The 57671-nt window shown below is 56.3% G+C and carries 47 protein-coding genes and 5 pseudogenes (2 of these 52 cut by a window edge); 36 read left to right on the forward strand and 16 right to left on the reverse strand.

From position 1 onward, the window contains the following. Nucleotides 1-826: the 5' portion of a plasmid partitioning protein RepA gene (repA, locus tag QE435_RS24045; RefSeq protein WP_349043037.1), read on the reverse strand. It extends 398 nt beyond the left edge of the window; the window shows 826 of its 1224 coding nt (coding positions 1-826); its start codon is at nt 824-826; its stop codon lies off the left edge, out of view. A 372-nt stretch (nt 827-1198) separates the two neighbouring features. Between repA and traI the strand changes: the two genes are divergently transcribed. Both traI and QE435_RS24055 read left to right on the forward strand, forming a co-directional pair. Further along, a complete protein-coding gene (gene traI / locus QE435_RS24050) occupies nt 1199-1837 on the forward strand; it encodes an acyl-homoserine-lactone synthase TraI (RefSeq protein ID WP_349043038.1) in 639 nt (212 codons plus the stop codon). A 580-nt stretch (nt 1838-2417) separates the two neighbouring features. Beyond that, nucleotides 2418-3122, forward strand: coding sequence for an autoinducer binding domain-containing protein (locus QE435_RS24055; protein ID WP_349043039.1), 705 nt, complete (start codon nt 2418-2420; stop codon nt 3120-3122). On the opposite strand, the gene QE435_RS24060 is transcribed toward QE435_RS24055, so the two are convergent. Next, complete coding sequence (locus QE435_RS24060; protein WP_349043040.1) at nt 3114-3440, reverse strand: transcriptional repressor TraM; 327 nt, start codon at nt 3438-3440, stop codon at nt 3114-3116. The two genes, QE435_RS24055 and QE435_RS24060, sit on opposite strands and share 9 nt — an antisense overlap. Nucleotides 3441-3614: 174 nt before the next feature. On the opposite strand from QE435_RS24060, the gene QE435_RS24065 reads away from it, so the two are divergent. The 5 genes from QE435_RS24065 to QE435_RS24085 all read left to right on the forward strand — a co-directional run bounded on the left by QE435_RS24065 (nt 3615) and on the right by QE435_RS24085 (nt 8085). Continuing rightward, nucleotides 3615-3830, forward strand: coding sequence for a helix-turn-helix transcriptional regulator (locus QE435_RS24065; RefSeq protein ID WP_349043041.1), 216 nt, complete (start codon nt 3615-3617; stop codon nt 3828-3830). A 211-nt stretch (nt 3831-4041) separates the two neighbouring features. Next, on the forward strand, nt 4042-4791 hold the full coding sequence (locus tag QE435_RS24070; protein ID WP_349043042.1) for a LuxR family transcriptional regulator: 750 nt from the start codon (nt 4042-4044) through the stop codon (nt 4789-4791). 257 nt (nt 4792-5048) lie between these two features. After that, nucleotides 5049-6122 (forward strand): class I SAM-dependent methyltransferase, encoded by a 1074-nt coding sequence (locus QE435_RS24075; RefSeq protein ID WP_349043043.1) that lies wholly within the window; start codon nt 5049-5051, stop codon nt 6120-6122. A gap of 4 nt (nt 6123-6126) precedes the next feature. Continuing rightward, entirely contained in the window at nt 6127-7518 is a 1392-nt protein-coding gene (locus QE435_RS24080; RefSeq protein ID WP_349043044.1) for a hypothetical protein, read from the forward strand. Between the two features lie 24 nt (nt 7519-7542). Beyond that, nucleotides 7543-8085 (forward strand): GNAT family N-acetyltransferase, encoded by a 543-nt coding sequence (locus QE435_RS24085; RefSeq protein WP_349043045.1) that lies wholly within the window; start codon nt 7543-7545, stop codon nt 8083-8085. Between the two features lie 692 nt (nt 8086-8777). Here the strand turns inward: QE435_RS24085 and QE435_RS24090 are convergent. Beyond that, a complete protein-coding gene (locus QE435_RS24090) occupies nt 8778-8975 on the reverse strand; it encodes a helix-turn-helix transcriptional regulator (protein WP_349043046.1) in 198 nt (65 codons plus the stop codon). Nucleotides 8976-9472: 497 nt separating this feature from the next. Here QE435_RS24090 and QE435_RS24095 point away from each other — a divergent pair, with 497 nt between their 5' ends. The 17 genes from QE435_RS24095 (at nt 9473) to QE435_RS24175 (ending at nt 27027) form a co-directional block, all read left to right on the forward strand. Further along, nucleotides 9473-11074: an ABC transporter substrate-binding protein gene (locus QE435_RS24095; protein ID WP_349043205.1), complete on the forward strand. Its 1602-nt coding sequence runs from the start codon at nt 9473-9475 to the stop codon at nt 11072-11074. Between the two features lie 5 nt (nt 11075-11079). Then, nucleotides 11080-12057, forward strand: a complete 978-nt coding sequence (locus QE435_RS24100; RefSeq protein ID WP_349043047.1) for an ABC transporter permease — start codon at nt 11080-11082, stop codon at nt 12055-12057. A gap of 13 nt (nt 12058-12070) precedes the next feature. Beyond that, nucleotides 12071-12967: an ABC transporter permease gene (locus QE435_RS24105; protein WP_349043048.1), complete on the forward strand. Its 897-nt coding sequence runs from the start codon at nt 12071-12073 to the stop codon at nt 12965-12967. Continuing rightward, nucleotides 12964-14679, forward strand: a complete 1716-nt coding sequence (locus QE435_RS24110; protein ID WP_349043049.1) for an ABC transporter ATP-binding protein — start codon at nt 12964-12966, stop codon at nt 14677-14679. The genes QE435_RS24105 and QE435_RS24110 overlap by 4 nt, the downstream gene beginning before the upstream one ends. Nucleotides 14680-14790: 111 nt before the next feature. Beyond that, nucleotides 14791-16023 carry a CapA family protein gene (locus QE435_RS24115; RefSeq protein WP_349043050.1) on the forward strand — a complete coding sequence of 411 codons (1233 nt, stop codon included), beginning with the start codon at nt 14791-14793 and terminating at the stop codon, nt 16021-16023. Nucleotides 16024-16131: 108 nt separating this feature from the next. Beyond that, complete coding sequence (gene pepT, locus QE435_RS24120) at nt 16132-17427, forward strand: peptidase T (RefSeq protein ID WP_349043051.1); 1296 nt, start codon at nt 16132-16134, stop codon at nt 17425-17427. A gap of 37 nt (nt 17428-17464) precedes the next feature. Continuing rightward, on the forward strand, nt 17465-18352 hold the full coding sequence (locus tag QE435_RS24125; RefSeq protein ID WP_349043052.1) for an arginine deiminase-related protein: 888 nt from the start codon (nt 17465-17467) through the stop codon (nt 18350-18352). Nucleotides 18353-18659: 307 nt separating this feature from the next. Beyond that, a complete protein-coding gene (gene trbB / locus QE435_RS24130; protein WP_349043053.1) occupies nt 18660-19631 on the forward strand; it encodes a P-type conjugative transfer ATPase TrbB in 972 nt (323 codons plus the stop codon). Next, nucleotides 19621-20031 (forward strand): conjugal transfer pilin TrbC, encoded by a 411-nt coding sequence (gene trbC, locus QE435_RS24135; protein ID WP_349043054.1) that lies wholly within the window; start codon nt 19621-19623, stop codon nt 20029-20031. Before trbB ends, trbC begins: the two co-directional genes overlap by 11 nt. After that, the gene (locus QE435_RS24140; RefSeq protein ID WP_349043055.1) at nt 20024-20323 is read left to right on the forward strand and encodes a conjugal transfer protein TrbD; all 300 of its coding nucleotides are present in this window, start codon (nt 20024-20026) and stop codon (nt 20321-20323) included. The genes trbC and QE435_RS24140 overlap by 8 nt, the downstream gene beginning before the upstream one ends. A gap of 11 nt (nt 20324-20334) precedes the next feature. Further along, the gene (locus tag QE435_RS24145) at nt 20335-22797 is read left to right on the forward strand and encodes a conjugal transfer protein TrbE (protein WP_349043056.1); all 2463 of its coding nucleotides are present in this window, start codon (nt 20335-20337) and stop codon (nt 22795-22797) included. After that, nucleotides 22769-23578, forward strand: coding sequence for a P-type conjugative transfer protein TrbJ (gene trbJ / locus QE435_RS24150; protein ID WP_349043057.1), 810 nt, complete (start codon nt 22769-22771; stop codon nt 23576-23578). Before QE435_RS24145 ends, trbJ begins: the two co-directional genes overlap by 29 nt. Further along, entirely contained in the window at nt 23572-24762 is a 1191-nt protein-coding gene (gene trbL, locus QE435_RS24155; protein ID WP_349043058.1) for a P-type conjugative transfer protein TrbL, read from the forward strand. The genes trbJ and trbL overlap by 7 nt, the downstream gene beginning before the upstream one ends. Before the next feature lie 15 nt (nt 24763-24777). Continuing rightward, nucleotides 24778-25440 (forward strand): conjugal transfer protein TrbF, encoded by a 663-nt coding sequence (locus QE435_RS24160; protein ID WP_349043059.1) that lies wholly within the window; start codon nt 24778-24780, stop codon nt 25438-25440. 17 nt (nt 25441-25457) lie between these two features. Continuing rightward, complete coding sequence (trbG, locus tag QE435_RS24165; protein ID WP_349043060.1) at nt 25458-26297, forward strand: P-type conjugative transfer protein TrbG; 840 nt, start codon at nt 25458-25460, stop codon at nt 26295-26297. Continuing rightward, a complete protein-coding gene (gene trbH, locus QE435_RS24170; protein ID WP_349043061.1) occupies nt 26297-26776 on the forward strand; it encodes a conjugal transfer protein TrbH in 480 nt (159 codons plus the stop codon). Before trbG ends, trbH begins: the two co-directional genes overlap by 1 nt. A gap of 11 nt (nt 26777-26787) precedes the next feature. Further along, nucleotides 26788-27027 carry a hypothetical protein gene (locus QE435_RS24175; RefSeq protein ID WP_349043062.1) on the forward strand — a complete coding sequence of 80 codons (240 nt, stop codon included), beginning with the start codon at nt 26788-26790 and terminating at the stop codon, nt 27025-27027. On the opposite strand, the gene QE435_RS24180 is transcribed toward QE435_RS24175, so the two are convergent. Continuing rightward, a protein-coding gene (locus QE435_RS24180) for an IS5 family transposase (protein ID WP_349041349.1) occupies nt 26991-27745 on the reverse strand; the annotation gives its coding sequence in 2 pieces (ribosomal slippage) (nt 26991-27415 and nt 27415-27745; 756 coding nt in all). The two genes, QE435_RS24175 and QE435_RS24180, sit on opposite strands and share 37 nt — an antisense overlap. A 69-nt stretch (nt 27746-27814) precedes the next feature. Between QE435_RS24180 and trbI the strand changes: the two genes are divergently transcribed. The 5 genes from trbI to QE435_RS24205 all read left to right on the forward strand — a co-directional run bounded on the left by trbI (nt 27815) and on the right by QE435_RS24205 (nt 34092). Then, nucleotides 27815-28939: an IncP-type conjugal transfer protein TrbI gene (gene trbI, locus QE435_RS24185; RefSeq protein WP_349043063.1), complete on the forward strand. Its 1125-nt coding sequence runs from the start codon at nt 27815-27817 to the stop codon at nt 28937-28939. A gap of 201 nt (nt 28940-29140) precedes the next feature. Continuing rightward, entirely contained in the window at nt 29141-29950 is an 810-nt protein-coding gene (locus QE435_RS24190; RefSeq protein ID WP_349043064.1) for an ABC transporter ATP-binding protein, read from the forward strand. Continuing rightward, nucleotides 29944-30747 (forward strand): ATP-binding cassette domain-containing protein, encoded by an 804-nt coding sequence (locus tag QE435_RS24195; protein WP_349043065.1) that lies wholly within the window; start codon nt 29944-29946, stop codon nt 30745-30747. Before QE435_RS24190 ends, QE435_RS24195 begins: the two co-directional genes overlap by 7 nt. A gap of 64 nt (nt 30748-30811) precedes the next feature. Next, nucleotides 30812-32317, forward strand: coding sequence for an ABC transporter substrate-binding protein (locus QE435_RS24200; protein ID WP_349043066.1), 1506 nt, complete (start codon nt 30812-30814; stop codon nt 32315-32317). Next, on the forward strand, nt 32314-34092 hold the full coding sequence (locus QE435_RS24205) for an ABC transporter permease subunit (RefSeq protein WP_349043067.1): 1779 nt from the start codon (nt 32314-32316) through the stop codon (nt 34090-34092). Before QE435_RS24200 ends, QE435_RS24205 begins: the two co-directional genes overlap by 4 nt. Before the next feature lie 133 nt (nt 34093-34225). Here QE435_RS24205 and QE435_RS24210 read toward each other — a convergent pair whose 3' ends face one another. After that, nucleotides 34226-35389 carry an S-(hydroxymethyl)glutathione dehydrogenase/class III alcohol dehydrogenase gene (locus QE435_RS24210; protein ID WP_349043068.1) on the reverse strand — a complete coding sequence of 388 codons (1164 nt, stop codon included), beginning with the start codon at nt 35387-35389 and terminating at the stop codon, nt 34226-34228. 108 nt (nt 35390-35497) lie between these two features. Between QE435_RS24210 and QE435_RS24215 the strand changes: the two genes are divergently transcribed. Further along, nucleotides 35498-36517 (forward strand): GlxA family transcriptional regulator, encoded by a 1020-nt coding sequence (locus QE435_RS24215; RefSeq protein WP_349043069.1) that lies wholly within the window; start codon nt 35498-35500, stop codon nt 36515-36517. A gap of 43 nt (nt 36518-36560) precedes the next feature. Here the strand turns inward: QE435_RS24215 and QE435_RS24220 are convergent. From QE435_RS24220 to QE435_RS24235, 4 genes and pseudogenes are all read right to left on the reverse strand, one after another. Next, nucleotides 36561-37259, reverse strand: a pseudogene (locus QE435_RS24220) (arginase family protein); the annotation flags it as partial. Between the two features lie 315 nt (nt 37260-37574). Next, nucleotides 37575-39329, reverse strand: a complete 1755-nt coding sequence (locus QE435_RS24225) for an alpha-glucosidase (protein WP_349043070.1) — start codon at nt 39327-39329, stop codon at nt 37575-37577. Between the two features lie 246 nt (nt 39330-39575). Next, nucleotides 39576-41282, reverse strand: a complete 1707-nt coding sequence (locus QE435_RS24230) for an alpha-glucosidase (RefSeq protein WP_349043071.1) — start codon at nt 41280-41282, stop codon at nt 39576-39578. Between the two features lie 397 nt (nt 41283-41679). Next, nucleotides 41680-41798, reverse strand: a pseudogene (locus QE435_RS24235) (IS5/IS1182 family transposase); the annotation flags it as partial. A gap of 443 nt (nt 41799-42241) precedes the next feature. Between QE435_RS24235 and QE435_RS24240 the strand changes: the two are divergent. Beyond that, a complete protein-coding gene (locus tag QE435_RS24240; protein ID WP_349043072.1) occupies nt 42242-44170 on the forward strand; it encodes a methyl-accepting chemotaxis protein in 1929 nt (642 codons plus the stop codon). Nucleotides 44171-44279: 109 nt separating this feature from the next. Here QE435_RS24240 and QE435_RS24245 read toward each other — a convergent pair whose 3' ends face one another. Beyond that, the gene (locus QE435_RS24245) at nt 44280-44444 is read right to left on the reverse strand and encodes a hypothetical protein (RefSeq protein WP_349043073.1); all 165 of its coding nucleotides are present in this window, start codon (nt 44442-44444) and stop codon (nt 44280-44282) included. Nucleotides 44445-44666: 222 nt separating this feature from the next. Between QE435_RS24245 and QE435_RS24250 the strand changes: the two are divergent. From QE435_RS24250 to QE435_RS24270, 5 genes and pseudogenes are all read left to right on the forward strand, one after another. Continuing rightward, nucleotides 44667-44768, forward strand: a pseudogene (locus tag QE435_RS24250) (IS6 family transposase); the annotation flags it as partial. A 353-nt stretch (nt 44769-45121) separates the two neighbouring features. Then, a pseudogene (locus tag QE435_RS24255) lies at nt 45122-45272 on the forward strand (IS21 family transposase); the annotation flags it as partial. Further along, nucleotides 45272-46106, forward strand: a pseudogene (istB, locus tag QE435_RS24260) (IS21-like element helper ATPase IstB). The pseudogenes QE435_RS24255 and istB, both read left to right, overlap by 1 nt. Nucleotides 46107-46424: 318 nt before the next feature. Then, the gene (locus QE435_RS24265) at nt 46425-47666 is read left to right on the forward strand and encodes an alpha-hydroxy-acid oxidizing protein (RefSeq protein WP_349043074.1); all 1242 of its coding nucleotides are present in this window, start codon (nt 46425-46427) and stop codon (nt 47664-47666) included. A gap of 89 nt (nt 47667-47755) precedes the next feature. After that, entirely contained in the window at nt 47756-48658 is a 903-nt protein-coding gene (locus QE435_RS24270) for a LysR family transcriptional regulator (protein ID WP_349043075.1), read from the forward strand. Here QE435_RS24270 and QE435_RS24275 read toward each other — a convergent pair. From QE435_RS24275 to QE435_RS24300, 6 genes are all read right to left on the reverse strand, one after another. Then, nucleotides 48655-49320 (reverse strand): NADP-dependent oxidoreductase, encoded by a 666-nt coding sequence (locus tag QE435_RS24275; RefSeq protein ID WP_349043206.1) that lies wholly within the window; start codon nt 49318-49320, stop codon nt 48655-48657. The genes QE435_RS24270 and QE435_RS24275 overlap by 4 nt on opposite strands. Nucleotides 49321-49421: 101 nt before the next feature. Then, nucleotides 49422-49547 (reverse strand): hypothetical protein, encoded by a 126-nt coding sequence (locus tag QE435_RS24280; RefSeq protein WP_349043076.1) that lies wholly within the window; start codon nt 49545-49547, stop codon nt 49422-49424. Between the two features lie 1394 nt (nt 49548-50941). Further along, on the reverse strand, nt 50942-52066 hold the full coding sequence (locus QE435_RS24285; protein ID WP_349043077.1) for an IS110 family transposase: 1125 nt from the start codon (nt 52064-52066) through the stop codon (nt 50942-50944). Between the two features lie 1134 nt (nt 52067-53200). Beyond that, nucleotides 53201-54322, reverse strand: a complete 1122-nt coding sequence (locus QE435_RS24290; RefSeq protein ID WP_349043078.1) for a siderophore-interacting protein — start codon at nt 54320-54322, stop codon at nt 53201-53203. Nucleotides 54323-54447: 125 nt separating this feature from the next. Then, on the reverse strand, nt 54448-55572 hold the full coding sequence (locus QE435_RS24295) for an ABC transporter substrate-binding protein (protein ID WP_349043079.1): 1125 nt from the start codon (nt 55570-55572) through the stop codon (nt 54448-54450). Nucleotides 55573-55576: 4 nt separating this feature from the next. Next, on the reverse strand, nt 55577-57671 hold the 3' portion of the coding sequence (locus QE435_RS24300) for a TonB-dependent siderophore receptor (protein WP_349043080.1). Its footprint extends 50 nt past the window's final position; the window shows 2095 of its 2145 coding nt (coding positions 51-2145); its start codon lies beyond the right edge, outside the window — the gene reads right to left on this strand; it ends in the stop codon at nt 55577-55579.

A 57671-nucleotide genomic window follows, 5' to 3' on the forward strand; every position in this document is an offset into this window, starting at 1 on the left:
CGGCGTAGATTGCGCTGAGCGTCAGGAATCCCAGAGAAGGCGGGGTATCGAGAATAACGACGTCGTAGTCCTGATCAACCTCGGCCAACGCCAGTTTCAAGCGCTCGAAGAAAATTGCCCCTGAACCGGATTTCTGAGCCAGAACCCTCGGCGTCTCGTGCTCATATTCCATGACCTCAAGGTTGCCCGGTATCAGGTCGATACCATCAAAATAGGTCTTACGTATAATCTCGCGGATCGGCCGACGCTCTGCATCATCATAACGCAACGCCGCGTAGATAGTCTCGTTGGCGCCTACGTCAAATTCAGGCTGTGCACCAAAGAGAGCAGAAAGTGAAGCCTGTGGATCGAGGTCCAGTGCAAGGACACGATAGCCCTGCAAGGCGAGATAGTGAGCAAGGTGGACGCAGGTCGTGGTCTTGGCACTGCCTCCCTTGAAGTTCGCAATTGCCACCACCTGAAGGTGCTCGCCCTCGCGCCGACGAGGCAAAAACCGCAAGGCATCTGTCGGCTTCTGGCTTGCGAAAAGCTCGCGTAACTCGTTGATCTGGGCCAGTGTGTAGACCCGGTGGTTGTTTTCGAGCCGTCCAGGGATCGGCCCGCGACCTTCGCTCGACATAAGTTTCAGAGTAGAATCGGGTATGGAAGTAAGCTTGGAAACTTCATTCGTGAGGAAAGGCCGCAGGCTTTTCTCCGACTTTGGCGGATACATGCGCGTGCGCAATTCCTGCAATTGCTGAGACAAAAGGCTCGCGTGACGGGCAATCTTGCCGCCTGCATCTTCCTTCTTAGCAGGTGCTGCTTCAATCTTATGTGATATCGCCATGTCGCCCCCTTGGCGGCCAAAGTTCGGTTTGCCGCCTAAAGCCCGCCAAAGATACAACACGATTCTCGCGTCCCGTCCAGAGACTAACAGTTAACGAGTCATTAACGCACCCCACCGTGTCCTGAGGCTCGGTTGTGCAAATTCTGCGATATTTTACTTTTCTTTCAAGGTCATACAGTGTAACGCGCTCGAACGTGATCTCCGTTTGTTCTGGGGTCAACTACGCAAACCTGCCAATCTGGTAATGCCTCCAGATGGCTATCCAAATGCCAAAGGTCCCAGCTTAAAAGAAGCTGGATTTGTAGGATTCAACAACTGACGCCCGATTCACGAATGTGCTGATTCCCGTCCCAAGAAAAAAAGGGGAACTTCATGCACATCATGGCTATCGCTACACCTCGCAACGCCGTCGAGGAAAAACTACTGGAAGACCACCATAAACTTCGTGCGAGGGTATTTTCAGGACGCCTGGGCTGGGACGTAGACGTCGACGGCGGAAAGGAGCGCGACGTTTTTGACGACCTGGGTCCAACATACATTCTCGCAGTCTCCAAGCAAGATCGCGTGCTTGGCTGCGCGCGCCTCCTTCCGGCAGTCGGCCCAACGATGGTTGGCGATGTTTTCTCATCCCTTCTGCCAGACGGAAATCTGCGCTCGCACGATACCATGATCGAAAGTTCCCGCTTCTGCGTAGATACGTCTCAAGAAGCGACCGGGCGGTCAAGCGGGGTTCACCAGGCGACGCTAGCCATGTTTGCTGGGATCGTCGAATGGTGCTTGCTCAAAGGTTATACCGAGATCGTAACCGTGACAGATCTGCGCTTCGAACGCATCCTCTCGCGTGTTGGCTGGCCGTTGGAACGCATTGGACCCGCTAGGAAAATCGGCACCACAACAGCTGTCGCTGGTATCCTTCCGGTCTCCTCCTTGATCTTCGAAAGGCTTCAGCCAGCAAATTACTCCTCGACGATCAACGTGAGTCCTCAATGTATCCGAAGGAACTGCCTATGACATCTCCCTTGTCCATGCTTGGCTTATCAGAAAAGTTACCGCGGCGCAGACGACCTGATCTGCTCACAGAAGGCTCGATGGCGGAGCTACTGCTCGATCCTGACGGCGGACTGGCAATGAAGATAGTTGAAGGGGACTTGGGATTTACGGCTAGGTAGCAGTCGTCGCTCTTAACGGAACCGGCATTGACAGATCCGGTCTGAAGAGGTCGAAAGGCAGTATATGCCTCCGATCCAGCTTGGTGAAACCCTTTTAGGAGCTTTAGACATGTCGCGGCGAAAAGCTTCTTGAGAGATCTCGGCCTCGAGCCGGCTATCGGAATTTGGCCGAGCTACGGGTTCAAATTGCTCATAGATCAACATATAGTTGCTGCGTCGACGGGCCGGCAAGGGCAGGGCTACACTCTCCAGTTGCTACTTTAGCAAGGTTTAGCAACAGTCTGGCTTTCAATCAGGCGTCGTCACGACTGAACCGGAACCAGTTGTGGCCATTCGCGGCTCCCTCCCGACGCATCGGCCGACGAGCTTGAAATACAACGCAGATACTTTTTTAAAAAGGGAGGAGTAGATAGGGGTGAACTGTGAAACAAAGTCTCCGCTCACTAGTTGACATGCTAGACGCTGCTGCCGACGAGCATATGACCCTGAGCGCGGTCAAAGCATTTGCAAGATCCTGCGGCTACGAGCGCTTTGCGTACCTGCAAACCGAGGGCACAGACGTACGAACATTCCATTCGTACCCGAAGGCCTGGCAGGAGATATATCTTCACGGTGATTATTCACTTATTGATCCCGTCGTCACCGAAGCAAAGCGGCGACGCGAACCGTTTGCTTGGTGTGCCGAGGATTGGCCCGCCAGAGGCTCCTCGCCTTTGCGCCGATTTCGTGACGAAGCGATCGATCATCAGATCCGAAGCGGCGTGACTATTCCTGTCGAAGGCAGCTTCGGCTCAATGCTGATGCTGACCTTGGCATCATCGCGGAAGAGGGCGGATCCAGAAAGGCATCTTGACTCACAAATCGCCATAAAAGCGGTTCTGGCCGTTCACTACAGCTGGAAGATCGTGGCTGGCAAAACGATAATCGCGCCGACAAGGATGTTGTCTCCAAGAGAACACGTCTGCCTGATGTGGGCGGCAAAAGGAAAAAAAGCGCCAGAAACTGCGATGTTGACCGGAATTAATCCGCGGACAGTCCAGCACTATCTCGATAGTGCGCGCGAGAAGCTCAACGCCCGGACATTGTCGCAGCTAATTGCAATTGCCAAAGATCGGCGATTAATCTGACGTCTGCGTTTTGGCTTCGGGGAGGGCCGGGACGAAACCAAGAGCCTCGATTAAATCAGATAGCCTCTCCTGCTGAGCTTCAGAGCGCCTCTGGCGAGACAGATATTCTTCCTGCAACGACTGCTGGACGAAAGGGGGAACCGATGGGTCCTCGCTCGCACGTGTCCACTCCTCGTAGACGAGCTGATCAGAAGCAAGCAACGCCCGATGCTCTTTCATAGCTGACACGGCGAGTTGTTCAAGCTGTGCTTTGTCTAATGTCTGGTCTCTCGGCAAGCATTTCTCAGGCACCCGATCCTCCTCCCATTTCAGAGGCATATTTATATCAGAGACATGTCACAAATCAGGCAGGCGAGTTCACCAATTCCAAAACGAAAAGGATGTCCGAAGTCGAAATCGTTTTATGCGCCCAGAGCGTCATACCACACCGGCGCACGAATCGGAACTATCGTTCCTAGAACGATCGTTCCGATTGGGGCTTCCGCTGATGGTATGGATCTCAAGGAAGTCATGGCGATCAATCTGCGTCGAATCCGACATGAGCGTCAAATAACGCAGGAAGAACTCGCGTATATGTCTGGCATAAGCGCCCGCTATGTCGGGTCGATCGAGCGCGCCGACAAGTCTGCAAGTGTCACCGTTCTCGGCAAGATCTCAGAGGCGCTCAATATCGACCCAACCGAGCTGCTGCGTACGACCCGGAAATGATGGAGATCATTTGTTTCCCAGCCGGCGTAATTTGGGCCGGTCGCACTCGATAACGGCTCGGCCAGCCTCGCAGCCACTGCATTGGTGAAAGCCGATTAAGCAGCCCGGAATGGGATTTTGTCGAATTCACCAATTGCGCTACAGGCGGATCTTCGCGTCTTCTGTTGTTTTCAAAGCGCCGGTCCACCGCTGCCTGCGAAACCTCGCGCCAATGACCGATACCAAAACGAGGTCAGCCTCAATGCAGAAACTGCCATTGTCGATCGCTAGAATAAAAGGTGCCGCGAGCAAAGGTGACCTCGACCATGCAGTTGGCGCGATCCGGGACCTCTACGGATTTGCTCATATGGCGTTTCTCTCAGTAGGCGTTTCAATCGGCCAACGAGCTCATATGGCGTTTTGCACGACATATCCCCGGGAATGGGTAGCACGGTACATCGACCGAGATTATTTCATGATAGATCCTGCTATTGCGACCCGCAGGACCGGTTTTTTACCCGTTGACTGGTCGTCGTTTGAAACGTCCTCAACGGAAGCTCGTGATATGTTCATCGAAGCGGCCGCGCTTGGTGTAGGCCCCAACGGTGTTACTATGCCTGTACGAGGCCCCTTAGGGGAACGAAGCATTTTCTCAGCGACCTCGAGTGCTTCACCGTCCGACTGGCGGGCGCTCCGCAAATCCACAGATCACGATCTGATGCTTCTTTCGCACTACATGCACGAGAAATTTCTAATCATCACAGGTTTCCGCAGCAGTCGCTACAGGCCACTTTCAAGACGCGAGCACGAATGTCTTCAACTCGTCGGAAGGGGCTTTGTACCGAAGAGAATTGCGCGGCAACTGGACCTGTCCGAAAGCGCTGTTCGTCTCTACCTTGGCAGTGCGAGGAAGAAGCTGGAATCCAGGACGGCCTATCAGGCGATTGCGCGCGCGAGCTTTCTAGAACTCATAGAAGTGTGAACTACAGATCCAACGTTGGCTTCGGTTTCGGACCGGCCGTCATAGCAGTTGTGGCCCTACTTGAGGACGCAGCTTACGTCGACAACAAGCCCTCCCGCCAACCGTCAATCTATCGAAATCAACAGATTGCACCACTCGTGATCCTAACGCCATTGTCGGGGAACCGGGATCGCGCATCTCGTCCCGGATGCGAGCAGCTTCCTTCTGCTGGCTAACCCGAACGTGCGACTCTTTTTGGCGCGGGGAAGGACCGAGACATGGATGACACCGTCAAAGACACGTGGCGACGTGCACCTAGACTGAACGAGTTCGCCGACTTTTTCGAGAAAACTGCCAGCGGGTTGGCGGGCACTCCCGACTTTGGCGCGCCAATCGCTTCGGCCGAACTTCTGCAGTTTGACCTGGACTGTATGACTTACGCTGATACGCATAGGCGCCTGTGGGGAAAGTTCGAAAACCATTACTTCGCAAGCATCCCCTATCGGCTAGAGGAAGAGTGCCGTATCGCCGCTGCAGCATTCCGGTTCTGTTTGAGGGTCTGGGCGGAAGAGGACCGACCCGCGGCATTGTACACCCTGGGCGCCGGCGCTGGCAGTCTTTCGCGTTCGCTTGCGAAACTTGGCGATGGGCGCATCAACACGCTGAACTGCAGTCCGACCGTTGCGAACCGCGTTTGCTTCTACGAAAACCGTGGCAGCGAGTATGCGCAATTTTTCGAGGGACCATTTTTCGAACTGGAACCGGAGCGCATAGCTACTGATGAGAATCTTGAGCCATTTCGACTAGGGTTTGATGTGCTGATCGAGGACACCACGTTCCAGATGTATGGGAGCGACCGGGATAATCAGGTTCGATTTGTTGCCCGCCTGCTCAAGCCGACTGGCGTGCTGGTGCAGGTGCAGAAGTTGCTAAATTCCGATCCGGCGGTGTATGCAGAACGTGAGCGCCGAAAGGACGAGATATTCAAATCCCGTTATTTTGCACGAGACCAAATTGTCGAAAAGAAGCGCGAAATCCTTAATACGATGGTGGACTTCCAAGTCGATATGGCAACGACCACCTCGGCCCTTGGCCAATCTTTTTGCTACAGCGTAGTGACTTGGAACAGCGGCAACTTTTACACGATCATCTCGTCGAATTCCCGACGCTCCTTGCTCGATTTCGTTTCGCTACTTCTGCCCCCAGCGATACCCGCAGACTTTTGCGACGAGCCGCTTCCAGTAACGATCGTGGACGACACTCACGCTCCGCTCCCCCAGACCATTATATGGCGAGCTTCGCAGTCGGTGAGGCGGACGGAACCTCAATTTCTTCGACCGGGCGGGAACTGAGCTGATGAGCGCCAGCTTCGAACCCCGGATTTCCGCATCACAGGTCAGACAGGCGCTCACGCTTCTGATGCCCGAGCTTGAACGGTTCTGGCAGCGTCCGCTCCTCGAGTACGCCCATGCGGTCTATGACGACGTGCGCCGAGGACAAAGTTCCGTTCGCAACGATGCAATGGGGCGGTTGCAGCAGCTTGTCCGCAACGTGGCAATTCGCTCTGGCGCCGATGAGGACCACGCCCTAGACGCTGCCCGGCAGGTATCAGAGATGCCGATCTTGCAAACTGGCCCCCATTGTTTCTTGATCGTCGATCCTGAGGCATTTTATACGCATCTCTTCAGCGCGCTGGGTTTGAGTTCCCACAAACGTCGGTGGCATCTCTACTTCGGCTGCTCAACGGTCAAATTTACGGAAAGACCGGGCAAAGGCCCCGGCTGGCTCAACGTCGGTGGTGAACTCCTGAACGTCTTCGGTTTATCGAAACGGCGCATGTCTTCAACGAGTCTTTGTGGACGCAATGGCCCCTATCATTTCGATCTCTCAAGCAACGCCGTATCGCCCACAAATAAGAACGCCGCGTGGCTGATAAACCAGCTTCCCGGAGCCGCGTTCGCAACGGCTGCCGACGCGATCATCGCCGCCAATCATGCGCTGTGGCAGAAGTCATTCCCGTCGTCACTCCAACTGCTCCAATTCAACGATGCGGATGTGGGAGACCTTATCGCCGATCACTTCGAGGACCCGGATTCGTGGCTCTCAAGGCGCTTCACAGGTGAAGGTTATGCTGGGGAGAAGATGCTCGCGACGATTGATGCACTCAATGCGGGTCCGTGGGCAGGGTGGATCAGGCGAACGACTGACTTCTTCTGGGGAATGGCGGACGGCCGGATCTTTCCGCTTCATCTTGATCGCGGTGTTCTGATTGCTTCAGCTCGGTCAAGCTTCCGCGTCCAGCTTACCCCTGCGCATCTCGCAAGATCATTACGCCAGCGCGAGCTGGTTCCGAATTTGCTGATGGTCGCATTGGTCACGTCGATCCTGCCGGGCGTCAGGCTACTTGGAGGCAGCCGGCAGACTATCTATCATCCGCTGATGCGATACGTCGTTGCTACCGCACTTGATAGGGACAAGGACCGAGCACTTCTGGCTGCGATGCGTGAAGAGCGGCACGGCGGCATGTGGGGCCACCGTGTTCTTCGGCCAGCAAACGCTTTTCCGCTTCAGGAAACTGAAGAGGCAGGACATTGGCTCGCTGTAGCTGCGGCCTACGGTGAGTTGCCACTGGAAAGGGCTGCAGGCAATCTTGCTTTCTTTACCGGCGATCCGATCTGGCGAGAGATCTGTGGCCATCTATCAAGTCGAAGGATCAAGGCCGCCTCGCCTGCGTGGGCATGGTCGTAAACAGTGGTCAAGCGAGGAGCCTTGATGCCAGGGACGGGATGGCAGATCCGGAAAATTTCAGATGGAGAAGTGGATCTGTTTCGCCAGATCCGACTGGACGCATTGAAAAACGAGCCAAACGCCTTCGCAAGTCGATACGAAGATTGGGATGGGTTCCCGGATGCGGAATGGCGCAAGCGGATGACTGTTCCAATTTTTGTTGCGTTTGCGGAGAAACAACCAGTTGGTCTGATGGCGCTGAAGCAGCTGCAACCGCCAAAGATGAAGCACCGCGCAAAACTTGAAATGGTCTATGTAAACGAGGGATTTCGGGGGACCGGCCTTGGAGGCGCGCTTCTATGCAAAGTCGTGCAATTTGCCGAGCAACAGGGGATAAAACAGATCGAGTTGGGGGTGAGGGAGGACCGTGCTGGGACGATAAGGTTCTACCGCCGCGCTGGCTTCATGCAGATTGGGAAAGTGCCGCAAGGATACATTGAGGACGGCGTCGAATTTAATGAAATCCTCATGGTCAAACGACTGAATGTCGATGCCGACACGTTGTCCGCAACACGCCTGATTTACTGAAAAGCTGAAGGTTCTGGACGCTCTCAATCGATCGTCGCTAGCAGTCCGTTGATCGCCCAACATGCGATTACAGCATGGCGATGCCATTACCGCGAGGATTAATCAAAGCATCACATGACTGCCCAGCGCGCGGTTGGCGCCGCATCGCAAACGTAATGAGCTTATCACGCATCGGCGACGATAAGCATAATTGAATGGCTTCACCATCCTGAACAAGCTGCAGTGCCGTCGGTGAGGGTGCAAGGCGCTTTGCCGAATACATCTGCCTCGCCCTGGCGCGAGAAGTCGAAGGTGATCAGTTCGCTCTCATCTTCCTGCCGGAGACCCATGGCAGTTAAAAATTAAACGCGCGATCGCGTCCTTCACATCACTTCCCAAGCGGTACGATCTACCGATAGACCCCAGCTCCTGAGGTCAACGATGGTGCAGTTGGTCGCAATCAGCGCGACGCCGGAAAGATCCGTTCTTAGCAAATGGACCGCTGCAGGATCTTCCTGTGGGATTCCGTAATCACCAGTTACGATATCCCAGACCCGTATGCAGCTTCGCTGCCTCCTATCGCGGGAGCGGGGCTCATAAACCTTTTCCTAACAGGGATCCCGAGAACTTCGCGTTGGACCAAAATAGGGACCGCTCCGCCCTAAGCAATCTGTCGACGTTCGAAAGATGTACGCAATCGCTATGTCGTTCGATTAACGCGGGCGCTTAAAGCGAACACCTACTCCGCCGCCATTTTCTTCTATAAATTCAATCCCCTCGCGCTCGAAGGCTTTCACAAGGCTCGCAATGTTGTTGCTGATCGGAAGGTGAGCACCTCTTTCGAAATCTGCGACCGTTTGCCTCGAAACGCTAGCGGCTTTTGCCAGTTCTCCTTGGCTCCAGCCCAGCATCGCCCGTGCGCCACGGCACTGCTCCTTAGTTATTAGAGGTTTTCTATCCAAGGCAAACTTTCTGATTGACTTCTATCATTTTGTAGGGAAAATTGCGGCTCATCGGTCGGGCAGGTGCGTCAACACCATACCCGACCTGACCACAATCAAGCTGTTAGGGAGCTCGGATCATGGCTGATTCCGACAATAGCAGAACTATGCCTAATTTCGCGAGAGCAGATTTTAGCTCGGGTCATCCGTCTCGTTCGTTGGACATTATGGGCCAACCCAAGCCGTCGCCGCGCCAGATGACTGCACCTGTCAAACCAACTAGGGCACGCGATCAAAAGGGGAAGGCCGATCCCCTTTAAAATTCGAGCATCGTTACATTTACCCGACGGCCCCTGAGGTCCGTCGGAATTCCGATTCACGCTTCTGACTGCTGAGCCATGCTCCGGCCTCGCCGCAGCAGGGGGCCCGGCCGTCCAAACTCCAACGAGAAAAAAGGGAACTCCATGATCAATTTCGCCACCGCTTTTCGACCGATGGCAATAAAAGCAGCCGTCTTATCATTCACCCTTCTCACTACGCCTTTCACGCCGGCAAACGCTCAAGCCCAATCAGACTTGCGCATCGCCACCTCTTACAAGTTGATGACGCTCGACCCGCATTATGCAAACCTCAACGAGAACACCTCGTTGCTGTCGAATATCTACGAGCGCCTGGTTTACCAGGATGAAAAACTCGCGCTGAAGCCCGGTCTTGCGGTTTCGTGGTCGATGACCTCTGACACGCAGTGGGAATTCAAACTGCGTGACGGCGTAAGATTTCACGACGGATCGCCTTTTACGGCCGAGGATGTTGTCTATTCCATCGATCGCATCCGTCATTTTCTGCAATCACCGAGCGGGGGATACCGCTCCTACGTGACAGGCATAAAATCCGTGACGGCTCCGAACCCATTAACGGTCACCTTCGAGACGAATGATCCTATCCCCAATTTTCCTCTGCTGATGTCTTCCGTCTTCATCATGCACAAGCCGGGGGAGGGGTCTCAGACAACGGAGGAACTCAACTCCGGCAGAGCGTCGAACGGGACCGGTCCCTACAAATTCGACAGCTGGAGCTCCGGCGAGACATTTCGATTAATACGGAACGACGACTACTGGGGTGGCCGTCCCGCATGGCCAACCGTCACTTTCAGGGTGATGGAAAGCCCGGCAGCGCGTGTCGCGGCTTTGTCATCCGGTGATGTGGACGTTGCAGACTCAATCCCGGCAAGGGACGTCGAATCATTGAAGCAGCGTGGCGCAAAAATCGCCAGCATCAGTGCAGCTCGCATCAATTTCCTGCAGTTCGATGTCGAGAAGGAGAAGGTTTCCGGCGTTACCGACAAGTCCGGAGCCCCGGTCCCCAACCCTTTTCGCGACGTAAGGGTCAGACAAGCTCTGGCGCTTGCCACGGATCGCAGTGTCATCGCGGAAAAGATCCTCTCTGGATACGGAACAGCAGCGTCGCAGGTATTCCCAGAAGGGCTGCCGGGCACCTCTCCCGATCTTAAGGCACGAGCACCTGATTACGATGCGGCCAAGACATTGCTTGCAAACGCGGGATATCCGGACGGTTTCAATGTGGTTCTTGCTGGCCCCGCCGGCCGCTACCCAGGCGATAGTGACAGCCTACAGGCGGTTGCGCAGAGTTGGGCGCGTATCGGCGTCTCTGTCCAGCCTCAGGCGTCGCCTTTTTCGGTGTTCAACACCAAGCGCGCCACTGGCGAGTATGCAGTCTGGTACGGCGGGACGTCTGGCGAAGCTGTTGATGTCATTCTTCAAGCCCTTCTTGCGTCTCCGGACAAAGAAAGAGGCTCGGGCGCACTAAACTTTGGGCATTATCGCAACCCGTCCTTTGATGCGCTTCTCGCAAAGGCTGAAGGCATTGAAGAGGGCGAAGAGCGGAATGCTGCACTTGCAAAGGCAACCGAGCTCGCGCTGAAGGACCAGCCGATTATACCACTCTATCACTTCCACCATATCGTCGGTTACGGCCCTAAAGTCGGATCTTTCGTGATGCACCCGCGCGGATGGACTACCGCCATGCAGGCGATCGCGGCGACGGAGTAAGCCCCATGGGCCTCATTTCCACAGTTTGTGCAAGGCTCTCCCAGGCTTTGCTCCTTCTCCTTGCTATGTCGCTTGTGGGCTTCATCGGCATCCACAGCGTGGGGAATCCCGTCTTCAATGTCGTCAACATTGAGACTGCCACGCCTGAGGATATCAGGCGTGCGACCGTTGCGCTGGGGCTCGACCTGCCGATATGGCAACAATATGGATTGTTCCTGAAAAATGTCGTCAGCGGCAACTTCGGCACGTCCTACATTTACCATCGACCCGCATTGGACCTTATTCTCAGCAAACTGCCGGCAACGCTGGAACTAGCATGTGCCGCAATGCTTCTGTCGGCGATCATTGGCATCGGCCTCGGCCTTGTTGCCGGGCGACAGAAAGGAACGGTGCTCGACCGGACGGTCCTGAACGGAAGCGTGTTTGCTCTTAGCATCCCCTCGTTCTGGCTCAGCATGATGCTGATCCTGACGGGTGCGGTTCTGACGGGCTGGTTCCCGTCGGGCGGCAGAGGTGCCACGGCAATTCTCGCGGGAAGTGAATGGAGTTGTCTGACCTTGGACGGATGGCGGCACATGGTCCTCCCGATGCTGGCGCTTGCCATTCCGAACATCGCGCTGATTGCCCGGCTGACAAGGTCAGGCACGATCGAGGTCGAACAGCAGGAGTTTACACGTTTTTGCAGGGCAAGAGGTCTCTCTTCAAGACGGATCCTGTTTGCTCACACATTGCCCAACATCAGCGTGCCTCTGATCACCATTATCGGCCTGCAATTCGGCGGGATGCTCGCATTTGCCGTCGTGGTTGAATCCATCTTCGCCTGGCCTGGGATCGGCAAGCTCCTAATTGATTCTATCCAGTTACTGGACCGGCCAGTCGTGATGGCAAGCCTCACTTTTACGGCAGTGAGCTTTGTGATGCTGAACGCACTCGTCGATCTTTATTACGCAATCGTCGACCCTCGTGTGCGGCTGTCGTCATAAAAAGGGGAACATCATGAAACCGCTTATTCTTCGAGCGCTCAGGACGCGGTCCGGAACGTCGGAACGACGGCCGTTTTCAAATGCATCGGCCAGCCTGTCGGTGTTTATCCTTGGCGCTTTCGTTGTGGCCGCGCTCGCAGCACCACTGATCGCGTCCCAGAACCCCTACGATCCGCTCCAGATCTTTGGATGGGAGGCGTCATCGCCTCCGGGCACCGTTGGCAGTGGAGGTTATACGTACCTTCTCGGTACTGACGGACTCGGGCGTGATATCTTCAGTACCATCCTTCATGGTTTGCGCATCAGCCTCGTTGTGTCCCTTACCAGTTCCGGCCTCGCTGCACTGATCGGCCTGACGGCGGGCGTCAGCGCTGCCTACTTCGGGGGCTGGGTTGACGCCGCGATCATGCGCCTTGTCGACCTGCAGCTTAGCCTTCCGACAATCCTCATTGCGCTGATTGCCATCGTCACGCTTGGACCGGGAGTTGATCGCATCATTCTTGCGCTGGTCATCGCCCAATGGGCTACCTATGCACGACTGGTGAGGGGGGTCGCCCTTAGTGAAGCGCAAAAGCCATACATGGACGCGGCACGCCTGATGCGATTGCCTGCCCGTAGGGTGATATTCCGCCATCTGCTGCCAAATAGTATTGCCCCGGCCGTCAGTCTCATTCCGATTGAAGTGGGTCATGCTGTGGCACTTGAAGCTACTTTGTCCTTTCTCGGCCTTGGGGTGCCCCTGGACAGACCGTCGCTTGGATCGATGGTCGCCAACGGATTTCAGTATCTCTTGACCGGCCAGTATTGGATCAGCCTGTTTCCCGGCCTCGCCCTGTTCTGCTTGGTCGCCGCTATCAACTTTACCGGCGAGGGCATTCGCCTGCGCATCGACCCCAGGAGCAAGCCATGATGAACAACCTGGCGACAGCATCAACAAAACCTGTGACGAACAACAATGCCTTGCCGCTGCTGGACGTCACCAATCTTAGCCTCAGTCATAGGTCGCCCGCGGGCTCATCGACAATCCTGAGCGACATAAGCTTTACACTTGGACGCGGGGAGATCCTGGGAATTATCGGGGAGTCGGGTGCCGGAAAATCAACGATCGGAAACGCCATACTTGCCTTACTTCCCCCTGACATCGAGCAGGTATCGGGAGTGATTGCCCTTGATGGGTTCCCCATCGATCGTTTCGAGAAACCAAACGCATTGGGAAAGCGTCGGCGGATTTCAGCAGTGTTTCAGGATCACACCGCCTCCCTCGATCCACTGATGAGCGTTGGCGCCCAAATTGCCGAGACTGTCCGGGCCCATAACCCGGACCTGTCCGCCGGGGACGCGCGCTTGCGTTCGCTAGAACTGCTTGAGCGAGTTGGCATTCCCGAGCCGCAGCGCCGCTACGGTCACTTCCCGCATCAGTTTTCCGGCGGGCAGCGACAGCGGGCGGTGATTGCCATGGTTTTGGCGGGGTCGCCGGACATCATCATCGCTGACGAACCGACCTCCGCGCTGGATGCCACTGTGCAAAAGCAAATCCTGGCGCTGTTGCGCACTCTCGTTGATGACACGGGCGTTTCAATCATTCTTGTCACCCATGACATGGGCGTCGTCGCTGAGGTTACCGATCGTGTCCTGGTGATGCGGAAGGGAAAGCTCGTTGAGGAAAACGCCACAGCCAGAGTGATCGAGAATCCTGCCCAGGACTATACACGCGATCTTTTGGCGGCGGTTCCCCGATTACGTTTACACACCCTGCACGGTGACGAGACAAGCGCCCGTAGCGAACAGTCGGACATTCCCCCCGCTTCAGCAGATGTCTCCACGCCAACTCTTGTGGTCGAACGCATTGGAAAGATTTTCTCTGCAAGCAGGCTGTCTTCGTTGATCGGCAAAGCGGGCGAATCCTCACGATACGCCCTGGACGATATCAGCCTCACTCTGGAACGTGGCGAGATCACCGGCATAGTTGGAGAAAGCGGCAGCGGAAAAACGACGTTCGGCCGGATCATTGCGGGGCTGGAAACGGCATCGACAGGAACGATGATACTGGAGGACCGCCCTTACGATGTGACGCGGCCGGGACACCGCAGCGGCCTGATCGGTAAAGTGCAGATGATTTTTCAGGATCCTTCTGTTTCGTTGAACCCGACCATGCGCGTCGGTGAAACCCTGCGCGAAAGCATTCGCTTTGGCACGGGTGCGAGACACGACGGTGAAGAGCGCGCGCTCGACGCAATGATGGAACAGCTCGGACTTCCGTCGAGCCTGGTTGCCCGGTATCCGCATCAACTGTCCGGCGGCCAGAAACAGCGCGTCTGCATCGCAAGGGCTCTTCTGGCCCGACCGCAAATCATCGTCGCCGACGAACCGACTTCAGCACTTGATGTCTCGGTACAGGCCCAGATCATCGAATTGCTCAGGGAAACCGTGAGGAGCCAGAACCTTTCGATGTTGTTCATCTCGCATGATCTTGCGGTTGTACAACAGCTTTGCCGGTCCGTGTTCATCTTTAGGGACGGTAAAATAGAAGATCACGGCTCTTGCGATGAGGTGTTCTCGACATCGCAAAATCCCTACACGCGAAGTCTGATTGACGCCCGCCCAAGAAGGTTCACGAGCTGAGAGCCTCAGTCGAACATCCCGTCCATCTCCACGCAACTAGCCCAACAGGCGCTGTTTTCGCGCTTGACGGTCAACAGGACGCCCGAGGGCGGTCAGCACAGGCAAACACACATGACAGGACAATTTTCTGTGGCCGTCACCGGCCAGTCTCTCATCAAACACGACATCCGAAATATCGACGCGGCGGGATTCAAGGCGGTTCAGAATATCCTTCGAAAAGCAGATCTTTCCTTTACGAATTTCGAGAGCACGATCCTGGGAGATCAAGGCGGCTGGCCGCTGAAAGGTTCTTTTTTCGGATGCAGCCAGCCAACGGTGCTTGATGCTCTTGCGGATACCGGTTTTGGCGCACTCGCGCTCTCAAACAACCATGCATTCGACCTCGGGCCGCCAGGAATACTGGCAACCCTGGACGAAGTGGAGCGGCGCGGGATGTTGCATGCAGGGATAGGCCGGGATCACCGGCAGGCGGCCCAGGCGGGGAGACGAGTAGTTGGCAAAAAGCATGTGGCGATGGTCGCGATGGATGGCGGACCTGGGCCCGATCTCATGTATGCTGCCGACGGCGATGACCGGCGACCGGCGCGTCCCGGCATCAACCGGCTCAAACTCTCGCAGCTCATTGAAGTCGACGATCGCGCCTTCGAAGACTTGACTGTATTCCGGGACAAGGTCGGATATACGGCCATTGACCTGTCAAATGACAGCCAGCCGAATGACCCGCCCTTTGTTGACCCCATTGACGAACTGGCGCTCGGCAGGACAATTTTCAAACGGGCGGGACGTTTCGGTCGCAATGTTCGCATCGACCAGTCTGACATGGAGCGAAACCTTCGGGAAATCGCATCGGCCGCCAATGAGGGTTATCTGGTCGTGGCTTATCTGCACCACCATCACTGGGCGTCCGACTGGTATACGGTCCCCGACTGGGTTGGCTTCGTCGCCCGCAGCTGTATCGACGCGGGTGCCGCCATGTTTCTGAGCCACGGCGCGCCCGTCCTTCAACCCCTGGAGATTTATAATGGCCGACCGATCTTCTACAGTCTCGGAAACTTCATATTCCACGTCCCCTCAAAGTCGACCTGGCATGCACCGGAGGTTTGGGAGAGTGTGATCGGCATTTGCAACTTCGACAATGACAGGCGTCTCACAGGGATCGATTTCCATCCGGTTGTCATCGGCGGCGAGGAAGGTTTGAGCCATTCGCGGCTAGAGGAACGTCTCGCGCCCCATCTTGCGACCAACGAAAGAGCAGCGCGCATCCTTACCCGGTTCCAGGAACAGTCAGCCGAACTGGGAACGATGATTGAAATCAAAAATGACGTCGGCATCCTTCGGCTTTGAGCCTGGATCAATTCGAACAAGTGACGACGCGTCCTTGCTCGAGGCCTTGGTGTCCGAGGGACGGAGTGAGAACTTCAACTTTTAGAGATTGTGAGCGGAGGACTGATTATGGAGACGAAGCCAAGTGCCGAAACCGCAATAAGGGACGAACTTCTCGAACGGTTTTTGCGGTATGTCGGCATCGAGAGCCAAAGCAATGCAGCAGTCGCGGAACTGCCCTCGACGCCCGGCCAACTGAAACTCGCCTTGCTCCTGGCACAGGAACTTCAGGAACTAGGTCTCGAAGATGTGCTGGTCGACGATAATGCAATCGTCACCGCGGTAAGACGAGGCTCAAATCCGAGCGCGCCTCGCATTGGCTTCATTGCGCACCTCGATACGGTCGATGTTGGCCTATCTCCGCGTATCACACCGCAGATCCAGCGTTTCGAAGGTGACGATCTATGCCTTAACGATGAACAGAACATCTGGCTGCGGGTGGCTGAACATCCAGAAATAGAACCCTGGAAGGATGAGGACATTGTCTTTAGTGACGGGACAAGTGTGCTTGGCGCCGACAACAAGGCAGCGATCACGGTGATCATGACCCTGCTCGCTCGGTTTGAGGACGATGCGCCTGTCGGCGATATCGTGGTTGCCTTTGTGCCTGACGAGGAAATTGGCTTGCGTGGAGCGAAAGCACTCGATCTCGCCCGGTTCCCCTGTGATTTCGCCTACACGATCGATTGCTGCGAACAGGGTGAGGTCGTGGTGGAAAACTTTAACGCGGCATCTGGCGAGATCATTTTCACGGGCGTCAGCGCTCATCCAATGTCGGCCAAGGGTGTCCTCATCAATCCCCTTTTGATGGCGATTGATTTCATTTCCCATTTCGATCGGCAAGATACGCCTGAACACACTGCTGGCAGGGAAGGGTATTTCTGGTTCAAGGACCTCAGCGCCAGCGACAGCGAAGCGCGGCTGAAAGTCATGATCCGTGATTTTGACCGGGGCAGCTTTGAAAAGCGCAAAAAGCGAATTGGCGACGTGGCGACACGTGTTGCCGCACAATATCCGACCGGATCGGTTAAAAGTTTCGTTTCCAACACATATGATAATATCGGAGCTCATCTTGCTGCCGATCCGCGTGCAGCCGACCTTTTGTTCAAAGCACTCGATGTCCTCGGTATAAAGCAGAAAATCGTCCCAATGCGGGGCGGGACGGACGGAGCAGCACTGTCCGCTCGGGGCATCCCGACACCGAACTTTTTCACGGGTGCGCATAACTTCCACTCGCGCTTCGAGTTCCTTCCTGTCTCTGCGTTTGTAAAATCGTACGAGACAGCGCTAACCATTTGCAAGCTGGCAGGGCAGGGGGATTTCGCTCTCCAACGCGCCCCCAGCAACTTCCCGAAAACGGATTGAACTCATGAGATCTGCGCAGACACCAGCGGCTGTGGTGATGATCCGGCCTCATAATTTTACCGTGAACAGCCAGACGGCGGACGACAACAGCTTTCAAGCTGCGGGCAACGATCTTTCGGGCATCGCGGAAAAGGCATTCGCCGAGATCACCAATGCTGCCAAAACGCTCCGCCACCACGGTGTGATCGTCCATATGTTTGAAGATGAGGGGACCACCACGCCGGACTCGGTCTTTCCCAACAACTGGTTCTCGACACATGCTGGCGGGCAAATCGCCATTTATCCCATGCGGGCAAGCAACCGCCGACAGGAGCGGCGTTTTGATATAATCGAAATGCTGAAATCCGAATACCGCGTGCAGCAGATTGTGGACTACTCCGGCCTGGAACATGATGGATTGTTTCTAGAAGGAACGGGTGCAATGGTCCTCGATCACATCGAGAGGGTTGCCTACGCAGTCCGCTCGGATCGCACGAATCCCGTTGCGCTTGAACGCTTTGCGACGCAGTTCGGCTTTGAACCCATGGTCTTTGATGCGTGCGATGCCAAAGGAGTGGCCGTTTATCACACCAATGTGGTGATGTGCATCGGAACCCGTTTCGCCTTGGTCGGCACAGAGATGATACGCAACATCACGCGACGGAGAGAAATACTTGTTCGCCTGCAAGCCTCAGGCCGGGAGGTCATTGAACTGCGTGATGATCAAATCGAAAGCTTTGCAGGAAACGCCCTGGAACTCGATGGGCGCAACGGCCCCATCTTGGCCATGTCCTCGACTGCCTCGGCATCGCTGGACCAGGCCCAGCGAAAAGCGATCGAAGCGTATGTAAGGATCCTTCCCCTCAATATACCATCAATTGAGATGGCGGGCGGCTCCGTTCGCTGCACGCTTGCTGGCATTCACCTGTTTCCCCGCAAGAGCTAGCGCTTTCCAATCCGCCCTACCTTGTTGCTAAGTGCGTCTGATGCAACAGGATGAAAAGTACAAAACGGCTGCTGACACTGATCACTGCAGATCTGCAGATGGCCAGGACGCTTTCAAGATGCTCTTTCTTCGCCAGGTGAAATTAAGCGGAGAAATACATGCCGACGCCGATCCTTTCCCATGATCAATGCGCGCATCACAGTGATAAATTGTCGCTGATGCATCGACTTCGCAAGACAGTCTTGCGGATACGTCTGTCGAAATATCGGTCTGCTTCTGGTGAGGTACACTCGGAGATAAGCGCGGCATGACCCAGCTTCGCTCCCACGAAAGACTCGTCCGTAAGCTCCAGGACGCGCTTGGCGATCAATTATGCGAAGCGCTCGACGATATCTCTGTCGTCGAGATCATGCTTAATCCAAACGGCCGGCTCTTCATTGAGCGCCTAGGCCACGGTGTCGCTGAAGCCGGCGTGATGACGCCTGCGGCGGCAGAAGTCGTTATCGGCAGTGTCGCACACGCACTGCAGTCGCAGGCCGATGACAAGCGCCCAATTATCTCAGGCGAGTTGCCGATCGGTGGCCATCGCTTCGAGGGTCTGCTTCCGCCCATCGTATCTGGACCAGCCTTCACGATCCGACGCCGCGCCTCTCGTCTCGTACCACTCGGTGATTACGTGTCTTCGAAGGTGATGACCGAGGCGCAGGTATCAGCCATCCGTAGCGCTATCACTGAGCGCATGAATATTGTCATTTCCGGCGGCACTGGCTCGGGCAAGACGACGCTTGCCAACGCAATCATCGCTGAGATCGTTTCAGCCGCGCCCGACGATCGGCTGGTTATTCTCGAGGATACCGCCGAGATCCAGTGCGCGGCCGATAACGCGGTCTGCCTCCATAGCAGCGATACGATCGATATGGCGCGATTGCTAAAGAGCACCATGCGACTGCGGCCCGACCGTATCATCGTCGGCGAGGTCCGCGACGGAGCGGCGCTCACGCTGCTGAAAGCCTGGAACACCGGCCACCCGGGAGGCGTCACCACCATCCACTCCAACACCGCAATGTCGGCGCTGCGCCGGCTCGAACAGCTGACCGCTGAAGCGAGCCAGCAGCCCATGCAGGAGGTGATCGGTGAGGCGGTCGATCTCGTCGCCTCTATCGAGCGAACGGGGAAGGGGAGGCGGGTCCGCGAGGTCATCCACATCAAGGGATACCGCAACAGCCGCTATCAGACCGAGCACTATGCCCAAATCGACGAGGACAGCCATGTCGCGTAATACCTATCCCATTCTCGCAGCGATTACGTTTGCTGCCATCTCCTTCAGCCTCTCGCAGCCGGCATTGGCGGCGTCAGGGGGTGGCGGTCTTCCATGGGAATCGCCGCTGCAGCAGATCCAGCAGTCCATCACCGGCCCCGTCGCTGGGTTCATCGCGCTTGCCGCAGTCGCGATCGCCGGAGCCATGCTGATCTTCGGCGGCGAGCTCAACGATTTTGCTCGCCGCCTTTGCTACGTCGCGCTGGTCGGCGGCGTTTTGCTCGGCGCCACTCAGATCGTTGCCCTGTTCGGTGCGACCGGCGCCTCGATCGGCGAGCACAACGCTGACGCAGGTTTTGCTCCCGCTGTTTCTATACCCTCAACAACGCCGTCATCAGTGGGGGAGGGGGCTCATGGCTGACGTCGGTTCCAACCTCATCCGATCGCGGGTGCATCGGGCACTGTCGCGTCCTAACCTGTTGATGGGCGCCGATCGCGAACTTGTCCTGGTGACGGCGCTTGCCGCCGTCATCCTGATCTTCGTTGTGCTCACCTGGTATGCGGCCCTGTTCGGCGTAGCGGTCTGGCTGGTCGTGGTCGCAGCCCTTCGTATGATGGCCAAGGCCGACCCGCTGATGCGAAGGGTCTATATCAGGCACATCTCCTACAAGACCTTCTACCGCGCGACGTCGTCGCCGTGGCGCAGGTATTGAGGGGGTACGACATGGTTGCCCTCAAATCCTTCCGCCATTCCGGACCGTCCTTTGCCGATCTCGTTCCCTATGCCGGGCTGGTCGACAACGGCGTCATTCTTCTAAAGGACGCCTCGCTGATGGCCGGATGGTATTTTGCGGGTCCCGACAGCGAAAGTTCGACCGACGCCGAGCGCAACGAGGTGTCGCGACAGATCAATGCCATCCTGTCGCAACTCGGTTCAGGTTGGATGATCCAGGTCGAGGCTGTCCGGGTACCAACGGGCGATTATCCGAATGAGGAAGCCAGCCATTTCCCCGATCCAGTGACCCGAGCCATTGATGCGGAACGGCGGGCGCACTTCCAGAAGGAGATAGGGCACTACGAAAGCCGCCATGCTCTGATCCTGACCTGGCGGCCACCGGAGCCGAGGCGGTCCGGACTGATGCGCTATGTCTATTCCGATGCTGGCAGCCGATCCGCCACTTATGCCGACAAGGCGCTCGAAACCTTCCTCAGCTCAATACGTGAAGTCGAGCAATATCTGGGCAACGTCGTGTCGATTCGGCGGATGATGACACGAGAGACGCTAGAGCGTGGTGATCATCGTGTCGCTCGTTATGACGAGCTCTTCCAGTTCATCCGCTTCTGCATCACCGGCGAAAATCACCCGGTGCGTCTGCCAGAAATTCCGATGTATCTCGACTGGCTGGTGACTACTGAGCTACAGCACGGACTCACACCACTGGTCGAAAACCGGTTTCTCGGCGTGGTGGCGATAGATGGCCTGCCGGCGGAAAGCTGGCCTGGAATTCTCAATAGCCTCGACCTGATGCCACTCACCTATCGCTGGTCGTCCCGCTTCGTGTTCCTCGATGCGGAGGAGGCAAGGGCGAGGCTGGAGCGCACACGCAAGAAATGGCAGCAGAAAGTCAGACCTTTCTTCGATCAGCTCTTCCAGACGCAATCCCGCTCGCTCGATCAGGACGCGCTGTTCATGGTAGCGGAAACCGAGGATGCGATCGCCGAAGCCTCGTCACAGCTCGTGGCCTATGGCTACTACACACCTGTCATTGTTCTCTTTGATGGGGACCAGCAAAGCCTGCAGGAGAAGTGCGAGGCAGTCCGCCGCCTGATCCAGGCCGAAGGTTTTGGTGCTCGGATCGAGACGATCAACGCCACCGATGCGTTTCTCGGCAGCCTGCCGGGTGTTTCCTATGCCAATATCCGCGAGCCACTGATTAACACCCGCAACCTCGCCGACCTCATTCCGCTCAACAGTGTGTGGTCAGGAAGTCCCGTGGCGCCATGCCCATTCTATCCGGTCGGATCGCCTCCGTTGATGCAGGTCGCCAGCGGGTCGACACCGTTCCGGCTGAACCTGCATGTCGACGATGTCGGCCACACGCTGATCTTCGGCCCTACCGGATCGGGCAAATCGACGCTGCTCTCACTGATCGCGTCGCAGTTCCGACGATACGCGGGTGCACAGGTCTTCGCCTTCGACAAGGGAGGCTCGATGCTGCCACTGACATTGGGGGCCGACGGCGATCATTACCAGATCGGCGGTGATACGCCGGTGAAAGGGGAGGGAAGCGCACTTTCCTTCTGCCCGCTGGCCGAGCTTTCGTCCGACGGTGACCGGGCCTTCGCCTCCGAGTGGATCGAGATGCTGGTGGCGCTGCAGGGTGTGACGATCACAGCGGAGTATCGCAATGCTATAGCTCGACAGCTCAGGCTGATGGCGGAGTCGCGCGGCCGCTCGCTATCCGACTTCGTCTCGGGCGTCCAGATGCGGGAGATCAAGGACGCTCTGCATCACTACACCGTCGACGGCCCAATGGGGCAGCTTCTCGACGCCGAGGAGGACGGTCTGGCGCTTGGCGCGTTCCAGTGTTTCGAAATCGAGGAACTGATGAACATGGGCGAGCGCAATCTCGTGCCTGTCCTCACCTATCTCTTCCGCCGTATAGAAAAGCGCCTGACCGGTGTTCCCAGCCTGATCATCCTTGATGAGGCCTGGCTGATGCTCAGCCACCCGGTATTCCGCGACAAGATCCGGGAATGGCTCAAGGTCCTCCGAAAAGCCAATTGCGCCGTGGTCCTCGCTACCCAGTCGATCTCGGACGCGGAGCGATCCGGCATCATCGACGTGCTGAAGGAGTCCTGCCCGACCAAAATCTGCCTGCCGAATGGTGCGGCCAGAGAGCCGGGCACGCGTGAGTTCTACGAGCGCATCGGATTCACCGAGCGGCAGATCGAGATCGTCGCGACCGCGATCCCAAAGCGGGACTATTACGTCGTGTCGCCCGAGGGCCGGCGCCTGTTCGACATGGCGCTCGGGCCGTTGGCACTCTCTTTTGTCGGAGCGTCCGGAAAGGAAGACCTCAAGCGCATCCGCGCGCTCCACCGTGAACACGGGGCCGACTGGCCTCTCCACTGGCTCCATCAAAGGGGGATCGCCCATGCCGACACGCTCTTGCCAACCCGATAGGACGTTGCACACTGCGCTTGGCGCGGTCCTCGTGCTCTCGTCCGCTTTCTCCCTGCATGCACAAGCCGGTGGGGTTACAGGGCAGGCGACCGAATGGACGCAGCTTGCCAACAATACCGAACTGATCAGCCTGGTCGGCAAGTCCGCTGAGCAGGTGAACAACCAGATCACCCAGATATCCCAGCTGGCGGAGCAGATCCAGAACCAGCTCAACATCTACAAGAACATGCTGCAAAATACTGCGCAGCTTCCGAACCATGTCTGGGGGCAGGTCGAAGGCGATCTGAAGAACCTCCAGAATATCGTCAACCAAGGCCAGGGCGTGGCCTTCTCCATGGGCAATGTCGATGATGTCCTGAAAGCACGCTTCCAGAGCTTTGCTGACATGAAGAGCATCCTGCCTGACGGGGCGGGCTTCTCGACGACCTACCAGAACTGGTCCGACACCAATCGCGACACGATCGCCGGTACGCTGAAGGCCGCCAATTTGACGGCTGGCCAATTCTCCAGCGAGGAGAGAACGATGTCGTCGCTGCGTTCGATGTCGGAGTCGGCCGACGGTCAGATGAAAGCGCTGCAAGTCGGACACCAGCTCGCAGCCCAGCAGGTTGCGCAAATTCAGAAGCTGCGGGGTCTCGTATCCCAGCAGATGACGATGATGGGCACCTGGTATCGATCCGAGCAGGCGCAAAAGGATCTGGCGCAGGCGAGGCGTGAACAATTTTTCAGCGGGACGCTGCGAGATATTAGGGGCGGTCAGGAGATGAAGCCTCGATGGTAGCCGTTCCTTCATCCCGCACGCTCGAACAGATGTTCATCGCGATCACGCTCACCATGGTCGCGACCATGCCGGCTCTGGCACAACAGGGAGAAGTGCTGACCACGCTTGAGAATTCCGTCGTTGCCGCCGCCAAAGGCTGGGAGACGACGGTGATGAACGCGGCGCGATCGCTGTTCTGGATTTTGGCTGGTATCGAAATCGGTATCGCTGCAGTCTGGCTGGCAATCAACGCCGCCTCGCTCGATAGCTGGTTCGCTGAACTCGTCAAGCGCATCATGTTCATCGGCCTGTTCGCCTTCATCCTCGACAGGGGGCCGGAGTTCGCCAAGGCCGTCATCGACAGTCTCTACAAGATCGGCGCAGGAAGCGGCTCGGTATCTCCCGCCAACATCTTCGACGCCGGCGTTCGTGTGGCGACGAAAATGTCTGAACAAGCGAAATTCGGGCTTTGGGAGGACAATGCGCTGGCGGTCGCAGCGGTCTTCGCCATGGTCGTGGTCGTCGTTTCCTTCTCTCTGGTGGCCGCGATCTTCGTCGCGGTCATTGTCGAGATGTATGTCGGCCTGCTCGCCGGCATGATCATGCTTGGCTTAGGTGGGTCGTCCCATACCAAGGATTTCGCAATCAAGTATCTGGTCTATGCATTCTCCGTCGGCATGAAGCTGATGGCATTGGTCATGGTCGCCGAGATCGGCTCGGACATCCTTCTCGGTCTGGCGGAGGCACCAACCGCGACCTCCGAACCGTTCATTACGACGCTCTCGATTGCCGGCATCTCGGTCGTCGTCTTCGTCATCGCCATGAATGTGCCCCCTATTCTGCAGGGCGTGGTCCAGGGCGCGTCCGTCGGCGGCGGCATGGAAGTAATTCGTCATGGCGGACAAGCGGCATCCACTGCACTCGGTGCGGGCTTCCTCGCGATCGGTGCGGCCAACAGAGGACTCGGGGCTGCCAGCGCCGCAAGGGCAGGGGGTTCGTCTCCGACAAGTACGGCGCTTCGCGGCATTTGGGCCGGGATTGGCGGAGCGGCCGGCGCAGTCGGCTCTGCAGCAAAAGAGAAAGCGATCGGCTCGCCTGGCGCCTACGCGGGATCGATGCTCGGCCTTGCCAACGCCAAGCTCGATCGACCATCCGGCGGGAAGGGTACACCGCCTCCGCCTCCGCCGATCAATGATAGCAAGTGACGGGACCCTGACAGAATGGCCGGACAGAATGCCCCAGATAATCCCTACATCGCCGCTCGCAACGAGTGGAACGAGCGTTATGGCTCGTACGTCAAAGCGGCGGCCGCCTGGTGCGTAGTTGGCATTGCCGGCATGACCATGGCCGTCATTGGCTTCGGCTACGCGCTCTACCAGAGCACCCAGGTCAAGCTCATCCCGTACATCATCGAAGTCGACAAGCTCGGCACCTCGGTCAATGCCGGCTTCCCCCAGCAGATTGAATATGCCGATCCCCGGGTCGTTCGCGCCACACTCGGCAGCTTCGTGTCGAACTTCCGATCAGTCACACCGGATGCGGTCGTGCAGAAGCAATATATCGATCGCACCTACGGGCTGCTGCGCACCTCCGATCCCGCGACCGAAAAGGTCAATGCGTGGTTTCGCTCGAATTCGCCCTTCGAGAAGGCGAAGACCGCAACGGTGGCGATTGAGGTCAACAATATCATCGCTCTGTCAAACCAAAGCTATCAAATCGACTGGACAGAGTTCGAGCGGGATCGCCGCGGCAAGGAGACGGCGACGCGCCGCTTCCGCGGCATCGCCACCGTGACACTGACGCCGCCGCAGGACGAAGGCGTCATCCGACTCAATCCCATTGGTCTCTATCTCCGCGACTTCGACTGGACCGCACAGCTCTGAAAGGCATGGCTCCCAACATGAACATACGACATCTCAGAATAGGGGCCGCCCTGACTGCTAGCGCAGCGATCCTGATGGTTTTCCTCACCTCCCACGCGCGTGCCGCCGATGGTGTCACAGCCAACGAGGCGAAAGGCGTGGGGATTTCGGCACAATGGCGCGGAAACCGTGGCTTGGTTACGAAAGGCGCGGACGGCAAGGTGATCTTCCTTTATGGCGAGGTACAGCCGTCCGTCGTCTGCTCGCCTCTGCAGGTCTGCGACATCGAGCTTCAAGGCGGCGAAGTCGTTCGTGACGTCCTCGTTGGCGACACGGTGCGCTGGAAGGTCGAGCCAGCGACCTCGGGTGCGGCCGGTGGGCAGGCGATCCATCTGATCGTTAAGCCTTCGGAGCCGGGTCTGGTCACGTCGATGGTCGTAACGACGTCGCGGCGGACCTACCACATCCAGCTGAAATCGCATGCTACGCAGTATATGGCACGCGTGGGCTTCGAATACCCGGAGGACGTCTCGGCAAAACTTGGCGACGTCAACGCGCGGCTGGAAGCCAGCACGGTCCCCGGTGCTGGGGTTCCTGCCGAGCAATTAAGCTTTGCATTTTCCGTCTCGGGCAACGCAGGCTGGCGGCCGACGCGGGTCTACTCGGATGGGCAAAAAACCTACATTCAGTTTCCGAGGGCGATCTCCGGCCAGGACGCACCAGTTCTTTTCGTTGTCTCCGGCGGCCAGAACCGCATCGTCAACTACCGCATGAAGAGCAACATGATGGTGGTTGACTACAATATCGATCGTGCTGTCCTTGTCTCGGGCGTCGGCTGGAAACAGCAAAGGGTGACGATCAGCAGGGGAGGGCGGTAATGTTAAACGCCGTCCGTCACGTGGGAAATCGTCTCAACCTCATCCGTTGCTTGGTCACCGCCGTCACTCTCGCCCTCCTTCTTCCCGGATGCCGGTCGATAGAGAATGAGACTCTAGCCATCAGCGCCGCCCCTGCGGAAGTCTCCGGGCCAGCTGCGGGCGCGATCGCGGGCGATATGGTCAGCCGACTTGCGGAACAGATCGGACAAGGAAAAGCGACCGTTGCTCTTAACCAGGATGGTTCTCCGTTCGGGCAGGCGCTTGAAGCGGCATTGAAGGGATGGGGTTATGCCGTTGTCACCGATCAGAAGACGGATAGTGGCGCGCCCATCATTTCGCTCGCCTATGTGATCATGCCTTATGACGGCCAGATCCTCGCACGGGTCTCGACCAGCGCGGTCGAACTATGTCGGGTCTACACAGTGACGACATCAGGCGCGACTCCCATCAGTGCGCTGTCGCTCATGCGGCGCGGGTGAGGGAAAACATGATGGTGCAGTCTCTCAAGCTTGGTGGTGCTAAGAACGGTCAGGCTACGTCCAGCATCAAGCGGCTAAATCGCGTGCCAGTCATCGTCGTGATCGTGCTGGCGGTCGCATTTTTCGCCATCATTTTCATTGGGCTTGCCTCGCGAGGGCTTCACTTCGCCAGGAATAGCGGCCCCGACGTCATTTCGGGCACTAGGCTCCAGACTCAATTGATCCACCATGTGACGATCGCTGCAATGTAGCACGTTGCCTCGAAGTTTATCATGAGCTTGTCGTATCGCGTCGCGACACGTCTCCAGTCCTTGAGACGGCAGAATGTCCGCTCGATTATATTCCGTCTTCGGTAGGCGACCGGGTCGAACGGTCTGATCCTCTTTCGGGTTGGATTGTTTGGGATGACTGGTTGCGTGCCGCGTGCTGTCAGGAAGCTGCGTAAGGCGTCGCTGTCGTAAGCCGTATCTGCGGCGCACAGACGTGTCGGAGGCAGGGGATCAAGGAGCGGGATGGCAATGGGTGCATCACCACGTTGCCCAGGCGTTATTCGCAACGCGACTGGACGGCCACAACCATCGACAACAGCATGGACTTTTGTCGATCTGCCGCCTCTCGATCGACCAATTGCTTCGGCATCCGCCCCCCTTTTCCACCAGCGGCAGAACGGTGTGCCTTTGCGGTTGTGCTATCGATCATATGGATGTCGCGATCGGTCGTTTGCACCAGAGACTCAAACAGTCGCCGCCATATCCCTTTTGCAGACCAGCGATGGAAGCGATTATAGATCGTTGTCGAAGGCCCGTAGCAGGATGGACAATCCTGCCAGCGGCAACCGGATCGCAAGACGTGGATGATGCCGCTGATAACCCGGCGATCATCAGTACGATGAGCGCCGGGTTGGTTGGTCGGAAGCAGCGGCGAAATCACTGCCCACTGTTCGTCATCAAGCCAAAATTCGCCCGCCATGGTCAAACACTCCTGCTTCTACAGGCAGTGAATCATAGATAGCCAATCTCATCAACAATTTGATTGGGTTTGGACCCTAAAGCTTCGACGTATGCCGAACAGATCAAGCGAGGTGTCAGCGACGGAATCATTGGCGAGCCACTGCAGCAGCCGACGTTCCAACCGACGCCGGTCGAGATGAAACAGGCTGAAGGGAAGGCGGCTAATCCATTTTACCCTCAGCCCGAGCAGGAACAGCAAAACCACGGCTCGGAGCTAGAGCCTGAGGAGGTTTGGCGAGCCCGTCTCGCCCGTGAACAAGAGGAACAGGTTCTGCGCGAACGGCAGCGCCAGCGTATGGCCCGCTTGCAGGCGAGGGGCTCCGCCTACGACGCGCCGCTTGCCATCGATCGTGGCAAGCTGGACGCGCGGACAGGAAAAGATGGAAGCGCCACGGCTCAAGTGATGACGACAGCCGCTACGGGCTCCAACGCGTCCGATCTTTACGCCGCGGCCCTGCGCGCCGGGATGGGCGGGCAGAACCTCGACCCGAACGGTCAGAATTCCAAGGAAGACTTCTTCAATGCCGATCTCAAGGATCTTGGCTATTTGCCAAACCGCGTCGTACCACAGCAGTCCCTATACGAATTGAAACGAGGCTCGGTCATTCCGGCGATATTGATAACAGGCATCAACTCTGACCTTCCGGGACGTATTACCGCCCAGGTCAGCCAGAATGTCTATGACAGCGCAACGGGCCATCGCCTGCTGATCCCGCAGGGCACCAAACTGTTAGGTCGCTATGACAGCAAGGTTTCGTTCGGGCAGAGCCGGGTCCTCGTTGTCTGGTCTGATATCATCTTCCCGAACGGTTCGACATTGCAGATCGGCGGCATGGCAGGCACGGATGCGGAAGGTTACGGCGGCTTCAGTGACAGAGTGAACAACCATTACCTCAAAACTTTTGGCTCGGCGGTCATGATCGCTTTGATCGGAACGGGCATAGACATGGCCGTGCCCGAGAGCTCAACGCTTGCCACGCAGGATACGGCATCCGATGCGGCGAGACGAAACTTTGCTGAGACTTTCGGGCGCGTAGCCGACCGCACGATCCAGAAAAATATGGACGTGCAGCCGACGCTGGAAATCCGGCCCGGCTACAAATTTAATGTTCTCATCGATCAGGACATTGTTTTTCCAGCGCAATATCGGTGAGGAAGCGCAAGCGAACGGCCTACGTCTAGAGCGTGATGGTCGTTTATTATAAGCGCAAGCCAGCTGTCGTCGTGGCAAAGAGTGAGACGCCCTTACGGGGAGTACGTCAGATCCGCAACTTTGAAAACATGAAATTGATGTTGACATGTTATATCATTACCTATTTTACGTTTCGCTGGTTTGAACGGTAGAGACGATGATGTGAAAAGGGAAACAGTGCTCCATGTGAGCGCGCTAAAAATTGGCATTAATGGACGCCAGATCGTCAGCGACGTTGAATTCTCGATCGCATTTGGCGAGCGGGTGTGCCTTTTGGGAGCCTCCGGCTCTGGCAAGTCGATGACGGCGGCGGCGATCCTCGGGCTTGCCCCGCCACTTGCAACATGTAGCGGCAGCGTGCGTATAAAGGGGCGCGAAGTCCTGAACGTCCGCGTTCCCCAACGTACATCGGACACACGGCTTGCAATGGTGTTTCAGGATACACATTCGGCGCTCAATCCACTCATCTCCATCGGCTCTCAGCTTGAGCAGCCGTTGCGGATACATTGCGGCTTGACCGTTGCTGCAGCACGTCAGGCTTCCCGAGAGCTTCTGGCGTCGATTGGACTACCACCCACCGATGATTTCTTGCGTTCCAGCGCAGCGGAAATTTCTGGAGGTCAACGACAAAGGGTATGTATTGCGCTGGCTCTGGCTTGCCGCGCGGATCTCATCGTTGCTGATGAGCCCACCACAGCGTTGGATGTGGTGGCGCAGGCGCAGGTTCTGGATGTTTTGAATCGGGTGACTGGCGGATCTGAGGGCCCAGGTCTTTTGTTGATCACCCATGATATTTCAGCGGCGAGCCGCGTGTGTGAAAGAGCAATTGTCCTGGCTGACGGCCGGATAGTCGAGGAGGGTACAATAGATGAAGTTTTGAACCGACCTCACCATCCATTCACCTGTGATCTGGTCGATTGCGCCTTCGACGCCTTTCATATCTTACCGGCCGAGGAACGCCCCAAATGCTGAACTCTGACGGCTCTTTCCTTTCAGTCTGCGGGCTCAATCGGAGCGTTCCCGTCTCAGGCGGATTTTGGCAAAAGACGAAAAGGCGCGCGATTTTGCAAGGCGTCGATCTCGTTCTTCGGCCTGGCGAGCGGGTTGGCCTGATCGGTGCATCAGGATCTGGCAAAACAACATTGTTGCGATCTTTGCTCGCCATAGATTTGCCGGACGGCGGAACGATCATGTGCAAAGGCAGAACTGTCAGACCGTCCAGTGCAGAAAAGCTTAGCTGGTACCGTCAGTTGGTACAGTACATCCCGCAGGATCCTTCTGCTTCCCTTCACCCACGGATGACTGTCCGCCAGCTCGTGGAGGAACCTTTACGCTGCCTTGGCGTGGACTGTGACCTTGAGGCGCGGGTTCGGGAAGCCTTGGAAAGCGTGGGGCTCAGTAATGAGTTCTTGAGAAGGCGGCGAAACGAACTATCGGGGGGCCAGGCGCAACGCGTCGCCATAGCCCGCGCGATCGTCACGTGCCCGGCATTCCTTATTGCCGATGAACCTGTGAGTGGTTTGGACCTGCCGGTGCGTCGCCAGGTCAGCGCAGTGCTCCTAGATCTTTCAGAAATGCGACAGACCGGGTTGCTGGTCGTCTCGCACGACATCATGCATCTCGCACACATCTGTACGCGCATCATGGTGATGCACCAGGGCTGCATCATCGAAGATCGTCCGACTGCCGAGGTCATTGGCAACCCAAATCACCCACACACCCGTGAGTTGATAGCGGCCGCACGACCGTCAACATATCGCGTAGCTTAGTCGCACTGCTCTAAGCCCCTTAAGCCAAAATTGTCGTCACGTGAAATTCGATGGAGTTAAATTCATGATTAAAAACCGCACACTTGTTCTAGCAATGCTCGCAGGGTCGGTCCTGATCGGTGACAGCGGTTTTGCGAGCCGAAGTTTTGCGGAGGATGCAGGAGGCAGTGAGAATATCCGCGTAAGGCTGGCCATGCTTCAGCCGCCACGCTCTGGATTGACGCCCCTTTCGGACGATGCGTTCAAGCTATCCCGGTGGAGCATGGCGGAAACTTTGATCAATCTCGACGCCGGCGGCCTGCCGACGCCTTCTCTTGCAACGGAATGGTCGCAGCTTGATGGTCATACGTGGCGTTTTATCATTCGCAGAGGTGTGAAATTTCACGATGGGACTGAACTCACGCCGGAACGCGTCGTCGCCTCGCTGACGGCGGCCACGAAAGCCTCCCCGAAGCCGCGCATTCTTGACGGCGTTTCGCTCGAAATAATGACTGATGGCGATGACGCGGTTATGATCCGCTCGCGCGACGTTGATCCGCTAATACCTAATCGCCTCTCAAGCCCGCAACTGGCCATCCTGGCGAAGCGCGCTTATGGGGAAAACGGTCGCGTCAATCCCATTGAAGCCGGAACTGGCCCATTCGTGTTGAAAGAAATTAACGGTACGACCAGCGCCAAGCTCGATCGTTTCGACAGCTATTGGGGTGAAAAAGCCAGGGTCGCGGGAATTGACGCCGACTATGTACCGGACGGCACGGCGCGCGCTGCGGCGCTACGCACCGGCACTGCTCACATTGTCGAGGCGATCCCCGTCTCCCAGGCGGCACTACTCGACCAGAAGCTTATTCACGAAGTGCCGATGCCGCGTACCAACACGCTTTATCTTAACACCAAAACGGGGGTCTTCGCCGATCCGGACAAGAGACGGATCGCTGCCGCAGCGATTAATCGGGATATGATCGTGCGCATGGTTTATGAGGGACGTGCCGACATTGCGCGTGGCCTGCTGGGGCCCGCTCTGCCTTGGGCGGCGGGGTTGAGAAAGCAGGCGAACGCCCCACAGAGGGGCAACGCAGCAGGGGCAGAGATCGTACTCGCCACATTCACCGATCGGGCCGAGCTTCCAGAAGTAGCGGTACTCCTGCAGCAGCAACTGACCGATGCAGGTTTCACGGTAAAGATGGAAGTACGACAATACGCCCATATTGAAGCTGATGCCCTGGCTGGCCGTTTTGACGCCTTTGTTCTCTCGCGGGCAACCGTCCTCGATTCCGGCGACCCCGTCGCGTATATGTTCAGCGATTTTTCGTGCGCGGGTAGCTTCAATCTCTCCCAGCTCTGCGATCAGGGCGTGGATGCCGCACTTCGTCGTGCTCAGGAGGCATCGGCCGGTGAGCAACGCCACCGTGCAATTATCGAGGCTGAAGCGGCCATTCTCGCCACAAATGCTGCTATTCCCATGCTGCATGAGAGGGTTATTCAGGGAGAAGTGGCCCGAGTGGCTAATGCTGTGCGCGACCCGCGGGAGCGCCAACTGGTCAGCACGAAAACCAGCTTGGGGGCAGAATGACCCGAAGCGTGGGACCAACAGCACTAAAAGCCCACCGGTTTAGCGGGGGTTGGACGGCAGCGCTGAAACCTTTCATACCAGCCATTTCGCGGGTATTAACGCTTTTTGCCGCGCTGGTGTTGGTCGGGCTCCTGCCCTGGCTGACGGGTCGAGATCCGGCGATGTCGATACTACGGGCGCGGTCCGGCGAGCAGGAGGCTACGCCGGAAGCTCTCGGCGCAATCCGCGCGCAGCTCGGTCTTGATCAGGGGCCGACCAGCTATCTCCTCGGATGGTTCCGCGGCCTCATGAATGGTGACGCCGGAATATCCTGGATATCCGGCGCACCCATTTTGCCTGGGATGTTGAACGCGGCAGGCGTGTCATTGACGCTGACAGGAGCGGCACTCGTGGTTGCACTGCCTCTTGTGTGCTTGCTTTGCCTGCCGGTCATTCGTTCAGGCTTGCGTGGCGAGGTCAGCCTGTCCTCCGGGACATTAGCGGCGGTTTTCACCGCCGTGCCTGAGTTTTTGCTCTCGACCTTGTTGCTCGTCGTCTTTGCCGTGTGGCTGCCGTGGTTTGCGCCTTATGGCTGGACAGGATGGCAAGACGCCGTTCTGCCAGCGATTGCGATGGGAATTCCTGCTGGCGGCTTGCTGGGCAGGCTGTTTTCGAATGCCCTGGCCGAGACTTTTAATGAGCGTTGGGTCGCGACCTGGAGCGTTGCCGGCTTCTCAAGACGACGTATTCTGCTGGCGGTTCTTGGGCGCGCGCTACCGGGTCTCCTTCCCCAGGTCGGCATGGTGATGATTGGGCTGACGGGCGGTGCAGTTGCCGTTGAGCAAGTATTTTCGATACCGGGCCTTGGTCGAGCGACGATAGGGGCGGCTTCGGCGCAAGATCTCCCTGCACTTCAAACAGGCATCTTGCTTATGCTTTTGATAGCAGTCGCGCTCGGCAGCCTTGCAAATGTGACAAGCGGATACTTGCTCGGCCCGGCACTGCGTAGTGGCGCGTTGCCGGTCGCAACCACCAAGAAGGTAGTATCTCGCAGCGCTTTTATCATTCCGGCGACGATAATGATTATGCTCATTGCCTTAATCGCTTTCGGCTTGCCGCGGGACCCCTTCACATCGGCATATCTGCGACTTCAGCCGCCGAGCTTTGCCTTGCCACTCGGGGCTGATGGCATGGGACGCGATGTGCTCGCGCGCATCGCGCACGGAGCCTTCTCTACTATTTCCACCGCGCTCATTACCGCCGCAATTGCGCTGTGCATTGGGCTTGTTGTTGGGACAGCGCCCAGGCTGATGGCTGGCCCAATCGAAGTTACCAAGGCGACGCCGCCGGTTGTTTCTGGGCTGATCGTAGCAGCATTGATGGGACCCAGTGCTGGCGGCGCCATGATTGCGGTTCTGGCTGTAAGCTGGGCACCTCTTGCTGCGCACGTCGCAGCACTGGTCACACAGGCGAAGGCTCAGCCCCATGTCCAGATGGCACCGCTTTTGGGCGTTGGACCTCTACGACTAGTCTTTCGTTACATTATGCCGTCGGTCTTCGGCCCGGTATTGGGGCACGCGGCTCTGCGGCTGCCCGGCATCGCGCTGGCGCTCGCTGCCTTGGGCTTCCTTGGGTTAGGCGCGCGCCCACCATCGCCAGAATGGGGTCTCGTTCTGGCCGAGGGGATGCCCTATCTCGAACGCGCGCCATGGGCAGTCTTCATGCCAGCGACTGCTCTGGTTTTAATTGCTATTCTTGCGGTATCACTCGCCAGCCTCCAGCGACGGGGATTTTAGATTGGAGCACGGCATCCGAGAGCTCTCATGGTCAATTCCGGCATGGCAAAACTTCGCCATGCCGAACTCGATCCCCCTTTAGGCTTTTCGCCTTCGGGTACGATCGTCGATCGCCTCCGGGCCGACAAGGCGTTCAGGCTGGCACTATCTTTCCTGCTAGTGAATTGACCAGCATTGTCTCCTGCGGTCGAAAGTGAATGACCGATCTGATGGACTCTCCGGCGTGCAGAAGGTCGAAAGCGATGTTGATTTGCTCATGCGCCATATTGTGGGTGATATACGGGTCGACATCGAAGTCGCCGCGTAACCACTCGTCGACCATCCCCGGAAGTTGGGTCCTGCCGCGCACGCCCCCGAACGCCGACCCTCGCCATACTCGTCCCGTTACGAGTTGAAACGGCCGGGTGGAGATTTCCTCACCTGCACCTGCAACACCGATAACTGTGCATTCTCCCCAACCTTTGTGGCAGCATTCGAGTGCCGACCGCATGACATTGACGTTGCCTATGCACTCGAAGGAATAGTCCACACCTCCGTTTGTCATATCGATGATGACCTGATGAACGGGTTGGGCAAATTCCTTCGGATTAACGCAATCAGTTGCACCGAGACTGCTCGCCAAGGCAAACTTGTTGCGATTTGTGTCGATACCGATAATCCGGCTTGCACCGGCCATTTTTGCGCCTTGCACGGCGGCCATGCCTACAGCACCTAGGCCAAATACGGCCACAGTTGAACCTGGTTGAACTTTGGCGGTATTGCGTACCGCGCCCATCCCCGTCGGAATGGCGCACCCCATGACACTCGCCTTGGCCAGTGGCGCTTCCTTCGAGATTTTCGCCACCGCAATTTCTGGCAACACCGTATACTCGCTGAATGTGCTAGTGCCCATGTAGTGATGGATCATCTTTCCCTTATAAGAAAAACGTGATGTGCCATCCGGCATGACGCCGCGACCTTGAGTTTTGCGAATTGTCTGGCAGAGGTTTGTCTTGCCTGACTTGATGAATGGGCAATTTGGATCTTCAGGGATGTAGAGCGGGATGACGTGGTCACCGGCTGAGACAGAGGTGACACCCCGGCCGACTTCCTCGACGATGCCGACGCCCTCATGCCCAAGGATTGCAGGAAACAGACCCTCTGGATCCTTGCCGGAGAGGGTAAAAAGATCGGTGTGGCATAAGCTCGTTGTGACGATGCGTACTAGGACCTCGCCATCCTTTGGTCCCTCGAGATCGATTTCTTCTATTTCCAAGGGCCGGTTCGGCTCCCATGCGATTGCTGCGCGTGTTTTCATGTCTTCTCCACATGTTGAAAGTGAAGGGGTAATGTTATATCGAAAGCATCGAGTGTCGAAGAATGCCTGCCGGTCGATTTCGGCCAAACTTGCGGGTGAGATGCGATCATGACAGTTACAGCATATGAAGATCAAACCACCAGGAGATCCACAGGTGACCACAAGGTTCACATTGTGATCTATCCCGGGTTCAAGTCTTTGGAGGCTGTGGGCCCTATCAATGTATTCGCGTACGCAAATCGCCACTTAAGCCTCTGCGGCGATCCCAGAAGATACGAAGTTTCGGTCGTCGCGCCACGGGCTGGCGTCATATCCTCAGACACATTCGTATCATTGGAGGCGTCGGAATGCCTCCCCGAGGCAATGCCCTTGTCGACGGTGATGATTGCCGGTGCGATCGATATCGAAAATGCGCTTACTCGGGAACCCGAACTGATTGATTGGTGCCGGAGGCGCGCTTTTGATGCGAACCGTTTCGCCGCACTTTGCTCAGGAAGCTTTTTTCTCGCCGCAGCCGGCGTGCTCAAGGAACGCCGTGCGACAACGCATTGGAGCGTCGCTGATCTTCTTCAGCGACGGTTTCCAAACGTGAACGTCGATGCAAACGCGATTTTTGTTCAGGATGGCAGCATCTGGACGTCCGCTGGCGTCACGGCAGCGATTGATCTCGCGCTCGCCTTTGTCGAACAGGATTTTGGCCGTAACATCGCTCTGGATGTTGCGCGTGATCTGGTAATCTACCTGAAGCGTCCTGGTGGCCAGTCCCAATTCAGCACCTTTTTGACAAGTCAGATGTCTAGTTCGCCGCAGATGGCGGAGATAAAGACTTGGATGCTCGCAAATTGCGAACAACCTTTGACCGTGCCGGATATGGCATCAAGAGCCGGGATGAGCGTGAGAAGTTTCTCGCGTCAGTTCGCGAAGGAAATGGGCGTCACCCCCGCAGATTGCCTCGAGCTTGCAAGATGCGAACGAGCCGTATCAACGTTGCTCGAGACGGATCTTCCAATGAAAACAGTTGCATTCAAAGCTGGGTTCGGTTCAGACGAACTCATGCGCAAAGCGTTTGTCCGGCGATTTTCGCTGACCCCACGCCAGTATCGCGAACGTTTCAAGACAACAGCGTAGGCTCATAAACCATTGGCTTCCGCCGATGGTCAGTATCGTGAAGCTAAATCCCTGTCGCGACAGGCCGTTTATCTGCGGGCGGGGCGACAGCCGGGCTGATGCGGATCAAACTAAGAATTTCAAATAGCATTTGAGCGCCGGTATAAGCGGTAATAGTGGTAGAGTCGTGTTGGAGAGCCACTTCGACCACATCGTCGCCCACGAAGCTCAGTCCTCTTGGTCCATGAAGAATGTCTGATGCCTGCCGGCTTGTAAGACGGCCGACCGCCGGCGTTCCGGTTCCGGGCGCAGAGGCGGGATCGAGGCTGTCAACATCGAAGGGCAGATAGGGCGCCCCATCACCTACCACTTCGCGCTCCTTCTCGATGATTGCGTCGGCTTCCATTTTGCTCAGATCCTCAGCATGGAACACAGTCTTGCCGCTTTCGTACGAAAACTCTTAAAGAAACCCCGCAGCGCCACGAATACTGATCTGAACCATGCGTGTGGGATCAAGAACACCGTCGAGAACCGCGTAGCGGAACGGGCCCGGTGATGAAACTTCGTAAGGTCATCGGCACCACCAGTATCACAGTGGGCATCAATGTGTATCATACCGAAACGGCGCTCGCGGCCGACTGCCCTGAGGATCGGATGCGATTGAGTGGTCGCCGCGACGAAGAGCGGTATAACGCCTGCTTGGACGACCTTGGTTGAAGTAGGCCACAATATCGTCATGGCTCATTTCAAGTCTTCAGAACTGGTGGGCTATCGCCGCGAAGGCGACGACCAATACGAAATCAGCGATGCGGAAATGTCGCGCCAGCGCCGCCGCGTCGGAATGGTGTTCCAGCGCTTCAACCTCTTTCCACACAAGGCTGCGCTGGAAAACATCATGGAAGGCCCGGCCCAGGTTTTGCGGAAGCCAGTAGCCGATGTTCGCAACCACGCAAAATGTCTTCTTTTTCGCGTGGGGTTGGGCGACAAGGCCGGACATTATCCCTCACAATTGTCAGGGATCACCCGCCGGGTTGGATGCCGGCGGGCCAGTGCGTTTCATGAAAATTCGGTGGTAGAATTACCTCACCTTGTAGATGCCTGACTGCCAGGGCTGAAGCTCAAGGCTTGCAGCCCCCGCAGCTGGGGCTGCTGGCGAACTGCTCTCAATCAGGGTTTCGGCAATATGCATGCCCTTCGGAAGCGTAAACTTCCTTGGCTGTTCCTTGAAGTTGACTACGACCAGATAGGTCTCGCCATCCTGGCTGCGCGTATAGGCATAAACATCGGCATTACTCGGATCGATGTCGTGATAGGTCCCGGTCGAAAGAGCGGGGGTTTCATGTCGAATTGAGATCAGACCGCGGTAAAAGCTGTAGACAGATTTAGGATCGTCAACCTCCCGCGCTGCGTTGATCTCGGGATAGTTTGGATTGACCTTCAGCCAAGGCTTGCCTGTCGTGAATCCCGCATTAGCACTATCATCCCATTGAAAGGGCGTGCGGGCGTTGTCACGGCTTGTCAACGCCACATTGGTCAGCAATTCCTCGGCAGTTGCCTTTCCGGTTTCGACATAATCCTGAAAGAAGCCTTTGACTTCGATATCATCAAAGTCCTGCAGCGTCTTGAAGGGGTAGTTGGTCATTCCGAGTTCATCTCCTTGGAAGATGAACGGCGTTCCCCTCTGGGTAAGGGTAACGGTGGCAAGAGCCTTGGCAGAGGCTTCGCGCCATTGCGGCCGGTCGTCGCCAAAATGCGATACAGCACGGGGGTTATCGTGGTTGCCGAGGAAGAACGTGTTCCAGCCATATTCGCCGGCGATGGCGTCGACCTTATCGATCGTCTGACGGAAGTCCGCGAGGGTACGGGGAACGGTGTGCCAACGATCCAGTGCGCGATCATAACGGATCAGATCGAAGGTGAAAGCCATATCCAGCTCTTTCCTCCGGCTGTCGATGAACAGCGGCACTTGATCGAGCGGGGCGCCGAAGATTTCGCCGGCCGTGACCGCGTCATAATGATCGAAGACCTTCTCGTGCATTTCCTGCAGGTAACGATGAAGGTTCGGCCCTTGGGTATAGGCCTCCGCGAAGTTCTTCATCTGCTCCGGTGTCAGATCCGGGAAACCCGGTGTCTTCGAGTAGGTAGCCACCGTATCGAACCGCATGCCTGACACGCCCTTGTCGAGCCAGAACCGCAGCATCGCATAGAGTTCCTCGCGAAGCTTAGGCGTGTCCCAGTTCAGATCTGGCTGCTGACGACCGAAATAATGCAGGTAATATTGCCCGGTTGCGGGGTCCTTCTCCCATGCCGAGCCACCGAAAAAGGAAGCGTAATTGTTAGGCGCATGGCCGTCTTTACCGTCACGCCAGAAATAATAGTCGCGGTAGGGATTGTCCTTGGAAGCCCTGCTTTTCTTGAACCATTCGTGTTGGTCGCTCGAATGGTTGATCACGACATCGACCATCAGCCGCATGCTGCGTTTCTTCAGCTCGGCCACCAGACGATCGAAGTCCTCCATCGTCCCATATTCTTTCATGATCTCACGATAGTCGCTGATGTCGTAGCCATTATCGGTGTTGGGAGACGCGTAATGTGGATTGATCCAGACGGCGTCTATGCCGAGCCCCTTGAGATAGTCGAGCTTCTCCGTCAGTCCTTTGAAATCGCCGATCCCATCACCGTTGGTATCCTTGAACGAGCGCGGATAAACCTGATAGAAGACGGCACTTTTCCACCATGGCGCGCCCGGCTTTACGGTCTCCTCAGCCTTCGCAGAGGAGACGCTTGAAAAAGCAAGCATCATAGACGCGGCGAATAATCTCTTAAGAAGCATGATTTCGTTCCTTTGCATAAGAGGCAAACAACATGTACTTCCTCCCGCTTCCGGAACATCTCCCCTCATGACTCCGAAAGCCGTTTCGGATTCAGATATTGCTTGTTACCAGTCTCCTTCTGCTTGAGTGGATGGAAGGGTTGAACCGTACTGGCGCGCGGACTTGATACGTAAACCAGCCTTATCCCGCCTCATCTCTTGCTGGTCCAAAACCCTGCCGGCGCGTACTTTCTGCCGATGGGCGCTTCATGCGCAGTGGTAAATCCGTGCTTCCCAACCCGCCAGCTCGATCCGTGCAGCATCATGCTGCATGCGGTCCACTTGCGGGGCGCGGCCGATAACCAGTGACGTGGCGCTCACGTCTGTCGGAAGAACCAGTTCCTGCGCATCGCGCGAGAAGTTAAGCGCGACCACATAGCGCTCGGACCCCAATGTTCTCGTATAGACGAAGAGGTGCGGATGATCCGGCGCCAAGTCGTCATAATCGCCGTAGATGAGCGCCGGTGTCTCGCGCCGGAAACGGATAAGTGCGGCGTAATAATGGTAGATCGAATCGGGATCGGCGAGTGCCGCATCCGCATTGATCGCCCGATAGTTCGGATTGACCGATAGCCAGGGCTTTCCACCCCGGGTGAAGCCGCCGTCGGAACTGGCGTCCCATTGCATCGGTGTGCGGGAATGGTCGCGGGAAATTTTCAGCATCTCCGCGAGAAACTCGGCTGCATCCGCCTTACCGGTCATGACCTCAGCCTGCCAGGCGTTGCGCACCTCAATATCGTCGTATTCCTCGACCGAGCCGAAGGGATAATTGGTCATACCCAATTCATCGCCCTGATAGATGAAAGGCGTGCCCTTCAGTGTCAGGATAAGCGTGGCAAGAACCTTGGCCGAAGGCACCCGCCAGTCAGGATGATCATCACCGAACCGGGAGACGAGACGAGGATTGTCGTGGTTGGACAGGAAGACCGTACCCCAGCAGTGCCGGTCGGTCGCAGCGTCCAGTCCGGCATAGATCGCCTTCAGTTCCGGCAGGGCCCAAGGCTTCGTGTGCCAGGTCTCGCCACGACCGATGCGTACAGCGTCGAAATTGAAGATCATGTTCAGTTCGCCGCGCCGTTCGTCGACCAGAAGCGGCGTTGCATCCGTCGTCACACCGAAGGCCTCGCCAACCGTCATCACGTCGTAATGCGACAATACCTCGCGGTTCATTTCCTGAAGATAGTCGTGCAGGCGGGGACCCGAACCGTGGAAAAACTGCGGCGCGACCCGATGATGGTCAGGGTAGTCGGGCAGGCCGTCCTGCTTGGAGATGAAGGGGATGACATCCATGCGGAATCCGTCGACGCCCTTGTCCAGCCAGAAGCGCATGATGTCATAAACATCCGCGCGCACAGCCGGATTGTCCCAGTTGATATCCGGCTGCTTAGCGGCGAAGAGGTGCATGTAGTATTCGCCGGTCGGCGGGTCGTAAGTCCACGCCGAGCCCGAAAAGAATGAGCGCCAGTCGTTCGGCTCGCGGCCGTCCCGGCCGGGATGCCAGATGTAGTAATCACGGTACGGGTTGTCTTTCGAGGCCCGGCTTTCGGCAAACCAGACATGCTCGTCGCTGGTATGGTTGACGACGAGATCGATGATCAGCCGCATGCCGCGCTTTTTCGTCTCGGCCAGCAGGGAATCGAAATCTGCCATGGTGCCGAATTCGCGCATCACCTCGCGATAGTCACGGATATCGTACCCGTTGTCGGCATTCGGAGAGTCGAAATGGGGGCTGAGCCAGATGACATTCACGCCTAGACCGAGGATGTAATCCAGCCTCGCAGTTATGCCCGGAATGTCGCCGATGCCGTCGCCGTTTGAATCCTGGAACGAGCGCGGATACACCTGATAGACAACAGCTTCTTTCCACCAGCGGCGCGTGATCGTCGTTGATTTGAAGGATTCCATGTCAGTCATTATTCCATGCTCCTGCGGATCCCAGCAGAGAAAACACCGGAGATAAAGAGCCCGCGTAAGATCATGCTGTTTCCTCGCTACAAAATACAAACGACCATCGTTGCGCAGGGAAACCATTAGGTGCTTGGAGGTTTTTTACAAAATCGAAACACGAGAATCAACCTGGCGGTCGATAAAACGAGCTCGATGCTCTCATTGGTTTGCAATTAAAGCGCGGTGCATCATATTGGATGCACAAAGGACGCTTTACCTTTTTTGAATCGACGCGTGGTGCTTTCCGACAATCGAGTTAGATTTTCGGGCCGATGACGTAGAACGTATATTCACTCCAAGCTTATTCAATTCTTACTGTCGCCAGTTTCGGATATAAGATAGTTCGTCGGTTTTTGTCGTATCAGGTAGCGATAACGATGAAATTTTGAGTTTGCGACAGACGCGCTCTACTAGATTGCGCTGTCTGCATACTCGTTTGCCTTTGGGTACGCTTCCCTTCCGATTGTTCTTGGCGGGGATGTTCGTCGTCAGCGAGGCTGAGAAACCTGATCCAAGTCAAATCGTATACCCTCGATTTAATGTCCTAAAACATTTAGTGTTTCGTAAGGATAATTTTAATTAATAATTAATTGCCTTAAGCAACAATTGAAGTCATTGGTCAATACGTGAGGAATCTATATATGTGCGGGAATATAATTCTACTATATGGCTATACATAATGATCTAATTTCATGAATAACGGCACATCCCTGCCATAAATTTCATTAACCCTATCAGACAAATGTACCAGCCTCTTAAATGCACAAATTGACGTGAAGCATCGTGGATGAATTGCTGCCTCTATAACATCCATTTGCAGCGCTCCACGGCGATCTTACTTATGTCCACTGCGCGATTAGACGCTACTTCACTTTGAAAGAACCGCTTCCAAGATCTAAGCTTGGAATCACAGGCACGAGGATAAAATGTCACTCTTAAAGAATGCTGCAATCCGAACGAAGATATTAGCTGTTGTCGCGCCGATTTGTGTCGTCGGTATCGCAGGCGTTGTTATGATGGCCGAGCGATATCAATCGTCGAATGACGCATATAACAAGTTCATCACGGCCGACAATATAGCAGCGATCAGAATGTCCAACGCCACCAGTTCTTTGGTGGCCACGTCTTATAATGCTTATAGATCTATCGCAAACGGCCAAAATGAGACGGCCAGGCAGAGCGCGGCTTCGGAGTATAGGATCAACACAAAGGCGTTCGGTGAAAATCTAAGTTTCGCCAAGGCGCTCATACCGCAAAGAGCCGCAGAGATTGATGAATTCGGCCGAAGGGGCAACGCCATCTTCGCCGTGGCGGATCAAGCTATCGATCTTGATGCCGCGGGGCGGCATCAAGAAGCACTCGCAACTTTGGCGAAGACTGACCCGATGATCGCAAAATGGGGCAAAGACGCATACGACTGGAACAACGCCAATATACAGCAGATTCAGTCTGATGGCCGCAACTTGAGCACTGGGGCAGACAATTCCATCCTCTTCACGCTAGTCGCTACGAGCCTCCTCTACGTTGTTGGCTTGGGGGCGGCCCTCCTTGTATCATCTCGCGGCATTACTCAACCGATTGCAAGGCTGCGGGAACGAATGATGTCGCTGGCCCAGGGTGAGAACGATGCCCCGGTGGATGGCCAGGACCGACGGGACGAAGTCGGCGGTATGGCTGCGGCGGTCTCTGTCTTCCGCGAAAACGCGATCGAGCGTATAAAGCTCGAAGCAGAAGCAACTGCGGCCCGAAATCAATCCGCCGAAGAGCGTGAACGAACTGCAACTGCCGACCGGTTGCGCTCCGCGGAGATGGCAAAAGCCACCTCTGGACTTGGCGAGGGACTTCGTCATCTGGCAAATGGTAACCTCTCATTCGAGCTTATCGAACCATTCGCTCCTGATTTTGAAACTTTGCGCATCGACTTCAATGCTGCTGTCACGCAGTTGTCGGAGACGCTCCTTGCCGTCGCAAGTGCCGCAGGCACTATCGACAGCGGGAGCCAAGAGGTCAGTACAAGTGCAAATGATCTTTCTAAACGGACAGAGCAGCAAGCTGCAGCGCTGGAAGAAACGGCCGCCGCACTCGATCAGATCACGGTCAATGTGACAAATTCCTCCAAGCGCGCGGAGGACGCCCGTAGGATTGCTGCTGAAGCGAATGAAAGCGCCACTCAATCCGGGCGTGTTGTCGCCAATGCCGTTGAGGCAATGGAAAAAATCGAGGCTTCTTCTAACCAGGTATCCAACATCATAGGTGTGATCGATGAGATCGCTTTTCAGACGAATCTTCTCGCCCTCAATGCAGGAGTAGAAGCTGCAAGAGCGGGCGATGCTGGGAAAGGTTTCGCGGTCGTTGCCCAGGAGGTCCGTGAGCTAGCTCAGAGGTCAGCCCAGGCTGCCAAGGAGATCAAGGACCTGATCCGGAATTCGTCCACCGAGGTTCAGCACGGAGTGAAACTCGTCGGCGACACCGGCATAGCATTGAAGACCATTGAGAACTATATCGTTGCGGTCAATCAGCACATGGACGCCATTGCAACCTCTGCTAAGGAGCAGTCCGTGGGGCTTGCCGAAGTCAATACGGCCGTCAATCAGATGGACCGGGTGACGCAACAGAACGCCGCCATGGTTGAAGAAAGCAGTGCAGCTGGGGCGCAGCTTGCAGCCGAAAGCACCAAGCTGCGTGAGTTGATCTCGCAATTTCAGTTAAAGGACGCGTCAAGAAGAAGGGTGTCAACCTCTGAGGCCGATGGCGACCAGCGCTCAACTCATTCACCCGCCAAAATGCTGGTCCATAGGGTGGGTAGAGTTTTTTCCGGCAACGCTGCTTTAAAGGACAGTTGGGAGGAGTTTTGAGGAGAGCCAACCGGCGCTCGCTCTTGCGGATCTGGCGAATCCACGCGGTCCGCTGTTCCCGTAGTGGTTGTCGGCGAGCTATTCGAGGAATGAAAGAATCGCTCGACAATCAGGCACCCGCTTTCGCCCAGTCGGTGCGGTACTTGGAGTAGCTCCACCGCATGTTCGCAATGCTGCGGGCAGCCACCCTTGAGGATTGTTCGGCGTCAAGACTGGCATGATCGGTCAGTTCGACGGACTCCGACCGCATCATCGCAACGGAAGGCTGCAGCACTGGTCCGAAAGCCGGGATCCACTTTCGGATAAGGACGATCCGTTGGTTAAAAGAGTAGAGCGCCTTGGAGCGTCGGGAGAGACGTATGGCGCTCTACGGCAATAATCGCAGACAGGTGATCGTCGAACAGCAGTTCTACGACAACCTTGATCACACCGATCCGCAGCGTCAGGTCACGTCTTAACGGTTCGTGGCTAATCCCTCGCTACGGACACGTCGGCCATCAGCTACAAGAACCACCGTTTTCCACCGCAGGTCATCGCCTATTCAGTGAGGCTGTATGTCCGCTTTCCCTTCAGCCTGCAGCTGTTGGAAGAAGTCCTGATTGTGTTTGGGCGTGGAATATTGACTCAATGCCGGGGGTGATACTTATCCAATTTTGCCCCCTTTGGATTTCATCCGACCATCCGGCTTTTGCCAGCGGATGGAGTAGGGATTTAAAGAGGGGGGATACGATTGCCCGTGTCCGACGAGCCTTCCATGTTCAGGGTTGGTCGGTGAAGAGGACCGCCCGAGAGCTGAATTTTTCTCGTAATAGGGTGCGCAAAATCTTGCGCTCCGATGCGAGCGATTTTCCCTATAAACGTGAGCATCAACCCTTGCCCGGATGAGAGCTGGAAGGGAAATGTCGAGCGGTTTCTGATTGCCGATCTGCCTGCCAGGAAGTTCTTGATCACGGCGTCTGCTCTGCCTCGGTGATCATCATATTCTGGCGCGAAACCGCGGTCCGGCTCCCGCAGCAACCCTGTAAATCCGGATGCGCTTCGACTGAGCCATGGGCCGGTCGCCGACTGCGCCCATTATGACAGCCTCAGAAGGGCAAGTTGATGGAACGCACACAGGTTCTCGAACTGATGAGCACGCTGAAGCTTTATGGAATGCGTAGCGCCTACGACGAGGTCATGGGCGACGGCATCGAACGGCAATACGAACCACCGCGCATTGTCGGTGACCTCCTGCAGTCGGAAATCGCCGAGAAGCAGGCACGCTCCATTCGTTACCGGCTCACCATCGCCAAACTGCCGTTGGCGAAAGACATTGACGACTTTGACTTCACCGATACGCCCATCAATGAATCCCTGGTGCGGGAGATGGCTACGGGCACCTTTGTCGCCGACCAGCGCAATGTCGTCCTTGTCGGCGGCACTGGAACAGGTAAGATCTCGCCGTTGCAATTGCGCGTCCGCTCATCCGTAAGGGCACGCGTGGGCGCTTCTACAATGTCGTTGACCTGGTCAACCGCCTGGAAATGGAGACACGCAACGGCAAGCAAGGACGGATGGCCGATTACCTTACACGCCTCCACTTCATCATACTCGATGAACTCGGCTATCTGCCGTTCGCGCAGGCATGAGGTCAGCTCCTATGCCACCTGATCAGCAGGCTCTACGAGCGAACCTCTATCATCGTCACGACAAACCTTGCCTTCGGCGAATGGCCGTCGGTATTTGGCGATGCGGAGATGACAACCGCATTCCTCGACCGTCTCACCCAACATTGCGAAATCGTAGGAACCGAAACGACTCTTGGCGCTTCAAAAACCGCTCTCAAGCTAAAGCCGAAGATACCCATCACCCGCACTTGGCCTACCCTTTGCACCCTCGGCCAGCGCCGGGCAGGCCAAGCGCTGATCGCATACAGGGGCTCAAAATTGGGCTATAATGATAGTCAGCGAGGCTTGGTCCGGCGGCGACACGTGGTCTTGGCGGAGAACTTTGTGATTGTTAAGGCTTACCGAAGTACCAAGCGGCAACAGGGTGTTGATATTCGGATCTTGAATATCAACACATCAAGTAACCGGATTTGACTAACATTAAAGCTGATTTTATTCCCACCACTTGGGACAATTTAGCCTATTGCCTTCCCAAGGCAGCAGCCGAAAGGCTCGGCGCTAATAAGATCGCAAGTACGTGCGTGAGCCCCGGTTTATCATCTCAGCAGCGTCACGACGACGTTTGCTATCAGCACTAGGATTACATCATGCCGATCACTCGTCGGGATTTGTTCGTGGGTGCCGCCTGCAGCGTCGTTGGAGGCGCTGTTGGCGCTGGCGCTTTGAGCTCTTTATCCATGCAGAACCCCATCAATGTTGCTGACTATCGCAAGCTGGCGCAATCGCGTCTGCCCAAGATGGTTTTCGACTATCTCGAAGGCGGTGCGGGCGACGAGCGGGCGCTTGCCCATAACCGATCGATCTTCGATCGCGTGAACTTCCAGCCGAAACGCCTGACCGATGTGAGCAAAAGAGATCTGTCGATTGAGTTGTTCGGAAAAACCCAGGCGGCGCCGATCATGGTCGCGCCCACCGGCCTCAACGGATGCTTTTGGCCGAATGGCGATATCGCGTTGGCGCGCGCTGCCGAAAGGGCTGGCATTCCCTTCGGACTTTCCAGTGCGTCGACCTCGACCATCGAGGAAGTGGCCGAAGGTGCGGGTGGTGACAAGTGGTTCCAGCTCTATGTCCTGAACCGTGCGTTCTCCGAGGAACTCGTTCAGCGGGCTAAAGATGCGGGCTACACCAAGCTTGTTCTGACGACTGATGTCGGAGTCAACGGATTGCGCGAACGCGATGTGCGCAGCGGCTTTAAGGTGCCGATGAAGATCACTCCGAGCGTTGTCCTCGATGGCATCACGCATCCGCGGTGGTCCTTCGACTTTATGATGAATGGCATGCCACAGCTTGCAAATTTTGTCAGCAAGGACGCAAGCGACGTTACCAAGCAGGCGGCGATCATGAGCCGCGCTATGGACGCCAGCTTCGATTGGGAAGGCTTGAAGTGGCTTCGTACGATCTGGCCGCACGAACTGCTGGTCAAAGGCATTCTGCGCGCCGACGATGCCGTACGATGCATCGACGCGGGTGCCGACGGCGTGATCCTGTCGAACCATGGTGGCCGTCAGCTGAACGATGCGCTCGCCCCGTTTCAGGTCATTGCGGAGACACGTAGCAGAATTACCCAACCGATACTGGTCGACAGTGGCTATCGTCGCGGATCCGATATAGTGAAGGCGCTTGCGCTGGGTGCCAATACGGTTCTCCTGGGCAAGGCAGTGCTGTACGGCCTGGCCGCACGCGGCGAGCAGGGGGCATCCGAAGTCATCAAGCTTCTGATGGCCGAAATCGACAATACGCTCGCCCAGATCGGGTGCCGCAACGCTCGCGATCTGACGCCGGAATACATTGTCGAGGATAACCGTCGGCTGATGATGCCATCTGCCTAAAACGACATGCTGGGGGCGGTCACGCCGTCCCCAGCATTTCAATCTGATGATCGCGTGGTATGAGGGGTGTCAGACTCGGATATCGCTCGATGCATGACCTCAACCTCGCCAGAATTCTCATCGCCGTCATAGAGACCGGCAGTTTCAGCGCCGCCGCCAAAAGGCTGAGCCTGTCTCAGCCGTCAGTCAGCCATGGTATCGCCCGACTGCGCGACCTGACGGGTGACACGCTTTTTATTCGTAATCGCAACGGTGTCACACCAACAGCGCGTGCGACGCAGATTTATCATGAGTCGCGTCTGCCTTTGCAGGCGCTCGACAACGCCTTTTTTCCGCATCCAGAATTCTCGCCGGCCTCCTCGCAGGTGACTTTTACGATCGCACTGACCGACCTTGGCGAAATGTCGTTCATTCCGCCAATCGTCGCCCGTTTGCGGCGGGAGGCGCCCGGTATCAAGCTTGAGATCGTTCCACTCACGGTTCCCAACGCAGACGAGTGGCTTCGCTCCCACAAGGTAGATCTCGTTCTCGGCAACATTTCTCCGTCGGTTCCCGATATACGCTTTCTCACCATCTTCGAGGAGCAATACGCCTGTATCGCGAGCAGTTCCCATCCTAGAATAGGCGACAGCCTGACGATCGATGATTTCCTCCGTGAAGGACACGCAGTGATCGCCAGTGGCAGCGGGCACTGGCAGGCGGGGACGGGAGATCTTCCGGATGATATCATCGGCAGGATAGAACCGCAGATTGTGGTGCGGTCACGGCACTTCGTCGTGCTACCGGAGATTGTGGAAGGCAGCGATCTGATCGCCACAATGCCCTCAACTGCAGCCCGCTTTTTTGCCAGGCGTCCCGGGATTGCATTTCATGCGCTGCCATTCGACGGCCCGCGCTTCGACGTCAATCTACTGTGGCGGGATCAGGTGGTGTCAAATCCGGCGCTCACGTGGCTTATCGAGGGGATCAAGGCAACCCTGGTTCGAATTTAATGTAGGGAGATTGTTGAAGATCGGCGATAGACGTCAAAGGCGAGCCGCTTTGAAGAAGCCGGATCACTTCGCCTCACGCCCCCGAGAGGAGTTGATCCATCTGATCCAACGTACCCGACTCGGCAAATCGAGGATTGGCGCTGCCTTATTCGCGTCGAGAACCGGCTCCACAAAGCTTTTGATTTTTTCTGTGAGCCACCGCAGTGACAGAAAGCCGCCCTTTTGAGGGTTAAGAATGCCCGATCAAAGGTCTCGCCGCCGACCGTGTCGAAGACGGCGTCCATATCATGCGCTACGTCCTCGAAACGCTGCTGTCTATAATCGATGAATTCGTCTGCGCCGAGACCGCGGATATAGGCTTCGTTAGGGGCAGAACCCATGGCGGTAACATGCGCGCCTATGGTTTTCGCGAGTTGAACGGCGAGGGAACCGACGCCGCCCGAGCTGTTGGTAATCAACAGACGCTGGCCATCGGAGAGTTTGGCAAGGTCGAACAGGGCCTGCCATGCCGTTAAGGCTCCAAGCGGAAGCGCTGCGGCCTGGACGAAATCGAGATTGAAAGGCTTGCGGGCCAAGTCGCCAGCACTGGCAATAGCGTATTCTGCAAACCACCCCGTAGGTAAAATGCCATACACCGCATCGCCAACTTTAAAGTCGCTCACGCCATCTCCGAGCTCCTCAATGGTACCTGCTATCTCACCTCCTAGGTGTATGGGGAACGACATGCCCAGGCGCTGCCCAAGCCCATCTCGGATTTTCCAATCTACTGGATTAGCCCCGCCGCATAGACTTTGATCAGAGCCTCGCCAGCCCGGGGGATCAGGCGGTCGATGTCGGTATATGCGACCACGTCGTTGTTGCCGTAGCCGTCGATGACAACCGCTTTCATTCTTCGTTCCTATCTGCTCGCTCAGCTTCTGCGTTTGATCGACCTTCGATCGCTCAGAGGCCAATCTGATGTCCACACTTCCTTTCACTATGCGCCGTGGTCACAAGCAGCGCGGCAAGGGCATACCCACCCACTCTGATGAAGAAGCGCAACTAACCTTCGCTGGCATCGCTGCGCGATACCGTTCTCGTTGAGCGTTCCGCGCTTGGAAAAGCGATCGTAACCGGAGCCGACGGAGACGGCCGACGGTTGGCTGCGTGCCGCAGGCATAGAGTACGGTCGCAAAGCGATGGCCCAAACCGCGACAAAAACTACTGCCAGTGCTCCCCGAATTGACCTGGCATCATCCACTACCTGACCAGCGCACCTCGACTGGCCGATTAAGGATGGCTTCAGCTTGTTGCTTTCGCTTATCAGCATCCGGCGTGCGTAGATCGTTTTCACTCCTGACGATCAAGACAACCGTGTTTTGGCTTTCCAGTTCACCCAGCGTACTAACACTGGGATATACAGCCATAAGCTTTAAGCGCTGATCTGGCGCAAGACCTACGTCCATATAATCCCGCCGAGTGGGAACCAGTATAACCTTCACCCCAAGTGCCTTTTCCGCCTCTTTACGCCTATCCTCGATGTCGCGCGCGCGGCACTCCTGATCACTGATCCGAAATACGGCGGTGGCTGACACGCTTGCGGATTTGACAGTGGGGAACCAGCGCTTGTAGGGGCGGGGGCTGCTCCATACAGCGTTGTACTCGAAACTTTCTCCAGTCGGCAGACAGCCACCGGCCTGAACGTTTGTTGGCAAAATGGCAAAGTACGAGCACGCGAGAAGGCAGAGTGACAAAGTCCCCCACGGCACGGCTGTAAATGTTCGGCGCGGTACTACAGTGCCCTTCCAGTTTAGTGAGAGGCATACTTGGGACATCTAGCAAACCCTTTTTCCTCATATCTTTGGTCGCTAGCTGTAACACGGAACCGGTGTCCTGCAAGAAGGCTAGTCCCTTTGGATTCCACCGGCTCCGGAAAATGCTACGGCGCTCCTATGACGATCACGACTGAAAGTGCTCATAGTAATTCTGGCACCAAAGTTGATGCCGCTGCAAGATGGGAACTTGGCTGGTGTGCCGCGCGCCTGTTTCTGACGACGATTGATCAAGCACCTATTCGCGGATTGGCTACCGCACGACCGTTTTCCGTCGCGGACCTTCCTCCTTCAATTTGACGGGCATTGAATAATTCTGCCCCAGCGCCGAATCGAGGATTGTCCTACATCAATCAGACCGCGCTGCACGCCAGCCACGTCCAACGTTCGTTCCCGTTTTCACCACTCCTTTTGTACGTGAAGGCCGCGCGCTCCGGGCTGCGCAACCCCGACCAGCTTCGCCCTACGCGCGCTACTGCTGTGCTTCAACTGCAATGGCTGGCGTATGCCGTGCGATGTCCCAGACAAATCCCGCAAGCTCACGCGCGACAGCCGTCACGACCTTGACCGTCTGCTTCCCGGAAGCAGCCAGACTTCGGAACTTAGCGCATAGGCGAACCTGTGCCTTACAGGCGATAGCTCTTACATGTTCCGGGATCTCCGTGCGCCGCTCCATCAAGCCCCGGCCTTCACGAGCCGGGAAACGATAATGCCACGCCGACTCGATCAGCATCGTCCGCGCCGCAGCATTGCCGCTGCGGGTGATCTCTCCACGCTTGATCCGCTTCCCGCTGGAGTGCTCGGCCGGCACCAGGCCGAGCCACGCCATCAACTGCCGCGGACTATCGAAACGACGTAAATCGCCAATCTCCGCCACCAGCGTCACCGCGGCGGTTAACTTGACGCCTCGTAGCGCTTGAAGCGCATACACCAGAGGGCTTAACACCCATCCCGCAACAGCTTCCTTCAAAACTTCGTCCAGTCGGTCGCAACGGTCCATCAAGTCATGAATGCGCCGCTTGTATTCCTCAAAAGCGAATTGCTGGTGCGGAAAGGCAAACTTCTGTTCCGATAGCCATCCCCAATGAGCCTTGCCCCAGATCGCCTTGCCGGTAAACCGTCGGCCGTGGCGCAGAAGGAAACTCTTCAAAGCGGATTTGGCCGAACCGAGATCGTACTTGACCTGCCGTCGCGCTCGCACGACATCGCGAACTGCCTCATGAGCCTCATCCGGCACCCACACGGCAACCAGCTCGCCAGCTCGCAACGGGCGAGCCAGTGTCTGCGCGTCTCGGCGATCCGTCTTGACCTTGTCCCCCTGCCGACGTGCCATCGAGGACGGCGAGATCACCATGCAGTGCACGCCGATCTTTGCGAGGAACCTGTAGATCACAAATCCGCACGGCCCGGATTCATAGCAGACGCGCAGCTCCGAGCCGTCCTGCCCGATCTTCTTCAATGCGGCATGTAACGCTTCCGGCCGATTGGCAATCGTGCCGAAATAGCGAACCTCCCTGTCCACACCATCATCCGCAATTGCTATGGCGATCGTCTCCTGATGAACGTCGAGACCGATGTACTCCTTTCCTACCGACATGCGAGCTTCCTTTCTGTTGCTCGTTTGAAAGAGCACTCTCAGAAAGCTCCGCTCTCGGCGCAAGTGATCGTCATCCGGTCAATTGGGGAGCGCAGGATTTCCTCCGCCTGCTCCGTTCGCTTAGCCCTCACTCCGGCCGCTTTCGCACCGCCCCCACGGGCACGGCGGCAGCCTGCGTCCGGTCGATGGCGATGTCGTCGTGGTGATCATTCACGGGGAACGGTCAATGAAGCGCTTGCGCCTTCAGGGCGGGCGTCCGCGGTTGCTTTTTAAAACAACCACATGCTCCTGTTCGATCTTCCCGAAATAGCGGAAAACTGCTGGCATCTGAACCGGCTATCTTGGCTGCCGCCCTCGATCACCTCGACAGCCAGTACGGCAGCGTGGCAACCTATCTCGCTCGTATCGGCCTAAGGGACGAAAGCGTCAGAAAGCTGAAGTCTCGCCTTGTCGATACCGCGAAAGGAAAACCTGATGGCCACACTCAGCCAGGGCGGCATCAAGAAGAACCATGACCGAAAGCAAGCGGCCCGCAGACTTCATATCGAGATCGCGGGCGGACAGTTTGCGGTTGTCGGCGGGACGTAAAGACGGAGGTCTACCCTTTCTCGGATGATCGCCGCTTTCGTTACAACCCCGAACGGAAGGACCGATCGAATTTGTATCCCAACAGCAGAAGCCAGATCGAATTTTCTTTTTGTCGGGAAATTTAGTATAAGTCCAGAAGCAGAGTACTAGGCGGGAAAGCGCCAGAAGGATTTTAGCTTCAAAGCGAGATTTTACGCATCAGATGCGGTCAAGCGGAACAAGGCGAAATCCTTCGCGAATGCACGAAAATGAAGTGAGCCTCTCAGATATGGCACGCTCGGGTTATGCGTATTTCAAGTACTGTGGCGTCACATAAACAGCGGCGACTTCTATTGGTCGGCTACCAGCAACCATTCAGGAGACATGGATTGCTATCTCTCCTACCCTTTCAAACGCGCCATTCCAGGCGAATACAGGTGTGTACCAGAGCCCTTCATCCCTCTTGTTTGATCCAAAGGATAGCAGTACATGCCGTGGAGTATCCTCGGAGGGTTCAACCACGGTGCTTCGCCCAAGCACTCATATTAATCTTTGAAGTCTGGGGTCTCACTCCGGCAAGTACTCGCTCGGCCCTCGCGCAATTATCTCTTCTTCACTCATTGACCTATTCCAGTGGGAATAGAATATCATTCTGTCTTTAGGTAGGTTAGCTTCATGCTTTAAATGCCGATAAATCTCTGCGAATGTTTTGTGTTCGCATCCTCCCCAAAATATTGTCTCATCGTGTTTGTCAGGCCACTCAACTGATCTTACTGCCTCAGGCAGCAATGGAGTAGTTCCAGGCGCCGCGCCGAGGCGGTGAAGCCATTTTACCCGCATGCCTTTGGGCCTTTGAAGCGGCAATTCATCCTCTGAAGCCGCAATTTCAATGAACGCTACACCCGTCGCGTCATCATCCAACGTTTCTAAAATCCTGGCTATACCCGGCAGGGCTGTTTCATCGCCGGCCAGCACGTAGAAACTCGCCGGTTTGGGTCCATTAGCCGCAGGACCGAGAATTCCGACCAGATCTCCAATCTGCGCGGCCAACGCCCAGCGCGTTGCCGGTCCGGGGTTTTCGTGCAATGCGAAGTCTATGATAATCTGGCCTTTCGAAACGTCGATGCCCCTTATCGTGTAAACACGCGTGGGTACTGCCCCTTCCGGAGGCCATACGACGTGGCCGCGGTGATCAAGCCTAGGCCAAATAGGGTTGTCGATGCGTCTCGGTTGGAAGATCAATCGACAGTGAAGCTGGTCGTCACGGTCGTAGCGCTCAAGGTTTTCGCCATGGAAAACGATTCTTCGGAACGTAGGCGAAATATCGGTGATGGACACCACATGCAAAAAGCGAAGATCATCAGGAAGAGCTGGCTCGGCATAATCTCCCACCCAATCGATGTCCAGTTTTTCGCGGGAGGCGATGAAGCATATCGGACCGACGAGCGCGTGTTTCAGGCGGTTCAAACTGCTCGGATCATCAGCTTCCGCAGTGAGTTTAAATCCATCTTCGAAAGGCTCAAATGTAGCTTTACCAAAGGGCGTTTCTAAATCTTGCAGCGTTCCACGCTTGCTCACGATCATGTCGTGACTTGCCAAAGCCTCTATAAACGGCTCGACATATGTGTCGATAGAGGCAAACTTCACAGTGGCATGCGCTTGAAAGAGGCGCTTGGTGTTGGAGGACATGGCGATACCTATCTATACGCTGCCAGAGTCCGTCTCGGGTTCGTTCTGAACCAGCCAGACTCTCTATTGTTTCGGTGTCGTTTTTCTTTTCGGGATAACCGGTTTCCACTTGTCCCCGGCAAACTTCAGAGCGACACCCAGAGAGGATCCTTGATCGGGAATGCCGCAAATTCCGTGTTGATTTTTGTCAAAATTGCTTCCGGCTCAAGGTCGGAGCACAGCTCTGGATGGAGCCATTTTGCCGTGATCACGACGAACAGGACGTTGAGCGGCAGGTTGGAGATCAGGCCGGTCCAAATCCCGTACACACGTTTGTTGGCCACGCTCGGCAATAGAGCAAAGCCTGACCTTCTGTCGACCAGTTTTTTCAAACTTTCTCTAGCCGCTCCCCGGTCCAAATCTGGTCCAATCGCAGGCCGATTGCCGGCGGCCCAACCGCCGCCCGAGGCGATGTACACGTCATGTGGGGTGGTCAAGACATATTCCAGCGATAGCTTTTCAAAATAGGGTGCTTTCACTCCGGGTAGAGGTTGGCCTCCCGCCAAGCCGAGTAGCTCACCCCAGACCTTTCGACCTGCTGCCCAACAACAATCATCTGATGTAGACTGAACTTCTAGATAGGCCGTCACCAGTGGAGCCTTCGATACTCGTGTGGTAACCGATGCCAAACCTTCTTCGACAACTGACAAAAAAGCCTCAGCTTTTTGCGGCACGCCTAGTATCTTGCCCCACATGCGCATGTAGGCCTTCACCAAAGTTACCGGATCGGTGTTTTGACCGTCGGTCAACGCGTTGCTTGAGATATCACTGTAAACGACCGGTATCCTCAGGTCGTTCAAGCGACTTACAGTGGGATCCGCCTCGCCCTGAGGGCTCATGAAGGCGGTTGTCACCACAAGGTCTGGTGCCAAACTGATCAATTGCTCGAGCGAAACGCTGTCCGGCGTCTGTTTGCCGACAACCGTTATCTGGTGACCATTCGATAGAGAATTCATAAGAGCAGGACTGTCTATACGATCGGTGGCCGCCCAGCCCGCAACGATTGAAGCCGGATCTGGATGAAGAAGCGACATCGTCAGAAGATCATGCGCTTCAAGCAAGATGATCCTCTTCGGCGAGACAGGGAGGCTGACCTGGCGCCCCGCCATATCCGTAACTGTTATAAATGATTGTGCCTCGGCCGATCCCGTAAAAGAGACGATCCCGGCAGCCAAGGTGGACGTACAAAAGCTTCTACGTGTCAAAGTCACGATATCACCACTTATATCTCAGTCCGGCCAGCACAGTCCGGCCATTGCCATACTGGCAGTAATATTCCGAACTGCAGGAAGAGTAGTATTCCTTGTTCAATAGATTGGTCACATTGAGTGTTACCTGCAATCCTTTAAGGCTCGGGTTCTTTGCGCCGAGATCGTAACGAATAGCTGCATCAAGCAGCGTGTAACCGCTGGCTTTCACAGTATTATTGTCATTGCTGTAGCTCGATCCGACAAACCGTAAACCGCTTCCAACGCTTAAACCCTCGAGCGCGCCGGAATCGATGGTGTAATTTGCCCACAAGGAACCATAATACCGCGGTACGGCTTGGGGCCGCTTACCGATTACGGAGGGCATGCTGGATTCCGAGACTTCCGTATCGAGCAAGGAAATCGCGGCAATGAGTTCAAGATTATTCGTAACGTTTCCTCTCGCCTCGAACTCGATCCCACGCGAGTGGATCTCGCCTTGTTGTTCATTAAAGCCGGAAGCCGCGTTGAAGTAGACAACGTTCTGCTGTCGAATATCGAAGGCGGAAAGTGTGAGCAGAGCGTCCGTACCGGCGGGCTGATACTTTATCCCAACCTCATATTGTTCGGCCTCTGTTGGCTTGAACGGAATACCGCTAGCATTGGTGGTGGTCGATGGTTCAAAAGATGTTGAATAGCTGGCGTAAGGCGCAACGCCATTATCAAACATGTAAAGCAAACCGGCGCGATAGGTCGTAGCACCATCAGATCTATCGGAGGATGATCTTGCCAGCAGATTGTCAGTGTCCTGGTTGGCCCAGTCGTGCCGCACGCCGAAAACCCCTCGCAAGCCTCCGACCTCTATCTGGTCTTGCAGATAGATTCCTGTTTGGCGAAGTGTTTGGTCGGTGTTGATGGCGGTCGCAAATGGTCCAACCGCTTGTCCATACTGTGGGTTGGTCACATCGAGAGGCGCGGCGCCCCCAAGCAGATATTGCCAACCGCTGTCTAAGCGCTGAATGTCGATACCGGCCAGAAAAGTGTGCTGAACAGCGGCAGCCTCTGCCCGGAACTCAAGCTGATTATCGAGCGAGAAGCCCTTTGCGTCCTCAATCGAGTGCACCGCCCACCGGGGTATCAAACCCGCTGCTGAGAGAGGTCCATTCATCTGAAGCGAGCGCATGTCAGTGTCGATACCTGAATACCGGAAATTGGAGCGGTATGTGATGTTTTCATCGAACGTGTGTTCGAACTGATACCCAAAACCATATTGCGTTCGCGCGAAGCTGTCATAGTTTGGATCACCAACATTCAGATCGCGGCTCAGGAAGCCGGAATAGGCTGAGGGGGCAAGGAACTTGGGATATAGAGAATTGAAGTATCCGCCTTCAGGATCTCGCTGAAAATAGCCGGAGATTGTCAGCGAGGTGTCCGCGTCCGGCTGCCACTTGAGTGACGGAGCAACGCCTAGGCGTTTTTCGTCAACGTCGTCATAGCGTGTACCAGATGACCTCCCGATGATGCCAATTCCATACTGGAGGTCTCCGTCAGAAGTTACCGAACCGGTGGAGTAGAGCCCACTTTGAACCCTTCCATCCGTGCCCACCTCCAGCCTGACTTCATTGGATTGTGTGTTCGAAGGCTGTCGGCTGATTTGATTGACGAGCCCACCAGGGCTCACCTGGCCGTACAGAAGCGCCGATGGACCTTTCAACACGTCCACGCGATCAAGCAAGAAGGGATCAATTGAGGGTGTTGCAAAAGCTTGGCCACGCTGGAGCTTCAGCCCGTCCAGATAATTCACGTAGTTGGTTGCAGTACCAAACGCACCAAAACCGCGAAGAAAAACCGAGTCATAGCGGGAGTTCGAATCCCGGTCGGCCAGAACGCCAGCGGTGTAACGAAGTGCTTCGCTGACCGTCTGCGGGCTTTGATCATCGAGCTGCTTACGCGTAATCGTCGAGACTGACTGTGGCGTTTCGATAATCGGTGTGGAAGTTTTGGTTGCAGAACGCGCGGTCTTCGCATTGATAGTGCTGGAACTGCTATCTGTATCCATGCCACGGATTATAATCGGCTTGAGTTGTGTTGCCGTTTCCTGAGCAAACGCAGGACCGATGGAT

Origin of the sequence: Agrobacterium sp. SORGH_AS 787 (genome assembly GCF_030819035.1) — a bacterium.
Lineage (GTDB): Bacteria > Pseudomonadota > Alphaproteobacteria > Rhizobiales > Rhizobiaceae > Agrobacterium > Agrobacterium larrymoorei_B.

Excerpts from the sequence above, each read along its gene's own strand:
- QE435_RS24090 (WP_349043046.1), bottom strand. The coding sequence starts at position 8,975 with ATGCTGGGCTGGAGCCAAGGAGAACTGGCAAAAGCCGCTAGCGTTTCG.
- QE435_RS24080 (WP_349043044.1), top strand. The coding sequence starts at position 6,127 with ATGAGCGCCAGCTTCGAACCCCGGATTTCCGCATCACAGGTCAGACAG.
- QE435_RS24145 (WP_349043056.1), top strand. The coding sequence starts at position 20,335 with ATGGTTGCCCTCAAATCCTTCCGCCATTCCGGACCGTCCTTTGCCGAT.
- QE435_RS24160 (WP_349043059.1), top strand. The coding sequence starts at position 24,778 with ATGGCCGGACAGAATGCCCCAGATAATCCCTACATCGCCGCTCGCAAC.
- QE435_RS24205 (WP_349043067.1), top strand. The coding sequence starts at position 32,314 with ATGACCCGAAGCGTGGGACCAACAGCACTAAAAGCCCACCGGTTTAGC.
- trbC (WP_349043054.1), top strand. The coding sequence starts at position 19,621 with ATGTCGCGTAATACCTATCCCATTCTCGCAGCGATTACGTTTGCTGCC.
- QE435_RS24265 (WP_349043074.1), top strand. The coding sequence starts at position 46,425 with ATGCCGATCACTCGTCGGGATTTGTTCGTGGGTGCCGCCTGCAGCGTC.
- trbJ (WP_349043057.1), top strand. The coding sequence starts at position 22,769 with ATGCCGACACGCTCTTGCCAACCCGATAGGACGTTGCACACTGCGCTT.
- QE435_RS24140 (WP_349043055.1), top strand. The coding sequence starts at position 20,024 with ATGGCTGACGTCGGTTCCAACCTCATCCGATCGCGGGTGCATCGGGCA.
- QE435_RS24285 (WP_349043077.1), bottom strand. The coding sequence starts at position 52,066 with ATGTCGGTAGGAAAGGAGTACATCGGTCTCGACGTTCATCAGGAGACG.
- QE435_RS24115 (WP_349043050.1), top strand. The coding sequence starts at position 14,791 with ATGACAGGACAATTTTCTGTGGCCGTCACCGGCCAGTCTCTCATCAAA.
- QE435_RS24215 (WP_349043069.1), top strand. The coding sequence starts at position 35,498 with ATGACAGTTACAGCATATGAAGATCAAACCACCAGGAGATCCACAGGT.
- QE435_RS24125 (WP_349043052.1), top strand. The coding sequence starts at position 17,465 with ATGATCCGGCCTCATAATTTTACCGTGAACAGCCAGACGGCGGACGAC.
- QE435_RS24060 (WP_349043040.1), bottom strand. The coding sequence starts at position 3,440 with ATGCCTCTGAAATGGGAGGAGGATCGGGTGCCTGAGAAATGCTTGCCG.
- trbB (WP_349043053.1), top strand. The coding sequence starts at position 18,660 with ATGACCCAGCTTCGCTCCCACGAAAGACTCGTCCGTAAGCTCCAGGAC.
- QE435_RS24100 (WP_349043047.1), top strand. The coding sequence starts at position 11,080 with ATGGGCCTCATTTCCACAGTTTGTGCAAGGCTCTCCCAGGCTTTGCTC.
- QE435_RS24070 (WP_349043042.1), top strand. The coding sequence starts at position 4,042 with ATGACCGATACCAAAACGAGGTCAGCCTCAATGCAGAAACTGCCATTG.
- trbH (WP_349043061.1), top strand. The coding sequence starts at position 26,297 with ATGTTAAACGCCGTCCGTCACGTGGGAAATCGTCTCAACCTCATCCGT.
- QE435_RS24195 (WP_349043065.1), top strand. The coding sequence starts at position 29,944 with ATGCTGAACTCTGACGGCTCTTTCCTTTCAGTCTGCGGGCTCAATCGG.
- QE435_RS24200 (WP_349043066.1), top strand. The coding sequence starts at position 30,812 with ATGATTAAAAACCGCACACTTGTTCTAGCAATGCTCGCAGGGTCGGTC.
- QE435_RS24240 (WP_349043072.1), top strand. The coding sequence starts at position 42,242 with ATGTCACTCTTAAAGAATGCTGCAATCCGAACGAAGATATTAGCTGTT.
- QE435_RS24230 (WP_349043071.1), bottom strand. The coding sequence starts at position 41,282 with ATGACTGACATGGAATCCTTCAAATCAACGACGATCACGCGCCGCTGG.
- QE435_RS24105 (WP_349043048.1), top strand. The coding sequence starts at position 12,071 with ATGAAACCGCTTATTCTTCGAGCGCTCAGGACGCGGTCCGGAACGTCG.
- QE435_RS24280 (WP_349043076.1), bottom strand. The coding sequence starts at position 49,547 with ATGAAAGCGGTTGTCATCGACGGCTACGGCAACAACGACGTGGTCGCA.
- QE435_RS24290 (WP_349043078.1), bottom strand. The coding sequence starts at position 54,322 with ATGTCCTCCAACACCAAGCGCCTCTTTCAAGCGCATGCCACTGTGAAG.
- traI (WP_349043038.1), top strand. The coding sequence starts at position 1,199 with ATGCACATCATGGCTATCGCTACACCTCGCAACGCCGTCGAGGAAAAA.
- QE435_RS24210 (WP_349043068.1), bottom strand. The coding sequence starts at position 35,389 with ATGAAAACACGCGCAGCAATCGCATGGGAGCCGAACCGGCCCTTGGAA.
- pepT (WP_349043051.1), top strand. The coding sequence starts at position 16,132 with ATGGAGACGAAGCCAAGTGCCGAAACCGCAATAAGGGACGAACTTCTC.
- QE435_RS24075 (WP_349043043.1), top strand. The coding sequence starts at position 5,049 with ATGGATGACACCGTCAAAGACACGTGGCGACGTGCACCTAGACTGAAC.
- trbG (WP_349043060.1), top strand. The coding sequence starts at position 25,458 with ATGAACATACGACATCTCAGAATAGGGGCCGCCCTGACTGCTAGCGCA.
- QE435_RS24065 (WP_349043041.1), top strand. The coding sequence starts at position 3,615 with ATGGATCTCAAGGAAGTCATGGCGATCAATCTGCGTCGAATCCGACAT.
- QE435_RS24225 (WP_349043070.1), bottom strand. The coding sequence starts at position 39,329 with ATGCTTCTTAAGAGATTATTCGCCGCGTCTATGATGCTTGCTTTTTCA.
- QE435_RS24270 (WP_349043075.1), top strand. The coding sequence starts at position 47,756 with ATGCATGACCTCAACCTCGCCAGAATTCTCATCGCCGTCATAGAGACC.
- QE435_RS24085 (WP_349043045.1), top strand. The coding sequence starts at position 7,543 with ATGCCAGGGACGGGATGGCAGATCCGGAAAATTTCAGATGGAGAAGTG.
- trbL (WP_349043058.1), top strand. The coding sequence starts at position 23,572 with ATGGTAGCCGTTCCTTCATCCCGCACGCTCGAACAGATGTTCATCGCG.
- QE435_RS24175 (WP_349043062.1), top strand. The coding sequence starts at position 26,788 with ATGGTGCAGTCTCTCAAGCTTGGTGGTGCTAAGAACGGTCAGGCTACG.
- QE435_RS24110 (WP_349043049.1), top strand. The coding sequence starts at position 12,964 with ATGATGAACAACCTGGCGACAGCATCAACAAAACCTGTGACGAACAAC.